52 protein-coding genes (1 of these 52 running past the window's edge) are annotated in these 57,671 nt (G+C 61.7%); 14 read left to right on the forward strand and 38 right to left on the reverse strand.

Going from position 1 to position 57,671, the window contains the following annotated elements; translation table 11 throughout:
- Positions 1-313, forward strand: a 313-nt coding sequence (locus tag ACB030_RS11890) for a transposase (protein ID WP_371159991.1), incomplete at its 5' end; no start/stop codon positions are given.
- Between the two features lie 123 nt (positions 314-436).
- Here the strand turns inward: ACB030_RS11890 and acnB are convergent.
- Together acnB and ACB030_RS11900 are read right to left on the reverse strand one after the other, a co-directional pair.
- Positions 437-3,034, reverse strand: a complete 2,598-nt coding sequence (acnB, locus tag ACB030_RS11895) for a bifunctional aconitate hydratase 2/2-methylisocitrate dehydratase (protein ID WP_371159993.1) — start codon at positions 3,032-3,034, stop codon at positions 437-439.
- Between the two features lie 228 nt (positions 3,035-3,262).
- Positions 3,263-5,560 (reverse strand): patatin-like phospholipase family protein, encoded by a 2,298-nt coding sequence (locus tag ACB030_RS11900; protein ID WP_371159995.1) that lies wholly within the window; start codon positions 5,558-5,560, stop codon positions 3,263-3,265.
- A 275-nt stretch (positions 5,561-5,835) separates the two neighbouring features.
- Between ACB030_RS11900 and ACB030_RS11905 the strand changes: the two genes are divergently transcribed.
- Both ACB030_RS11905 and ACB030_RS11910 read left to right on the forward strand, forming a co-directional pair.
- Complete coding sequence (locus ACB030_RS11905; RefSeq protein ID WP_371159997.1) at positions 5,836-7,746, forward strand: methyl-accepting chemotaxis protein; 1,911 nt, start codon at positions 5,836-5,838, stop codon at positions 7,744-7,746.
- Between the two features lie 143 nt (positions 7,747-7,889).
- A complete protein-coding gene (locus ACB030_RS11910; RefSeq protein WP_371159999.1) occupies positions 7,890-8,072 on the forward strand; it encodes a hypothetical protein in 183 nt (60 codons plus the stop codon).
- Between the two features lie 74 nt (positions 8,073-8,146).
- On the opposite strand, the gene lpdA is transcribed toward ACB030_RS11910, so the two are convergent.
- The 5 genes from lpdA to ampD all read right to left on the reverse strand — a co-directional run bounded on the left by lpdA (position 8,147) and on the right by ampD (position 16,138).
- Positions 8,147-9,574 (reverse strand): dihydrolipoyl dehydrogenase, encoded by a 1,428-nt coding sequence (gene lpdA / locus ACB030_RS11915; RefSeq protein WP_371160000.1) that lies wholly within the window; start codon positions 9,572-9,574, stop codon positions 8,147-8,149.
- Positions 9,575-9,727: 153 nt separating this feature from the next.
- Positions 9,728-11,617 (reverse strand): pyruvate dehydrogenase complex dihydrolipoyllysine-residue acetyltransferase, encoded by a 1,890-nt coding sequence (gene aceF, locus ACB030_RS11920; RefSeq protein ID WP_371160002.1) that lies wholly within the window; start codon positions 11,615-11,617, stop codon positions 9,728-9,730.
- Positions 11,618-11,784: 167 nt separating this feature from the next.
- Positions 11,785-14,445: a pyruvate dehydrogenase (acetyl-transferring), homodimeric type gene (aceE, locus tag ACB030_RS11925; RefSeq protein ID WP_371160004.1), complete on the reverse strand. Its 2,661-nt coding sequence runs from the start codon at positions 14,443-14,445 to the stop codon at positions 11,785-11,787.
- Positions 14,446-14,524: 79 nt separating this feature from the next.
- A complete protein-coding gene (gene pdhR / locus ACB030_RS11930) occupies positions 14,525-15,289 on the reverse strand; it encodes a pyruvate dehydrogenase complex transcriptional repressor PdhR (RefSeq protein WP_371160006.1) in 765 nt (254 codons plus the stop codon).
- Positions 15,290-15,565: 276 nt separating this feature from the next.
- Positions 15,566-16,138, reverse strand: coding sequence for a 1,6-anhydro-N-acetylmuramyl-L-alanine amidase AmpD (gene ampD, locus ACB030_RS11935; protein WP_371160008.1), 573 nt, complete (start codon positions 16,136-16,138; stop codon positions 15,566-15,568).
- A 136-nt stretch (positions 16,139-16,274) separates the two neighbouring features.
- Between ampD and ACB030_RS11940 the strand changes: the two genes are divergently transcribed.
- The 9 genes from ACB030_RS11940 to yacG all read left to right on the forward strand — a co-directional run bounded on the left by ACB030_RS11940 (position 16,275) and on the right by yacG (position 23,945).
- Complete coding sequence (locus tag ACB030_RS11940) at positions 16,275-16,745, forward strand: TIGR02281 family clan AA aspartic protease (RefSeq protein ID WP_111911112.1); 471 nt, start codon at positions 16,275-16,277, stop codon at positions 16,743-16,745.
- A gap of 3 nt (positions 16,746-16,748) precedes the next feature.
- A complete protein-coding gene (gene nadC, locus ACB030_RS11945; protein WP_371160011.1) occupies positions 16,749-17,612 on the forward strand; it encodes a carboxylating nicotinate-nucleotide diphosphorylase in 864 nt (287 codons plus the stop codon).
- 196 nt (positions 17,613-17,808) lie between these two features.
- Positions 17,809-18,312, forward strand: a complete 504-nt coding sequence (locus ACB030_RS11950) for a prepilin-type N-terminal cleavage/methylation domain-containing protein (protein WP_371160013.1) — start codon at positions 17,809-17,811, stop codon at positions 18,310-18,312.
- Positions 18,312-20,018, forward strand: a complete 1,707-nt coding sequence (gene tapB, locus ACB030_RS11955) for a PilB family type IVa pilus assembly ATPase TapB (RefSeq protein WP_371160015.1) — start codon at positions 18,312-18,314, stop codon at positions 20,016-20,018. Before ACB030_RS11950 ends, tapB begins: the two co-directional genes overlap by 1 nt.
- Before the next feature lie 135 nt (positions 20,019-20,153).
- The gene (locus ACB030_RS11960) at positions 20,154-21,395 is read left to right on the forward strand and encodes a type II secretion system F family protein (protein WP_371160017.1); all 1,242 of its coding nucleotides are present in this window, start codon (positions 20,154-20,156) and stop codon (positions 21,393-21,395) included.
- Between the two features lie 80 nt (positions 21,396-21,475).
- Positions 21,476-22,348 (forward strand): A24 family peptidase, encoded by an 873-nt coding sequence (locus ACB030_RS11965; RefSeq protein WP_371160019.1) that lies wholly within the window; start codon positions 21,476-21,478, stop codon positions 22,346-22,348.
- 18 nt (positions 22,349-22,366) lie between these two features.
- Positions 22,367-22,981 (forward strand): dephospho-CoA kinase, encoded by a 615-nt coding sequence (gene coaE, locus ACB030_RS11970; protein ID WP_371160024.1) that lies wholly within the window; start codon positions 22,367-22,369, stop codon positions 22,979-22,981.
- Positions 22,982-23,018: 37 nt separating this feature from the next.
- The gene (zapD, locus tag ACB030_RS11975) at positions 23,019-23,741 is read left to right on the forward strand and encodes a cell division protein ZapD (RefSeq protein ID WP_205642576.1); all 723 of its coding nucleotides are present in this window, start codon (positions 23,019-23,021) and stop codon (positions 23,739-23,741) included.
- Between the two features lie 9 nt (positions 23,742-23,750).
- Positions 23,751-23,945 carry a DNA gyrase inhibitor YacG gene (gene yacG / locus ACB030_RS11980; RefSeq protein WP_025328449.1) on the forward strand — a complete coding sequence of 65 codons (195 nt, stop codon included), beginning with the start codon at positions 23,751-23,753 and terminating at the stop codon, positions 23,943-23,945.
- Between the two features lie 69 nt (positions 23,946-24,014).
- Here yacG and mutT read toward each other — a convergent pair whose 3' ends face one another.
- The 19 genes from mutT to ACB030_RS12075 all read right to left on the reverse strand — a co-directional run bounded on the left by mutT (position 24,015) and on the right by ACB030_RS12075 (position 45,834).
- Positions 24,015-24,419, reverse strand: coding sequence for an 8-oxo-dGTP diphosphatase MutT (mutT, locus tag ACB030_RS11985; protein ID WP_371160026.1), 405 nt, complete (start codon positions 24,417-24,419; stop codon positions 24,015-24,017).
- Between the two features lie 155 nt (positions 24,420-24,574).
- Entirely contained in the window at positions 24,575-27,295 is a 2,721-nt protein-coding gene (gene secA / locus ACB030_RS11990; RefSeq protein ID WP_371160028.1) for a preprotein translocase subunit SecA, read from the reverse strand.
- A gap of 57 nt (positions 27,296-27,352) precedes the next feature.
- Positions 27,353-28,258 carry a peptidoglycan DD-metalloendopeptidase family protein gene (locus tag ACB030_RS11995; RefSeq protein ID WP_371160030.1) on the reverse strand — a complete coding sequence of 302 codons (906 nt, stop codon included), beginning with the start codon at positions 28,256-28,258 and terminating at the stop codon, positions 27,353-27,355.
- 140 nt (positions 28,259-28,398) lie between these two features.
- A complete protein-coding gene (gene lpxC / locus ACB030_RS12000) occupies positions 28,399-29,322 on the reverse strand; it encodes a UDP-3-O-acyl-N-acetylglucosamine deacetylase (protein ID WP_042649033.1) in 924 nt (307 codons plus the stop codon).
- A gap of 101 nt (positions 29,323-29,423) precedes the next feature.
- Complete coding sequence (gene ftsZ, locus ACB030_RS12005; protein ID WP_005305686.1) at positions 29,424-30,575, reverse strand: cell division protein FtsZ; 1,152 nt, start codon at positions 30,573-30,575, stop codon at positions 29,424-29,426.
- Between the two features lie 39 nt (positions 30,576-30,614).
- The gene (gene ftsA, locus ACB030_RS12010) at positions 30,615-31,874 is read right to left on the reverse strand and encodes a cell division protein FtsA (protein ID WP_025328454.1); all 1,260 of its coding nucleotides are present in this window, start codon (positions 31,872-31,874) and stop codon (positions 30,615-30,617) included.
- Positions 31,855-32,607 carry a cell division protein FtsQ/DivIB gene (locus ACB030_RS12015; RefSeq protein WP_025328455.1) on the reverse strand — a complete coding sequence of 251 codons (753 nt, stop codon included), beginning with the start codon at positions 32,605-32,607 and terminating at the stop codon, positions 31,855-31,857. Before ACB030_RS12015 ends, ftsA begins: the two co-directional genes overlap by 20 nt.
- Positions 32,608-32,704: 97 nt before the next feature.
- Positions 32,705-34,159, reverse strand: coding sequence for a UDP-N-acetylmuramate--L-alanine ligase (gene murC, locus ACB030_RS12020; protein WP_371160033.1), 1,455 nt, complete (start codon positions 34,157-34,159; stop codon positions 32,705-32,707).
- A 94-nt stretch (positions 34,160-34,253) separates the two neighbouring features.
- A complete protein-coding gene (gene murG, locus ACB030_RS12025) occupies positions 34,254-35,339 on the reverse strand; it encodes an undecaprenyldiphospho-muramoylpentapeptide beta-N-acetylglucosaminyltransferase (RefSeq protein WP_371160035.1) in 1,086 nt (361 codons plus the stop codon).
- A complete protein-coding gene (gene ftsW, locus ACB030_RS12030; protein WP_371160037.1) occupies positions 35,336-36,520 on the reverse strand; it encodes a cell division protein FtsW in 1,185 nt (394 codons plus the stop codon). The genes murG and ftsW overlap by 4 nt, the downstream gene beginning before the upstream one ends.
- On the reverse strand, positions 36,517-37,800 hold the full coding sequence (murD, locus tag ACB030_RS12035) for a UDP-N-acetylmuramoyl-L-alanine--D-glutamate ligase (protein WP_371160039.1): 1,284 nt from the start codon (positions 37,798-37,800) through the stop codon (positions 36,517-36,519). Before murD ends, ftsW begins: the two co-directional genes overlap by 4 nt.
- A 3-nt stretch (positions 37,801-37,803) precedes the next feature.
- Positions 37,804-38,886: a phospho-N-acetylmuramoyl-pentapeptide-transferase gene (gene mraY, locus ACB030_RS12040; protein ID WP_005332102.1), complete on the reverse strand. Its 1,083-nt coding sequence runs from the start codon at positions 38,884-38,886 to the stop codon at positions 37,804-37,806.
- Positions 38,880-40,235, reverse strand: a complete 1,356-nt coding sequence (gene murF / locus ACB030_RS12045) for a UDP-N-acetylmuramoyl-tripeptide--D-alanyl-D-alanine ligase (protein ID WP_371160042.1) — start codon at positions 40,233-40,235, stop codon at positions 38,880-38,882. Before murF ends, mraY begins: the two co-directional genes overlap by 7 nt.
- Positions 40,232-41,719, reverse strand: coding sequence for a UDP-N-acetylmuramoyl-L-alanyl-D-glutamate--2,6-diaminopimelate ligase (gene murE, locus ACB030_RS12050; RefSeq protein WP_371160044.1), 1,488 nt, complete (start codon positions 41,717-41,719; stop codon positions 40,232-40,234). The genes murF and murE overlap by 4 nt, the downstream gene beginning before the upstream one ends.
- Before the next feature lie 101 nt (positions 41,720-41,820).
- Positions 41,821-43,587: a penicillin-binding transpeptidase domain-containing protein gene (locus tag ACB030_RS12055; protein ID WP_106885645.1), complete on the reverse strand. Its 1,767-nt coding sequence runs from the start codon at positions 43,585-43,587 to the stop codon at positions 41,821-41,823.
- Positions 43,584-43,898 (reverse strand): cell division protein FtsL, encoded by a 315-nt coding sequence (gene ftsL / locus ACB030_RS12060; protein ID WP_205642586.1) that lies wholly within the window; start codon positions 43,896-43,898, stop codon positions 43,584-43,586. The genes ACB030_RS12055 and ftsL overlap by 4 nt, the downstream gene beginning before the upstream one ends.
- A 3-nt stretch (positions 43,899-43,901) precedes the next feature.
- The gene (gene rsmH / locus ACB030_RS12065; RefSeq protein ID WP_371160047.1) at positions 43,902-44,840 is read right to left on the reverse strand and encodes a 16S rRNA (cytosine(1402)-N(4))-methyltransferase RsmH; all 939 of its coding nucleotides are present in this window, start codon (positions 44,838-44,840) and stop codon (positions 43,902-43,904) included.
- Positions 44,841-45,299, reverse strand: coding sequence for a division/cell wall cluster transcriptional repressor MraZ (mraZ, locus tag ACB030_RS12070; RefSeq protein ID WP_005332092.1), 459 nt, complete (start codon positions 45,297-45,299; stop codon positions 44,841-44,843).
- Positions 45,300-45,537: 238 nt separating this feature from the next.
- The gene (locus ACB030_RS12075; RefSeq protein WP_371160050.1) at positions 45,538-45,834 is read right to left on the reverse strand and encodes a hypothetical protein; all 297 of its coding nucleotides are present in this window, start codon (positions 45,832-45,834) and stop codon (positions 45,538-45,540) included.
- 255 nt (positions 45,835-46,089) lie between these two features.
- Here ACB030_RS12075 and ACB030_RS12080 point away from each other — a divergent pair, with 255 nt between their 5' ends.
- Positions 46,090-46,944, forward strand: coding sequence for a lytic transglycosylase domain-containing protein (locus ACB030_RS12080; RefSeq protein WP_371160160.1), 855 nt, complete (start codon positions 46,090-46,092; stop codon positions 46,942-46,944).
- Here ACB030_RS12080 and ACB030_RS12085 read toward each other — a convergent pair.
- From ACB030_RS12085 to lafA, 10 genes are all read right to left on the reverse strand, one after another.
- Positions 46,880-47,338, reverse strand: coding sequence for a hypothetical protein (locus ACB030_RS12085; RefSeq protein ID WP_371160052.1), 459 nt, complete (start codon positions 47,336-47,338; stop codon positions 46,880-46,882). The genes ACB030_RS12080 and ACB030_RS12085 overlap by 65 nt on opposite strands.
- The gene (gene lafU, locus ACB030_RS12090) at positions 47,325-48,272 is read right to left on the reverse strand and encodes a lateral flagellar motor protein LafU (RefSeq protein ID WP_371160054.1); all 948 of its coding nucleotides are present in this window, start codon (positions 48,270-48,272) and stop codon (positions 47,325-47,327) included. Before lafU ends, ACB030_RS12085 begins: the two co-directional genes overlap by 14 nt.
- On the reverse strand, positions 48,272-49,129 hold the full coding sequence (gene lafT, locus ACB030_RS12095; protein ID WP_371160056.1) for a lateral flagellar motor stator protein LafT: 858 nt from the start codon (positions 49,127-49,129) through the stop codon (positions 48,272-48,274). The genes lafU and lafT overlap by 1 nt, the downstream gene beginning before the upstream one ends.
- Positions 49,130-49,175: 46 nt before the next feature.
- On the reverse strand, positions 49,176-49,889 hold the full coding sequence (lafS, locus tag ACB030_RS12100; RefSeq protein ID WP_371160058.1) for a lateral flagellar system RNA polymerase sigma factor LafS: 714 nt from the start codon (positions 49,887-49,889) through the stop codon (positions 49,176-49,178).
- A gap of 5 nt (positions 49,890-49,894) precedes the next feature.
- The gene (lafF, locus tag ACB030_RS12105) at positions 49,895-50,353 is read right to left on the reverse strand and encodes a lateral flagellar basal body-associated protein LafF (RefSeq protein ID WP_025328471.1); all 459 of its coding nucleotides are present in this window, start codon (positions 50,351-50,353) and stop codon (positions 49,895-49,897) included.
- Between the two features lie 40 nt (positions 50,354-50,393).
- Entirely contained in the window at positions 50,394-51,461 is a 1,068-nt protein-coding gene (locus tag ACB030_RS12110; RefSeq protein WP_371160060.1) for a flagellar hook-length control protein FliK, read from the reverse strand.
- A complete protein-coding gene (locus ACB030_RS12115) occupies positions 51,452-51,790 on the reverse strand; it encodes a LafX (RefSeq protein ID WP_371160062.1) in 339 nt (112 codons plus the stop codon). Before ACB030_RS12115 ends, ACB030_RS12110 begins: the two co-directional genes overlap by 10 nt.
- Before the next feature lie 120 nt (positions 51,791-51,910).
- The gene (lafC, locus tag ACB030_RS12120; protein ID WP_289980721.1) at positions 51,911-52,303 is read right to left on the reverse strand and encodes a lateral flagellar export chaperone LafC; all 393 of its coding nucleotides are present in this window, start codon (positions 52,301-52,303) and stop codon (positions 51,911-51,913) included.
- Between the two features lie 38 nt (positions 52,304-52,341).
- On the reverse strand, positions 52,342-53,625 hold the full coding sequence (gene lafB / locus ACB030_RS12125; protein ID WP_371160064.1) for a lateral flagellar capping protein LafB: 1,284 nt from the start codon (positions 53,623-53,625) through the stop codon (positions 52,342-52,344).
- A gap of 108 nt (positions 53,626-53,733) precedes the next feature.
- Positions 53,734-54,540 carry a lateral flagellin LafA gene (lafA, locus tag ACB030_RS12130; protein WP_371160066.1) on the reverse strand — a complete coding sequence of 269 codons (807 nt, stop codon included), beginning with the start codon at positions 54,538-54,540 and terminating at the stop codon, positions 53,734-53,736.
- A 209-nt stretch (positions 54,541-54,749) separates the two neighbouring features.
- On the opposite strand from lafA, the gene fliB reads away from it, so the two are divergent.
- The gene (fliB, locus tag ACB030_RS12135) at positions 54,750-55,913 is read left to right on the forward strand and encodes a flagellin lysine-N-methylase (RefSeq protein WP_371160068.1); all 1,164 of its coding nucleotides are present in this window, start codon (positions 54,750-54,752) and stop codon (positions 55,911-55,913) included.
- Between the two features lie 61 nt (positions 55,914-55,974).
- Here the strand turns inward: fliB and ACB030_RS12140 are convergent, their stop codons facing one another.
- Positions 55,975-56,976, reverse strand: coding sequence for a hypothetical protein (locus ACB030_RS12140; protein WP_371160070.1), 1,002 nt, complete (start codon positions 56,974-56,976; stop codon positions 55,975-55,977).
- Positions 56,977-56,995: 19 nt separating this feature from the next.
- Positions 56,996-57,671, reverse strand: the 3' portion of a protein-coding gene (gene lfgL, locus ACB030_RS12145) for a lateral flagellar hook-associated protein LfgL (RefSeq protein ID WP_371160072.1). It continues 224 nt past the right edge of the window; 676 of the gene's 900 nt are visible here — the last part of the coding sequence; the start codon falls outside the window, past its right edge; the stop codon is at positions 56,996-56,998.

A 57,671-nucleotide genomic window follows, 5' to 3' on the forward strand; every position in this document is an offset into this window, starting at 1 on the left:
CCGACTGACAGAGCCGGGCAAACAGACTTACAAGGGGCGGCAGGAGACGGTTGAGCGCAGTTTTGCGGATGCGAAGCAGCACCACGGTCATCGGTATGCCCGTTATCGGGGACTGGGCAAGGTGCAGATGCAGGGATTGCTGGCGGCAGCGTGTCAAAACATGAAGAAAATCGCGTTGGTGCAGAGCCGGAAGGGAAGCAAGGGCACTCACCCGCCCAATCCCCCGACAGACGGGCTTTTTGGCGCAATAAAGCGGTATCTAATGCCCTATCAGTGGCAAAGATGGCAACTATGCCGACTTTCTAGCGGATGATCAGCCCTCAGACCCAAAGCGAAAGAAGAACCCCCTTTTTTGAAAAAGAAGGGGGTTCTTCAGCAATCTGAATGCCGCGTCAGGACGCGGCATTGTTATTTCCAGTGGTCAGACCAACAAGGCTTAGACCGCCTGTTGCAAGATCACCGCATCGGCCTTCCTGGTGTAGGAGGCGATCTCGTTGAAGTTGAGGTAGCGGTAAGTGTCGGCCGCCGTGGCATCCAGGGTCTTGGCGTACTGCAGGTACTCCGCCACTGTCGGGATCTTGCCGAGGATGGCGGCAACCGCAGCCAGCTCCGCAGAGGCCAGATAGACGTTGGCACCCTTGCCCAGACGGTTCGGGAAGTTGCGGGTGGAGGTGGAAACCACGGAGGCCCCTTCCGCCACGCGCGCCTGGTTACCCATGCACAGGGAACAGCCAGGGATCTCGATGCGGGCACCGACCCGGCCGAAGATGCCGTAGTAGCCCTCTTCGGTCAGCTGATCCTTGTCCATCTTGGTGGGCGGGGCGATCCACATGCGGGTCGGCAGCTCGCCCTGGTACTTCTCGAGCAGTTTGCCGGCGGCGCGGAAGTGGCCGATGTTGGTCATGCAGGAACCGATGAAGACTTCATCGATCTGGCTGCCGGCCACGTCGCTGAGCAGGCGGGCGTCGTCCGGATCGTTCGGCGCACAGAGGATGGGCTCCTTGATGGTGGCCAGATCGATCTCGATGATTTCGGCGTACTCGGCATCCTTGTCCGCTTCCATCAGTACCGGATTGGCCAGCCACTCTTCCATCCCCCTGATGCGGCGGGTGATGGTGCGCACGTCGCCGTAGCCTTCGGAGAGCATCCATTTCAGCATGACGATGTTGGACTTCAGGTACTCGATGATGGGGGCCTGATCCAGCTTGATGGTGCAACCGGCGGCGGAGCGCTCGGCGCTGGCGTCCGCCAGCTCGAACGCTTGCTCTACCTTCAGGGTCGGCAGACCTTCGATCTCGAGGATGCGGCCGGAGAAGATGTTCTTCTTGCCCGCTTTCTCGACGGTCAGCAGCCCCTTCTGGATGGCGGCGTAGGGGATGGCATGAACCAGATCACGCAAGGTGATGCCAGGTTGCAGCTCGCCCTTGAAGCGCACCAGCACGGATTCCGGCATGTCCAGCGGCATCACGCCGGTGGCGGCGGCGAAGGCCACCAGACCGGAGCCCGCCGGGAAGGAGATACCGATGGGGAAACGGGTGTGAGAGTCACCGCCTGTACCCACGGTATCCGGCAGCAGCATGCGGTTCAGCCAGGAGTGGATGACGCCGTCACCGGGACGCAAGCTGACGCCACCGCGGTTCATGATGAAGTCCGGCAGGGTGTGGTGGGTCTGCACGTCGATGGGCTTGGGATAGGCCGCGGTGTGGCAGAAGGACTGCATGGTCAGATCCGCGGAGAAACCGAGGCAAGCCAAGTCTTTCAGCTCGTCGCGGGTCATGGGGCCGGTGGTGTCCTGGGAGCCGACCGTGGTCATGCGCGGCTCGCAGTAAGTGCCCGGGCGTATGCCCTGCACGCCGCACGCCTTGCCCACCATCTTCTGGGCCAGGGTGTAACCCTTGCCGGTGTCGGCCACAGGCTGCGGGCGACGGAACACGGTAGAGAACGGCAACCCCAGGGCCTCGCGGGCCTTGTCGGTCAGGCCGCGGCCGATGATCAGCGGAATGCGGCCACCGGCGCGCACTTCGTCGATCAGCACGTCGGTTTTCAGTTCAAAGCGGGCCAGCACCTCGTCGGTGCCGTGGCGGGTGATCTTGCCCTCATAAGGGAAGATGTCGATCACGTCGCCCATCTCCAGTTTGGAGACGTCCACTTCGATGGGCAGGGCGCCGGCATCTTCCATGGTGTTGAAGAAGATGGGGGCAATCTTGCCGCCCAGGCAAACGCCACCGGCGCGCTTGTTCGGCACGAACGGAATGTCGTCGCCCATGAACCAGAGTACTGAGTTGGTGGCGGATTTGCGGGAAGAGCCGGTACCGACCACGTCGCCGACGTAGGCCAGCGGGAAGCCGGTCTGCTTGAGCTCTTCGATGGCCTTGACCGGGCCGATGACGCCGTCCTTGTCCGGGGTGATGCCGGGGCGGGCGTTCTTCAGCATGGCCAGGGCATGGAGCGGAATGTCGGGACGGGACCAGGCATCCGGAGCCGGGGACAGGTCGTCGGTGTTGGTCTCGCCGGTCACCTTGAACACGGTGACGGTGATCTTCTCGGCCAGGGCGGGGCGGCTTAAGAACCACTCGGCATCGGCCCAGGATTGCAGCACCTGCTGGGCGTGGGCATTGCCCGCCTTCGCCTTCTCTTCCACGTCGTGGAAGGAGTCGAACATCAGCAGGGTGTGGGAGAGGCCCTTGGCGGCAAGAGGAGCCAGGGAGGCGTCGTCCAGCAGATCGATCAGCGGCTGGATGTTGTAGCCACCCTGCATGGTGCCGAGCAGCTCGACCGCTTCGGCCGCGGTCAGTATGGGTGAGTGGGCCTCGCCCTTGGCGACGGCGGTGAGGAAGCCGGCTTTGACATAGGCCGCTTCATCAACACCCGGGGGAACGCGGGAGGACAACAGTTCTTTCAGAAAATCATGTTCACCGGCGGGCGGGTTCTTGAGCAGTTCAACCAGGGCGGCGACCTGCTCTGCGTCCAGAGGTTTGGCAACTACGCCCTCGGCGGCACGTTCTGCGACGTGTTTACGGTATGTTTCAAGCACGACTAATTCCTCTTTGGTCTTTTTTTGGGGTTCGCCCAAGCTCGCGGCGATCGTCCTTGCGGGACACCCGTAGGGTGCCCCCCACTATATAAGTTTTAACGAGTAATTAAAATCCAAAGCCTGTGCAGTTATTCACCAAATCAGCATAACCATATAAACAGACTAGGTTTTTTTAAAATGACAAGAGACACAGCACAGACAAGTTAACAAAAAGTCAGCATTTCACCCTTATTGGAACGTAGTGCCCAATTGCAGATAGAACATGTCGTGTCCCCCCTCCGCCATGCCATAGCCGAGGAAGATGGGGCCGAGGAAGCTCTCCACCCCCACATAGACGGAGCCCGAGGTGTAGGAGGACTCCAGACTGATGTCGGCCCCCTTGTCCCAGACCCCGCCCTGCTCGAGGGATCCCCCGAGGAACAAGGGTGCCTTGATGGCGCCGAAGTCGTTGTCCGCCACCCGGTAGATGTAGCGCAGACCGCTGAACAGGCTGTAGCGGCCGCTCAGCTGGTAGTGCTGGAAGCCGGAGAGCCGGAACAGGCCGCCGAGGTCCTGCACGAACAGCGGCACCTCTTCCTCCGAGGAGGAGCCGCCCCCTTCCAGCATCAGGTTGAGGCTGTGCCGTCCCCATGACCAGGGCTTGATCATCGCCAGGTGGTAGTTGAGCCCCTCGGTGTTCTCCGTCGACTCGCCGGTTGGCTCTATCTGAATATGGGAGTAACCCCCCTTGATGTCCCAGTAGATCCCCGCGTAGGGGAAGTAGCGGCTGTCGAGGGTGTCGTGTTCGAAGCGAATGTAGGGTCCCCAGGCGGTGGCATCCGCGTTCGCGTCAGACAGGTTCTGGACATCGACATTGCCAATCTGGCCTTCCAGCCCCAGGGAGAGCCGGCTCCAGGGCTGGCGGTTCCAGCCGACGGCGAGATCCACGCTGGTGAAGCTGTACTCCGAGTCCAGGTAACGGACTCCGGACACCTGCACATCCTCCTCCGGGAAGAAGACCCGGCGCTGGGTCTTGTCATAGGCCAGGCTCGCCTCGCCATAGAAGGTCTGGGAGGGCTCGAGCGGCGTGTAGAAGTCGGTCTTGAGGTGCTTGGCGGTGCCGAGCGACGCCTCGGTCAGCCACTCGGCGCCCCAGTCGTTGACGTTGGTCAGGGTATAGGACATGCCGACGTTGTAGTTGGAGCTGCTCTCGAAGTCATCGGAGAAGCCGAGCTGGAAGTTGAGATAGCCAGGTCCCCAGTTCTTCTCGCTGGCATCCACCACCAGCACGTTCTCGCCGTCCCGCTCCTCCACCTCATAGGTGATGCGATCGAACGACTCCAGGGCGTAGAGGCGGCGGACCCCGGCCTCCAGGCTCTCATAGGTCTGCACCTTGTCCGGGCGTATCTTGAACATGGCCCGTACCGTCTCGTCGGAGAGGCGCGACTTGTTGAGGATCTCTACCTTGTCGATGTAGTAGGCTGGCTGCCCGCTGCGCTCGGCGCGGCGGCTCAGCTTCTTGTTGCGGTAATCCGCGTAAGCGTCGGGGGAGAGCGACAAGGCATCGAGCTGGGCAGAGGCGCGGTTGGCCACCGCCTCCCCCTGCGTGATCCCCTCGGGCATCAGGGCAAAGTCGGCGATCCCCATGTTGCCGAACTCAGGGCTGAGCAGCACATCCTTTGGCCCCAGCAGCGCCTTCTGCTTCTCGGTGCCGACCTGGGTCATGTAGGTGGTGAGCTGATCTATCATGGCCAGCCCGGATTTGAGCGACTCCCTGGTGCGCAGCTTGGCGCCTATGTCCACCGCGATCACCACGTCGGCTCCCATGGCCTTGGCCACGTCCACCGGCATGTTGTTGACGGTACCGCCGTCGGCCAGGATGTGCCCCTCCCACTCCACCGGCTTGAGGGCGCCGGGGATGGACATGGAGGCCTGCATCGCCTTGGCCAGGCTGCCACTGTCCAGCACGAAGGGAGTCACAGTCTCCATGTCGGTCGCGACCGCGCGGTAGGGAATGGGCAGATCGTCGAAGCTCTTCTGCGCCGGCAGGTTGGAGGTGGCATGGCGCAGCAGACTGGCCATGGATTGGCCCTGGAAGAAGCCGTCAGGCAACTGGGTGGCATCCCCGTTGACCCCGACGTCGGTGCGCAGCTGGTACTTCTCGCTCTGCTGCTTCTTGCGCAGGGAGAGCTCGTCACGACCGACCTTGTCCTGATAACCCTTGTTCCAGTCGATGGCGAGGGTCATCCGCTCCACCTCCTCGGCACTGAGCCCCATGGCGTACATGCCCGCCACGTAGGAGCCCATGCTGGTCCCCACCACGATGTCGACCGGGATGCGCTTCTCCTCCAGCACCTTGAGCACCCCGATATGGGCCGCCCCCTTGGCGCCGCCGCCGCTCAGCACCAGGGCTATCCTGGGTCGGTCAGCCTTGGCGCCACCGCCTCGCACCTGGGCGGCATCGCCGGCCTGCGCGGCCGCCATGAGCGGCAGGGTCGCCAGCAGAAGCATAAGCAGATGGGTCCATCCCCGATGAAAGATGCGCATATGAGTGTCCATTGATCCGTGCGAGTCGAGTGGGCAGTCCGCCGACATGAGTGCTGCCAACTATAAGTTCCAGAACTTTAACTGCAAGCGACCCTGCTGGCGAGATGTCATCACCCCCGGGGCCCCAGAGCCAGGGATGAACAGTGCCAATCCAGTCCCACCATGATGTGAGCGCAAACGTTAATCGGCAATAAACGCCACCACCGCCTCAAGAGCACGCCCGGTCAGCCGTTAATATGTACTCAACCTTAGGCCCACACTCCCGAGTCACCCTTATGTTCGCAAGCCTGACACTCAAACAGAAAATTCTGGCCACCGTCATCCTCGCCGTGGCTCTCTCCTGCCTGCTGGTGGGCTACTTCAGCCAGCGCTCGGCTCAGCAGCTGATCGAGACCCGCATGTTCGAACAGGAGCTGCCCAACCTCACCCAGCGCATCGGCAAGGAGATCGAGAAGGATCTCACCTCGGTCGCGAGTGCCGCCAGGCAGCTGGCCAATGACCGCTTCGTGCTGGACTGGGTGGCCCGCGGCATGCCCAAGGAGCAGGAGTCCATCCTCATCGACCAGCTCAAGGACATGACCAGCCAGTATGGTCTGGTCACCGCCTCCTTCGCCGATCGCCAGAGCGCCGCCTACTACAACCAGGACGGCTTCCTGCGCATCCTGAACCATGAGCAGGACAACTGGTTCTACGACTACACCAAGAGCAGGCAGGACCTGATGCTCAGCATCTTTCGCGAGAGCAATGGCGAGGTGAAGCTGTTCGTCAACTTCCAGCAGCTCGACGGGCGCGGCCTGGCCGGGCTCGCCAAGTCTCTCGACAGCATGGTCAGCATGCTCGCCAACTTCCGCATCGGCGACAGCGGCTTCGTCTTCATGACAGACGGAAGCGGCAAGGTGAAGCTGCACCCGGACGCCGCCCGCATCGACAGAGACAGCCTGAGTCAACTGGCTGGCCCGGGCGCAGGCGCGCTGATGACCAAGCAAGCGTTCGCCGCCACCCATGCCGAGATCGATGGCCAGCCCGTGGTGCTCGCCACCAGCTACATTCCCCTGCTCGACTGGTATCTGGTGGCCCAGGTACCGGAAGCCGAGATCTATGCCGAGCTGGACAAGGCGCGGCTGCACATAGTGCTGGTGAGCCTGCTCATCGCCGTCGGCATGGGGCTGCTCGGCGTGCTGCTGGCGGGCTCCGTCAGTCGCCCCCTCAACGAACTGGCTCGCCTGTTCCGGGAACTGGGCAGTGGTGACGGGGATCTGACCCAGCGCCTCAAGGTGGAAGGACGGGACGAACTGAGCCAGGTCGCCACCGGCTTCAACAACTTCGTCGCCAAGATCCATGGCTCCATCGAGCAGGTGGCGAGCAACTCCCGCCAGCTCGCCGCCACCGCCAACGAGGTGGCCGCCAAGGCCCAGCTGACCCAGCACAACTGTACCGCCCAGCGGGATCGCACCGTCCAGGTCGCCACCGCCATCCACGAGATGGGCGCCACCGTGAGCGAGATCGCCGGCAATGCGTCCCTGGCCGCCGATGTGGCCAGGCAGGCCAACGATCAGGCCGATGCGGGTGCGGTCGTGGTGGCGCAGGCCCGCCACGGCATCGTCGGTCTCTCGGGGGAGATCGAGCAGGTGGCTGGGGTCATAGAGTCACTGGCGAGCCAGACCGACTCCATCGGCAGCATACTCGACACCATCCGCAGCATCTCCGAGCAGACCAACCTGCTGGCGCTGAACGCCGCCATCGAGGCCGCCCGCGCCGGTGAACAGGGCCGCGGCTTCGCCGTGGTGGCCGACGAGGTGCGCAACCTCGCCAGCCGCTCCGCCGCCTCCACCGCCGAGATCCAGGGCATGATCAACCGCCTCCAGGAGCAGAGCGCCCGCGCCGTCAGCGCCATGGCCCAGGGCCGAAACCAGAGTCTGGAAGTGGTCACCCAGGCCGACGCCGCCAACGGGGCGCTCGGCCAGATCACCGCCCACATCACCCAGATCAGCGACATGAACATCCAGGTCGCCACCGCTACCGAGGAGCAGTCCAGCGTGGTGGGCGAGATCAATCGCAACGTGGAGGACATCAACCAGCTCACCATGGAAACAGCCGACATCGCCCACCAGTTGACCGAGTCCAGCCGCAGTCTGCAGCAGCTCTCCGGCGAGCTCGACAAGCTGGTCGGCAACTTCCGCCTGTAATCGTCCAGCGCTTCTTTCTGACCCATGAAAGGGCGCTGCGGCGCCCTTTGTCATAACCACGGCAAGCCGTGACGCACGGGCTTTGCGCCGCCTCCAACTGCCCTGCCACATGCCTCATAATCAGGAAAACGAGAGGAGGTGTTATGGGCAAGCTGGTAGTGATGATCATGCTGGGTGGGCTGCTCGCTGCCTGCAGCAGCGGGCCCGTGCGGGTGCACGGCGCCGATGTGAGCCTGGACGATACCCGGATCCGGGTCAGCGACGGGGATCGCGGGGGCTACGGCACCTTCTGTCCACCGGGACAGGCGAAGAAGGGGCGCTGCTGACCGGCCACCTGATCCTGGAAAAACAAAAAGCCGCTCCTGAGAGCGGCTTTTTCGTCTTGGCGAAGAGAAGAGACTTACTTCTTCTTCTTGGCCTTGGCGTTCGGCAGGTCGGTGATGGAGCCTTCGAACACTTCGGCTGCCAGGCCCACTGACTCGTGCAGAGTCGGGTGAGCGTGGATGGTCAGCGCCAGATCCTCGGCGTCGGCACCCATCTCGATGGCCAGACCGATCTCGCCCAGCAGCTCACCGCCGTTGGTACCAACGATGGCACCACCGATGACGCGGTTGCTGTCCTTGTCGAAGATCAGCTTGGTCATGCCGTCGGCGCAATCGGAGGCGATGGCGCGGCCGGACGCAGCCCAGGGGAAGGTGGCGACTTCGAAGTTCAGGCCCTGTTGCTTGGCTTCCTTCTCGGTCAGACCGACCCAGGCCATCTCAGGCTCTGTGTAGGCGATGGACGGGATCACTTTCGGGTCGAAGTAGTGCTTCTTGCCGGCGATGACTTCGGCCGCCACGTGGCCTTCGTGCACACCCTTGTGAGCCAGCATCGGCTGACCGACGATGTCGCCGATGGCGTGGATGTGAGCCACGTTGGTACGCAGCTGCTTGTCCACCTCGATGAAACCGCGCTCGTTGACGGCAACACCGGCTTTCTCGGCGTCCATCAGCTTGCCGTTCGGCACACGACCGACCGCGACCAGCACGTTGTCGTAGCGAACCGGCTCGGCCGGGGCGTGCTTGCCTTCGTAGGAGACGTACAGGCCGTCTTCACGGGCTTCAACTGCGGTGACCTTGGTCTCCAGCATGATGTTGAATTTCTTGGCAACGCGCTTGGTGTAGATCTTGACGATGTCTTTGTCCGCAGCCGGTACCAGCTGATCGGCAAATTCCACCACGTCGATCTCGGAACCCAGGGAGGAGTAAACGGTACCCATCTCCAGACCTATGATGCCACCGCCGATAACCAGCAGTTTGCCGGGAACGGTTTTCAGCTCCAGCGCATCGGTTGAATCCCAGACGCGGGGATCGTCGTGGGGGATGAAGGGCAGCTTCACCGGACGGGAACCGGCCGCGATGATGGCGTTGTCGAAGGTGACGGTGGTCTTGCCGTCGGCGCCTTCCACTTCGAGGGTGTTCGGGCCGGTGAACTTGCCGAAGCCGTTCACAACCTGGACTTTACGCATCTTGGCCATGCCGGCCAGACCGCCGGTCAGCTGGTTGATGACCTTCTCTTTCCACAGACGCACCTTGTCGATGTCGGTCTGCGGGGCACCGAAGACGATGCCGTGCTCGGCCAGCGCCTTGGCTTCTTCGATCACTTTGGCAACGTGCAGCAGCGCCTTGGACGGGATGCAGCCCACGTTCAGGCAGACGCCACCCAGGGTGGAGTAACGTTCGACGATAACGGTATCCAGACCCAGATCGGCGGCACGGAAAGCAGCGGAATAACCGGCAGGGCCAGCACCCAGTACTACGACCTGAGTTTTGATTTCTTTACTCATCATGACCTCTTTGTCGTTCTATATCCCCGGACAGCACAGTCTTATGCCAAAGAAGGCGGCTGCAGCCGTGAAAAAAACGGGGCAAGTTTATAATTTTGTTAATGAAATGAGAAGTGAAAAGGGCGAGCTCTGTGCTCGCCCTCTCATTTACATTTACAGAACCAGTCGACGAATGTCGGACAGCACACCACTCAGCGTGGTAATGAAGCGAGCACCGTCGGCGCCGTCGATGACGCGGTGGTCATAACTCAGGGCCAGCGGCAGCATCAGGCGCGGTTCGAACTCCTTGCCGTTCCACTTCGGTTTGAAGTCGGACTTGGAGACGCCCAGGATGGCCACTTCCGGCGCGTTGACGATCGGGGTGAAGCTGGTGCCACCGATACCGCCAAGGCTGGAGATGGTGAAGCAACCACCCTGCATGTCGGCAGCGGTCAGCTTGCCAGCACGGGCCTTCTTGGAGATCTCGGCCAGATCGCGGGACAGCTCATGGATGCCCTTCTTGTTGACGTCGCGAACGACCGGCACAACCAGGCCCCCCGGAGTGTCTACCGCCACACCGATGTGGATGTACTTCTTCATGATCAGCTTGGTGCCGTCTTCGGACAGGGCGCTGCAGAAGCGCGGGTGCGCTTCCAGGGCCTTGGCGGCCGCCTTCAGGATGAACACCAGCGGGGTGATCTTCACGTCCAGCTTCTGCTTCTCGGCCAGGATGTTCTGCTCTTTGCGGAACGCTTCCAGCTCTGTGGTATCGGCTTCGTCGAACTGGGTGACGTGGGGGATCATGGCCCAGTTGCGGTGCAGGGCAGGACCGGAGATCTTCTGGATCCGGGTCAGTTCCAGCTCTTCGACCGGACCGAACTTGCTGAAGTCTACCTTCGGCCACGGCAGCACGTTCATGCCATTACCATTACCGGTACCGGCAGCAGGAGCGGACTCGGCGCGCTTGACCGCATCCTTCACATAAGCCTGCACGTCTTCTTTGACGATGCGACCCTTGCGACCGGAAGCCTTCACCTTGGCCAGGTTGACGCCAAATTCACGGGCCAGACGACGCACGGCCGGGGAGGCGTGGACGTAGGCATCGTTGGCCACGAAGTCGGAAGAAGCGGCAGCCGGGGCAGCAGCCTGAGCAACCGGGGCGGCGGCAGGAGCGGCGGCAACGGGGGCAGCAGCTTGCGGAGCTGCGGCAGCAGCAGGGGCGGCACCCGCCACTTCGAATACCATGATCAGGGAACCGGTAGAGACCTTGTCACCGGCCTTGACCTTGATCTCTTTGACCACACCGGCGAACGGTGCAGGCACTTCCATGGAGGCCTTGTCACCTTCCACGGCGATCAGAGACTGGTCGGCTTCGACCTTGTCGCCCACGGCGACCATGATCTCGGTCACTTCGACTTCGTCACCGCCGATGTCCGGTACGTTGACCTCTTTGGCAGCAGCAACGGCAGGCGCAGCAGCCACGGGAGCGGCAGCAGGAGCCGGCGCGGCAACGGCAGCAGGCGCGGCACCAGCCACTTCGAAGACCATCACCAGGGAACCGGTGGAGACCTTGGCACCGGCGGCAACCTTGATCTCGACCACGCGGCCCGCGAACGGCGCCGGCACTTCCATGGAGGCCTTGTCACCTTCCACGGCGATGATGGACTGGTCGGCTTCAACCATGTCGCCCACGGCGACCATGATCTCGGTCACTTCGACTTCGTCGTCACCTATGTCAGGTACGTGCACGTCTTTGGCGGCTGCAGCAACAGGGGCAGCCGGTGCGGCGGCAACCGGAGCGGCAGCCTGAGCCGGAGCGGCGGCAGCAGCGCCTTCCGCTTCGAAGATCATGATCTGGGAACCGGTGGCAACCTTGTCGCCCACCTTGATCAGGATCTCTTTGACGATACCGGCGGCCGGGGCCGGGACTTCCATGGAGGCCTTGTCACCTTCCACGGCGATCAGGGACTGGTCGAGCTCGACCTTGTCACCCACGGCGACCATGATCTCGGTCACTTCAACTTCATCGGCACCGATATCCGGCACCATAATCTGTTTGGACATTGTGCTTTATCCTCTTACGCGTACGTTTATCGCGTTAACCTTGGCAAGAGCAGGTTCCGGCTCGTTGTTGCCGTCCGGACCCTGTTTATGTCCTCTTGCCCTTATGTCGCATTAACCTGGGCAAGGCCCTGTCCGGCACGCAAGTCCGGACAGGGCGCTCAATCCTCTTACGCGTACAGCGGGTTAACCTTGTCGGCATCGATGCCGTATTTGGCGATGGCGTCGGCCACAACCTGCTTGTCGATCTCGCCGCGCTTGGCCAGTTCGGTCAGGGCAGCAACGACGACATAGAACTCGTTCACTTCGAAGTGACGACGCAGGTTGGCACGGCTGTCGGAACGGCCGTAACCGTCGGTACCCAGTACACGGTAGTTCTCGGTCGGCACGAAGGCACGCACCTGCTCGGCGAAGGACTTCATGTAGTCGGTCGCGGCGATAGTGGCTTCGGAACCCAGCACCGAGGTGATGTAGGGTACGCGGGCGGCGGCGGTCGGGTGCAGCATGTTCCAGCGATCGGCGTCCTGACCGTCACGAGCCAGCTCGTTGAAGGAGGTCACGCTGAACACGTCGGAACCCACGCCGTACTCGTTTGCCAGGATCTGGGCGGCGGTGCGGACGTGGCCCAGGATGGAGCCACAACCCAGCAGCTGTACCTTGGCCTTGTTACCGGCCACGGATTCCAGCTTGTAGATACCCTTGCGGATGCCTTCCTCGGCGCCTTCCGGCATGGCCGGCATGGCATAGTTCTCGTTGAGGGTGGTGATGTAGTAGAAGACGTTCTCCGGCTTCTCACCGTACATGCGACGCAGGCCGTCCTGCACGATCACCGCCACTTCATAGGCGTAGGACGGATCGTAGGAGATGCAGTTCGGGATGGTGCCGGCCAGGATGTGGCTGTGACCATCTTCGTGCTGCAGACCTTCGCCGTTGAGGGTGGTACGACCGGAGGTCGCGCCCAGCAGGAAGCCACGGGCTTGCTGGTCACCGGCTGCCCACGCCATGTCGCCGATCCGCTGGAAGCCGAACATGGAGTAGTAGATGTAGAACGGGATCATCGGGCAGTCGTTGGTGCTGTAAGAGGTCGCAGCAGCCAGCCAGGAGGACATGGCGCCCAGCTCGTTGATACCGTCTTGCAGAACCTGACCCTGCTTGTCTTCCTTGTAGTAGGAGACGATGTCGCGGTCTTGCGGGGTGTATTGCTGACCGTGCGGGCTGTAGATCCCGATCTGGCGGAACAGACCTTCCATACCGAAGGTACGGGCTTCGTCGGCCAGGATCGGCACGATGCGCTTGCCGATGGACTTGTCTTTCAGCAGCACGTTCAGGGAACGCACGAACGCCATGGTGGTGGAGATCTCGCGCGCCTGCTCACCCAGCAGCGGGCCGAAGGCATCCAGCGCCGGGATTTCCAGCTTGGTGGTGCTCTCGCGCAGACGGGTCGGTACATAACCCTTCAGCGCGGCACGGCGGGCGTGCAGGTACTTGTGCTCTTCGGTACCCTCTTCGATCTTCAGGTACGGCAACTCTTCCAGCTGCTCGTCGGTGACCGGCAGGCTGAAACGATCGCGCAGGTGACGCACAGAGCCCAGATCCATCTTCTTGACTTGGTGAGCGATGTTCTTGCCTTCGGCCGCTTCGCCCATGCCATAACCCTTGATGGTCTTGGCCAGGATGACGGTCGGCTTGCCCTTGGTCGCTGCGGCCTTGGAGAAGGCGGCGAACAGTTTACGGGGGTCGTGACCACCGCGGTTCAGGGCGAAGATCTCCTCGTCGGTCATGTCTTTGACCAGGGCGGCGGTTTCCGGGTAACGGTTGAAGAACTGCTCACGGACGTAGGCGCCGTCGCGGGACTTCATGGTCTGATAGTCGCCATCCACGGTTTCGTTCATCAGCTGGATCAGCTTGCCTGAAGTGTCTTTCTTCAGCAGCTCATCCCACTTGCGACCCCAGATGACCTTGGTGACATCCCAGCCGGCGCCTGCGAACAGACCTTCCAGCTCGTTGATGACCTTGCCGTTGCCGACAACAGGACCGTCCAGACGCTGCAGGTTGCAGTTGACCACGAACACCAGGTTGTCGAGCTTTTCACGCACGGCAACGGTCAGGGCACCCTTGGCTTCCGGCTCGTCCATCTCGCCGTCACCCAGGAAGGCGTACACGGTCTGCTCGGAGCAATCCTTGATGCCACGGTCGGTCAGGTACTTCAGGAAGCGAGCCTGATAGATGGCGGCGATGGGGCCCAGACCCATGGAAACGGTCGGGAACTGCCAGAAGTCCGGCATCAGTTTCGGGTGCGGGTAGGAAGGAATGCCCTTGCCATCCACTTCCTGACGGAAGTTGTCCAGCTGCTCTTCAGTCAGACGCCCTTCGGCGAAGGCACGGGCGTAGATGCCCGGGGAGATGTGACCCTGGAAGTAGACCAGATCGCCACCGTCCTTCTCGCTGCGAGCGCGGAAGAAGTGGTTGTAGCAGACTTCATAGATGGTCGCGGAAGAGGCGAAGGAAGACATGTGACCGCCGAGGTCCAGGTCTTTCTTGGAAGCGCGCAGCACTATCATCATGGCATTCCAGCGGATGATGGCGCGGATGCGGCGTTCCATCTCCAGGTCGCCCGGGTAAGCCGGTTCGTCGCTGGCAGGAATGGTGTTGATGTAGTCGCGATTCGCCTTTTCAGCCACGTCAACACCGCTAACGCGTGCCTTCTCAGTAAGCTGTTCAAGGATGAACTGAGCGCGTTGCGGACCCTCTTCACGCAGCAGGGATTCCAGAGAGGCAAGCCACTCCAGCGTTTCTATCGGGTCCACATCGTTCTTCAGGATATCAGACATGGCTGGTTCCTATTTTGTTGTGATTGCACGGCATTGCACGGCGAAGGGCGCAAGCATTCGACAATAAAGCCTTGTGGGATTAGTTTTCCTGCTGACGGATCCGACGCATGGATCGCTGGATCCGGCTGTCTTCCCTCTGCATATCCAACAAGGTGTCCTCGATAAAGGCCAGGTGCTCATGACAAGCAGCCCTGGCCCGCTCCGGAGCCCCCGACAGGATAGCCTCGATCAGATGCGCACGATGGCGACGGATCTTGGCTACCACTCCCGGACGGCGATTCAAAATCTCGTTATTTCGTAAAATGTTCTGTTCGAGCATGGGGCCCATGGCCCGCAGCAGGTGCAGCAGCACCACGTTGTGGGACGCCTCCGCCACCGCCAGATAGAACTGGGTGACGGCGGTCGACTCGACCACCAGCGACCCCTGCTGACCCGCCTCTTCGATGGCGGATTGCGCCAGGCGTATCCGCTCGAAGTCGGCCTCAGTCCCCCGCAGCGCGGCATAGTAGGCGCAGATGCCTTCCAGCGCGTGACGAAACTCCAGCAGGTCATACTGGGCTTCCGGGTGGGTACTGAGCAGTTCGAACAGGGGATCGGCGATCCCCTTGCTCAAGGCATTCTGCACATAGGTGCCACCGCCCTGACGGCGATACAAGAGTCCCCTCGCTTCCAGGCGCTGGATGGCTTCACGCAGGGAAGGCCGCGACACCTGAAACTGGATGGCAAGCTCCCGCTCGGGGGGCAACTTCTGCCCCGGCTGCAGGCTGCCTTCCAGAATCATGCTTTCCAGCTCGGCGACGATGGCGTCGGCCAGCTTGGGCTGAGTTATCTTGATATAGGGCATGAGGCTACTTTGTTAAATTGGTATTACCAATTCTATGATTGGGGCGAAAATTAGCAGAGGGCTTGGAAAAAGTCCACCCAAAATATGATCTGCATCAAGAACAATGCTTGCCACTTTAGGGGTAAAAAAGCGAAATCATGATATAGCTCATAGAAAATGGTCTGACCAATATTTATGAGCTTGCTCACAGATAACATTTGGCCAACAGCATGAAAAATGGCTCACCAAAAAAGGCAAGCCATTGATTTTAAAAACACAAACTAATGTTTGGATTTTTTACTCAAAGTTGAGCATTCCGCGATAGCGCTGCCATTCGAAACTGGTACCGGGATCCGTCTTGCGGCCCGGTGCTATGTCGCAATGGCCGACGATGCGTGATGCCGTCACCTCGGGATACTGACCAGAAATGGCCCGACTGAGGCCCGCCAGCACCTCATACTGTGCATCGCTGTAGGGCTGCTCGTCGGTTCCTTCCAGCTCGATGCCGATGGAGAAGTCGTTGCACGCCTCCCGCCCCTCCCAGCTCGATACCCCCGCATGCCAGGCTCGCGCAGTGAATGGCACATACTGCACCAGTTCGCCATCGCGGCGGATCAGGCAGTGGGCAGAGACCCGCAGCTGATGAATACCGGCAAAGTAAGGGTGAGCGTCGGGATCGAGGCGACCGAGAAACAGATCGTCTATCCAGGGGCCGCCAAATTCTCCCGGCGGCAGGCTGATGCCGTGTATCACCAACAAGGAGATGTCGTCCGGACCGATCCGTTCATTGTGATGAGGCGAAGGCACCTTGCGGGCCTGTTCACACCACCCAACTGGATCGATGGAAAAAATGGTTGTGGGTTCAGTCATCGTCTACTCGACTCACAATGGGGAGAGGGACGCCATGGACTGTGCCAGCCGCCGCAATAAACTGGAAACAAGCCTCTGAATCCATGGGTAAAGCTGTGTTAGGCTGAGCCATCACCTGCAAGGCACTGGACCCCATATGCACCCGATGGCGCGCCGTCTCTGGCTACTGGCCTGGCTCTCACTGCTGGGTCTGCTCACCCTTTACTTCTACTCCAGCGCCAAACCAAGCGTGACCGCCAGCGGCGAGCTGCTGCTCAAGGCCGATGCCAGTGGCCACTATCGTCTGGAGGGTGCCATCAACGACCAGCCGGTGCAACTGCTGCTGGACACGGGGGCCACCCGGGTGACCATACCGAGTCAGGTGGCATCACGCCTCGGCCTCGTCGCCACCGGCCGCAGCCTGGTCAATACGGCGGCGGGTCAGATCCAGGTCGAGACCGGCCGGATCGAAAGCCTGGCGATGGGCCCACTGACCCTGTACGATTTGTCCGTCTTTATCAATCCGGCTGCCGACGGGGAGGAGATCCTGGTGGGCATGAATGCCCTGGGCCGGCTGGAATTACGTCAGAAAGACAGGCAGTTGCTTCTCAGACCCTTGCAGGAATAAGGCATGTTACAACAGGACATCAGCCGCGCCGTGCGCGCCGCACTACTCGAAGACTTGGGCGATGCCCTCACCGCACTGGATCAACCGGATGCCAGCGCCGATATCACAGCCCAGTTGATCCCGGCGGATCGCATCTCGACGGCGCGCGTCATCACCCGCGAGGCCGGCGTATTCTGCGGTCAGCCCTGGGTCGACGAGGTGTTTGCCCAGCTCGGCGGCGAGGTCAAGGTGGAGTGGAAGGTGCAGGATGGCGAGCGCCTCTCCCCCAATCAGGAGCTGTTCCGCCTCCATGGCCCGGCCCGGGTGCTGCTGACCGGCGAGCGCAATGCCCTGAACTTCGTGCAGACCCTCTCCGGGGTCGCCACCCTGACCGCCCGTTACGTGGCCGAGCTGGAGGGGACAGAGTGTCGCCTGCTCGATACCCGCAAGACCCTGCCCGGCCTGCGCAGCGCCCAGAAATATGCCGTCACCTGCGGCGGCGGCAAGAATCATCGCATCGGGCTCTATGACGCCTACCTCATCAAGGAGAACCACATCCTCGCCTGCGGCGGCATAAGCGAAGCCATCACAGAAGCGCGCCGCCTCAACCCGGGCAAACCGGTGGAAGTGGAGGTGGAGTCCCTGGCAGAGCTGGAGCAGGCGCTGAGCGCCCGAGCCGACATAGTGATGCTGGACAACTTCGACGTGCCCATGATGAAGGAGGCCGTTCGCCTCAATCAGGGGCGCGCCAGGCTGGAGGTCTCCGGCAACGTCACTCTGGAGACGCTGGCCGACTATGCAGCCACCGGCGTCGACTTTATCTCGGTGGGAGCCCTGACCAAGCACGTACGGGCGCTAGACCTCTCGATGCGCTTCATCGAAAGCTGAGCGAGCAGAACGAGTCCACCCAGCCCCAAAATATTACAGGGCTCGAAACTTGCAAAAGGCGCCATCGGCGCCTTTTCTATATGCAGGATCCCACGACATAAGGAGTGTGAAGATGGGCCCTCCCGCCTCATGACAAGTGCCAATAGAAGCCATTTAATCTTTGATTTTTCTACACATTTCACTAAATGACATAAAAATGGCTAACAAGGTACCCACCTCTGTTGCCAACCCGAAGCGCTCGGATAAGATACCAACGTGGATAGAATTCCACCGGTGCTTATCAGGAAACATGGACAAAAGGATATTTGACATGAAAAGACAGTCAGGGTTTACGCTAATCGAATTGATGATAGTCGTTGCGATCGTCGCCATTCTGGCCGCTATCGCCCTGCCGGCTTATCAGAACTATACCAATAAGGCTCGCTTCACACAGGCAATCTCATCAGCTGGTGGAATCAAGACTGAGGCGGAAGTTTGCTTCCAGACAACAGGGGCATTTGGCTGCCCTGCTCTGCTTGCCAGTGCTGCTGCACCAACTGGGGTTGCTCTAACAATCACTGGGGCTTCGAGCAGTGCAACAAGCCTGACGATTCAAAGTAGCATGACAAACCCATCAGGAGCATACCAACTTGTAGCAGCTACTTCTGGTGGTGCAGTTACCTGGACCGCTACCTGCAGCCCAACCACTCTTTGTAATTAATGACCTCCTCACTCAATAGCGGCCTGGCCACCAGCCTGGCCGCCTCTTCCCTCCTCAGTGAGCCGGACTCACAGCGCTATCTGAGCCAGGCCAGGGCGCAGCGCAAGCCCTTTGTCACCTTCCTGATTGAAAACGACATACTCGACAGCAAGGCGCTCGCGGATTTCTGCGAGCTGGAATATGGGGTACCTCTGCTGGATCTTGCCGCCTTCGATCTCTCCGAGATCCCGCAGAAGTACCTCAATCAGAAGCTGATTGAGAAGCACCATGTGCTGCCCATCTATACCCAGGGCCACACCCTCTATATCGCCATGTCGGACCCGACCAATGTGTCGGCCCTGGAGGATTTCGGCTTCAGCTTCGGCCTGCACACGGAAGCCTTGCTGGTTGAGGAGAGCAAGCTGACCGCCGCCCTCGGCAAGCTGATGGACACCGAGCAGGACACCCTGGGCATGGATCACATCGACGAGGCGGAGATCTCGGAGCTCGAAGTGTCCGATGAAGGTTCACGCCTCGACGAGAGCGTCAACACCGCAGACGATGACGCCCCCATCGTCAAATACATCCATAAAATCATGATGGATGCCATCAAGCGTGGCGCATCCGACCTGCATTTCGAACCCTATGAGACCAAGTACAGGATCCGCTTCCGGATCGACGGCATACTGCACGAAATCGCCACTCCGCCAGTCAATCTGGCGAACCGTTTCGCGGCCCGTCTCAAGGTGATGGCGAGGCTCGATATCGCCGAGCGACGCCTGCCCCAGGATGGACGGATCAAGCTGAAGATCTCCCGCAACAGATCCATGGACATGCGGGTCAATACCCTGCCCACCATGTGGGGAGAGAAGATCGTCATCCGCTTGCTGGACTCGTCGGCCGCCCGCCTCAACCTCGATCAGCTCGGCTTCGACGACCGCCAGAAGGTGCAATACCTGCATGCCCTCTCCAAGCCACAGGGCATGATACTGGTCACCGGGCCCACGGGGTCAGGCAAGACGGTGTCGCTCTATACCGGTCTCAACATCCTCAATACCAGCGAGGTCAACATCTCCACCGCCGAGGATCCGGTGGAGATCAACCTGCCCGGCGTCAACCAGGTGCAGATCAACCCCAAGGCGGGGCTCACCTTCGCCAGCGCCCTGCGCTCCTTCCTGCGCCAGGATCCCGACATCGTCATGGTGGGCGAGATCCGCGATCTGGAAACCGCCGAGATTGCCATCAAGGCCGCCCAGACCGGTCACCTGGTGCTGTCGACCCTGCACACCAACTCGGCGGCCGAGACCCTGACCCGGATGATGAACATGGGGGTGCCGGCCTTCAACATCGCCTCCTCGGTGACCCTGATCATGGCCCAGCGTCTCGCCCGCAAGCTGTGCGATCACTGCAAGGCCCCCGAGGTGGTGCCCGACGCCGAATTGCAGGAGCTGGGCTTTACCCAGCAGCAACTGGCTGCCGGACTGCGGCTGTTCAAGCCGGTCGGCTGCAAGGAGTGTTCGGGAGGATACAGAGGCCGGGTCGGCATCTATGAGATCATGCTGATGTCGGACAACATCGCCAAGCTGATCATGCAGGGAGCGAACTCGCTGCAAATCGCAGCCATCGCCCAGAAGGAGGGCATGCGCACGCTACGCATCTCCGGCCTGGAGAAGGCCCGCCTGGGTGTCACCAGCCTGGCCGAGATCAACAGGATCACGACCAACTGATATAGAAAGTGTTTCAGTCATCAAGCCGGGTGAAGCCCATGTAGTCAGTCACCCTGATGATGTTCTTCAAGCCAAGATGAGCCGGACAGGCAACACCCTCATCCGGCCACCGTCGCCCAATTGCAGGATGCAGTGATGGCAACATTAGCTCAAAAACGAAACGCACCAAAAAAGGTCTTCTCCTTCCGCTGGCACGGCGTCAATCGCAAGGGACAAAAGGTTTCCGGTGAGTTGCAGGCCGACAGCATCACGACAGTCAAGGTGGAGCTGCGCAAGCAGGGCGTCAATGTCACCAGGGTCAGCAAACAGGGCCAGGGGATGTTTTCCAAGGGTGGCGCCCGGATCAAGCCGATGGACATCGCCGTCATCTCCCGCCAGATCACCACCATGCTCTCCGCTGGCGTGCCGCTGGTGCAGAGCCTGCAGATCATTGCCCGCGGCCACGAGAAGGCGGCGGTGCGCGAGCTGATCGGCCAGATTGCCGCCGATGTGGAGACAGGCACCCCCCTGTCGGATGCGCTGCGCCGCCACCCCCGCCACTTCGATGCCCTCTACTGTGACCTGGTGGAGGCGGGGGAGCAGTCAGGCGCGCTGGAAACCATCTACGACCGGATTGCCATCTATCGCGAGAAGAGCGAGGCGCTCAAGTCCAAGATCAAGAAGGCCATGTTCTATCCCGCCATGGTCATCCTGGTCGCCATCATAGTGACCTCCATACTGCTGCTGTTCGTCATCCCCCAGTTCGAGGAGATCTTCAAGAGCTTCGGGGCCGAGCTGCCCGCCTTCACCCGATTCATCATTGCCATCTCCCGATTCATGCAGGATTGGTGGTACGCCATCTTTGGCGGCATAGCCCTGACAGTGTTTCTCTATGTGCGTGCCTGGCGCAGCTCCCAGAAGGTACGTGACAACACCGACAAGTTCATCCTCTCCATTCCGGTCGTTGGCAACATACTGCACAAGGCGGCCATGGCCCGTTTCGCCCGCACCCTCTCCACCACCTTCTCCGCCGGCATCCCCCTGGTAGATGCCCTGGTCTCCGCTGCCGGGGCCTCTGGCAACTACGTCTATCGCACGGCCATACTGGCCATTCGCAACGAGGTAGTAGCTGGCATGCAGATCAACGTCGCCATGCGCACCGTGGATCTCTTCCCCGACATGGTGATCCAGATGGTGATGATAGGTGAAGAGTCCGGCGCCATCGATGACATGCTCTCCAAGGTTGCCGCCATCTTCGAGCAGGAGGTGGACGATATGGTCGATGGCCTCACCAGCCTGCTCGAGCCCATCATCATGGTGGTGCTGGGGGTGCTGGTCGGCGGCATGGTCGTCGCCATGTACCTCCCCATCTTCAAGCTGGGCTCTGTGATACACTGAACCCCTTCGGCAGAGTGACCAGCGGGCATGGCTCGCTCCGGTCCTCTGCCATTCTGATCCTCAACACAAGCGGTTGATTTATGGTGCCTCTGATCGAACTGGCCCAGGGCCTGCCCTGGCTCTATCTCTCCCTGGTTTTTCTCTTCTCCCTGATGGTTGGCAGCTTTCTGAACGTGGTGATCCATCGCCTGCCCATCATGCTGGAGCGGGAATGGCACGCCGAATACAGTGACTACTTCGGCAGCGAAGTGGCAGCCTCCCCCAGCGACCCCTACAACCTGATGGTGCCACGCTCCCGCTGCCCGCACTGCGATCACCCCATAGGCGCGCTGGAGAACATCCCCCTGCTGAGCTGGCTCTGGCTAAAGGGGCGCTGCCGACAATGCAAGGCGCCCATCTCGGCTCGCTATCCTCTGGTCGAGCTGCTGACCGCCCTGTTGTCGGTCGCCGTCGCGGCGACCCTGACTCCGGGATGGGGCACCCTGGCTGCGCTCCTGCTGACCTGGGTACTGGTGGCACTCACCTTCATCGATCTGGACAAGATGCTGCTGCCGGACCAGCTCACCCTGCCGCTGCTGTGGGGCGGTCTGTTGTTCAATCTGGCAGGGGGCTTTGTGCCGCTGGCCGATGCGGTGATCGGTGCCATGGCGGGCTATCTGGTGCTCTGGAGCCTCTACTGGGCGTTCAAGCTGCTGACCGGCAAGGAGGGGATGGGTTATGGCGACTTCAAGCTGCTGGCCGCCTTGGGTGCCTGGCTGGGCTGGCAGGCGCTGCCCATAGTGCTGCTGCTCTCGTCACTGGTCGGCGCCACCATCGGCATAGGGCTCATACTGCTGCGCAACCATAACCAGGGCAAACCCATCCCCTTTGGCCCCTATCTCGCCATCGCGGGCTGGATAGCGCTGCTGTGGGGGGATAACATCACCCGCTGGTATCTGGACATCGTGCTCTAGCAAGGGGATCACAAATCTATGTATGTGGTAGCCATCACCGGCGGTATAGGCAGCGGCAAGACGACCGTCGCCAACCAGTTTGCGGCTCTGGGGATAGAGGTGGTCGATGCCGACCTGATTGCCCGCGACGTGGTAGAGCCCGGCACACCAGCACTGACCGCCATCGCCAGCCACTTCGGCCCCGAGATGCTGACCGAGCAGGGTCTGCTGGACAGACGTGCCCTACGCGAGCGGATCTTCAGCGATCCGGCGGCCAAGTCCTGGCTCAATGCCCTGCTCCATCCGATCATTCGCAGCGAGATGCTGCGCCAGTGCGCGGCAACCAGTTCCCCCTACTGCCTGCTGGTGGTGCCCCTGCTGGTGGAGAACCGGCTCACCGAGCTGGCCGATAGAGTGCTGGTCATCGACGTGGATGAAGCAACCCAGATCGAGCGGACCTGTCGCCGGGACGGGGTCAGCCGGGAGCAGGCCCAGGCCATACTGGCATCCCAGGCGAGCCGCAGAGAGCGCCTGGCGATGGCCGACGACGTACTGGACAACCAGAGTGGCACGACTGAGACCATACGGGAGCGAATTTTGGCCCTGCACGAGACATATCTGGCATTTGCCTCTCAACAAGCCCCCCAAGTGTGAGTACACTAGGCCGGTTTATGGCTGGCCAGGATTAGGCATGATTTACGATTTTCCCCTCAACGAAAAAAGCCGGACCTATCTTCGTCTGGAGTCCCTGTTTTCCCAGATCCGCGACAATCTGGAGAGTGACCAGTCCTGGGCACACATCGCCTTCTTCAAGGGGTTGTTCGATTTGCAGGAGTTGCTGGAGCGCGGGGATCTGCGCGCCGATCTGATCAAGGATCTGGAGCGTCTCGGCCAGCGCCTGAGCCACTGGGCCAGCCTGCCGGACGTTGACCTCGAGCAGATCCAGCGGATGCAGCAGGAGAGCGCCCAGCTTTCTCGCAACCTGCTCAACTCCCCTCGCCCCGGTGCTCGCCTGAAAGAGGATCGCCTGCTCGGATCCATTCGTCAGCGCTTCTCCATTCCCGGTGGCCTGTGCGCCTTCGACGTGCCGCAACTGCACCACTGGCTGGTGACGCCGGCGGTGGCTCGCCATCAACAGATGCAGCAATGGCTCAGCGACATCAACCTGCTGATGAACGCCATCTCCCTGCTGCTGCGGCTGTGGCGTGAATCTGGCCACTTCAGCGATCAGGTCGCCACCAACGGCTTCTTCCAGGATACCGCCGAGGGGGCCGAGCTGATCCGCATCCGTCTGACCGGGTCTCAGTCCTGCTACCCGACCCTGAGCGGCCACAAGAACCGCTTCGCCCTGCGCTTTCTGCCTACCGCAGAACAGCCGATCGGCGATGTACCTTTCCAGCTTGCCTGCTGCTAAGGAGCGCCCATGGTAACCAAGGTAAAATGTCCGACTTGTCAGACTGAACTGGAGTGGGGTCCCCAGAGCCCGTTTCGTCCCTTCTGCAGCAAGCGCTGCCAGCTGATCGATCTCGGCGAGTGGGCCGATGAAGAGAAGCGGATCCCGGGGGAGATCAATCCGGATCTGCTGCCGGATCCGGAAGAGGGCGACCAGTGGCTATAGGCCCTGGCGGTTTCGCCTCTGCAAAATGAAAAAGGGCCACGTGGCCCTTTTTCATTGTCAGTGACCGGCTTACGCCAACGCGCTCTGCAGCCGCGCCACTATGGGACCATTGGCATCGGGGAAGTGGTACTTGTGCAGCTCGGCCAGCGGCACCCAGCGGCACTCCTGCCCTTCCTTGCCAAAGGGTTCGCCCAGGAAGCGGGTCACCTTCCAGATATCCAGCAGCACCTGCTTGTCCGGGTAGTCGTGGTGCAGCTCCATGAAAGGGGTACAATCCTGCACCCGGATACCTATCTCCTCCCACAGCTCCCTGTCGAGCGCGGTGAGCAGGTCTTCCCCCGACTCCACCTTGCCCCCGGGAAACTCCCAGCGATCCCCCTGATGGCGATCGGAGGAGCGTTTGGCGATGAAGATATCGCCCCGTTCATTCTCGATGACGCCGACCGCCACCCAGATCCGCTTTTTCTGTTCCATCTTGTTACCTTTGTACTCTCTGCCTGATCGGGTCGCTCTATGACCCCAACACCCGGCTGGGTGAGCTGCCGATGATGCCTGACATCCAATTTCGCGTCGCCATCTGACAAAAACAAGGCGGGCACCGGGCCCGCCTTGTCATGGCATTAGGTCACTCAGGTCAACTGACCGTGACAATGCTTGTACTTCTTGCCGGATCCGCAGGGGCAGGGATCGTTGCGACCCACCTTCTGCTCGTCGCGCACGAAGGTCACCGGCGCCGCGTCGGCCTGGGTCTCCTCGTCGGCCAGCTGGTTCTCGGCGGCGGCATGGGTATAGGTACGGGGAGCCGCTTCCGCCTGCTGGCGCTGCTGCTCTTCCATCGCCTCCACGTCGCGCTCCTGGACCTGTACCCGGCTCAGGATGCTGACCACGTCGCGCTTGAGGGTTTCCAGCATCTGGGTGAACAGATCGAAGGACTCGCGCTTGTACTCCTGCTTGGGGTTCTTCTGGGCATAGCCGCGCAGATGGATGCCCTGGCGCAGGTGATCCATGGCCGCCAGATGCTCCTTCCAGAGGCCATCCAGGGTCTGCAGCATCACCGCCTTCTCGAAGTTGCGCAATACGTCCTTGCCGACCAGCTCCTCCTTGTGGGCGTAGAGCTTGGTGGCTTCTTCCAGGATGCGCTCGCGCAGCTTCTCTTCATACAGCTTGTCGTCTTCCGCCAGCCACTGCTGCAGCGGCAGGTCCAGCGCGAAATCGGACTTCAGGCGCGCTTCCAGACCCGGCACGTCCCACATCTCTTCCAGGGACTGGGGCGGAATGTACTCGTCGATCACGCTGCCATAGACGTCGTCACGGATGACGTGGATGGTGTCGGAGATGTCGTTGGTGTCCAGCAGCTCGTTGCGCTGCTCGTAGACCACCTTGCGCTGGTCGTTCGCCACGTCATCGAATTCGAGCAGGTTTTTACGGATATCGAAGTTGCGACCTTCCACCTTGCGCTGGGCGTTCTCGATGGCCTTGGTCACCCAAGGGTGCTCTATGGCCTCGCCCTCTTCCATGCCCAACTTCTTCATCATGCCGGTCACGCGATCGGAGGCGAAGATCCGCATCAGGGTATCTTCCATGGAGAGATAGAAGCGGGAGGAGCCCGGGTCACCCTGACGGCCGGAACGGCCGCGCAGCTGGTTGTCGATACGGCGGGATTCGTGGCGCTCGGTACCGATAATGTGCAGACCGCCAGAGGCCAGCACGGCGTCGTGACGCACCTGCCAGGCCGCTTTCAGCTCGGCAATCTGCTCGCTGGTCGGGTTCTCCAGCGCGGCGATCTCGGCCTGCCAGTTGCCCCCCAGCACAATGTCGGTACCACGACCGGCCATGTTGGTGGCTATGGTGACGGCGCCAGTCTGACCGGCCTGGGCGACGATTTCCGCTTCCATGGCGTGGAACTTGGCGTTCAGCACCTTGTGCGGGATGTTCTCCTTCGTCAGGATGCCGGACAGCAGCTCGGAGTTCTCGATGGAGACGGTACCGACCAGCACCGGCTGACCACGCTCGACGCAGCCACGGATGTCTTCGACGATGGCGGCGTACTTTTCTTGGGCGGTCAGGTAGACCAGATCGCCCATGTCCTTGCGCACCATCGGCTTGTTGGTCGGGATAACCACGGTATCCAGGCCATAGATCTGCTGGAATTCAAAGGCTTCGGTATCCGCAGTCCCGGTCATCCCCGCCAGCTTGTCATACAGACGGAAGTAGTTCTGGAAGGTGATGGAGGCCAGGGTCTGGTTCTCGTTCTGGATCTTGACCCCTTCCTTCGCCTCGACCGCCTGGTGCAGGCCGTCAGACCAGCGACGACCCGGCATGGTACGGCCGGTGTGCTCGTCGACGATGACGATCTCGTCCTTCTGGACTATGTAGTCGACGTTGCGTTCAAACAGGGTATGGGCACGCAGACCGGCATTGACGTGGTGCAGCAGGCTGATGTTGGTGGCGGAGAACAGCGAGTCCTCTTCCGCCAGCAGCCCCTCTTTCTTGAGCAGCTCTTCCACGAAGATCTGGCCGTTTTCGGTCAGCAGCGCCTGGCGGTTCTTCTCGTCCACAGTGTAGTGGCCGTCGCCGGTATACTCTTCCGAGTCTTCCTTGTCCTGCTTGACCAGCAGCGGGATCAGCTTGTTGATCTGGGTATACATGGCGGAGCTGTCTTCCGCCGGACCCGAGATGATGAGCGGAGTACGGGCCTCATCGATGAGCACCGAATCCACCTCATCCACCAGCGCGTAGTTGAGCGGGCGCTGCACGCGCTGCTCCGGCGAGAACGCCATGTTGTCGCGCAGGTAGTCGAAACCGAATTCGTTGTTGGTACCGTAGGTGATGTCGGCGGCGTAGGCGTCGCGCTTCTGGGACGCATCCATGCCGGGTACGTTGCAGTCGACCGTCATGCCGAGGAAGGTGAACAGCGGGCGGTTCGCCTCCGCATCACGCTTGGCCAGATAGTCGTTCACCGTCACTACGTGCACACCGCGGCCGGTCAGCGCGTTCAGATAGGCCGGCAGCGTCGCGGTGAGGGTCTTGCCTTCACCCGTCTTCATCTCGGCGATGCGGTTGGAGTTCAGCACCATGCCGCCGATCAGCTGCACGTCGAAGTGACGCATACCGAACACCCGGCGGGACGCCTCGCGCACCGTGGCGAACGCTTCCGGCAACAGCTGCTCCAGGGTCTCACCCTGCTCCAGGCGCTGACGGTACTCGGCGGTCTTCGCCTGCAGCTCGCCATCGGACAAGGCCTCAAACTGAGGCTCCATCGCATTGATCTGTTTTACAATTTTGCGCAAAGCCTTGAGCGTTCTGTCGTTCCGGCTGCCGATAATCTTGGTGAGCAGTGTGCTAATCATGTGTACCAACTGTTTTGGTTATATAAGCGTTCCGTCACTGGAACCTGAAGAAAAAACCTAACCCCGTCTGGCATTCAGAAAGCGCGCGGGGTTGACCTGACGACCATCTTTCAACACTTCGTAATGCAGATGGACCCCGGTCGCGCGACCGGTACGCCCCATCAAGGCAATCTTCTGGCCCTCATCGACCAGGGTGCCCACATCCACCAACAACTTGGAGTTGTGGGCATAACGGGTCACCAGACCATTGCCATGGTCTATCTCCACCATATTGCCAAATTGCGGGTGGCGGCCTGCCCAGCTGATGATCCCCTTGCCGGTCGCCAGGATGGGAGTGCCGGGCTTGCCACGAAAATCCACCCCCTTGTGCATCTTGGCGCGACCGTTGAACGGGTCAACCCGTCCACCGAACCCGGAGGAGATCCAGACTCGCTCCTGCTTCACCGGTGAACCCGAGATGAAACCGGCATCGGTGATATGGTGATTGATGATGAAAGATTCAAGTACCGACAGCTGTTCTTCACGGCTGCCGAGCTGCTGGCTGAGGTGTTTCATGGAGGCTTGCAGCTCGCCCAGGCTCACTTCCAGCTCTTCGTCATAGGAAGGGCCACCCATGGGGGGCAGCTCCTTGAAATTGAACTCGTCGGGATCGAGGTCTGCCTTCTCGGTCAGACGCTCGCCGAGCGCGTTGAGGCGACCGAGCTGCCCCTGCATGGTACCCACCTGGGCGGCCAGCATGGCAAGCTGTTCACGGGCTTCATCGGCCCCTTGCGTGGATTTTTGCTGTTCGGCCATGGCCAGCGCGACTTCCAGCGCCTCCATTTTCTGGTGCCAGCTCTGCCAGAGCCAACCACCACTCAGTGCCAATACAGTGAAGAGGATACCGCCGACCCAGGCCAGACGTTGTTTGGGTAAGTGCAACTTGCGGCGCTGCTTACCGTTGAGGATCAGGGTAATGCTCATAGAAATCTGTCTTCTCGGTCAGGTGAGGCCAGGAGCCTGCACGGGCAATAAAACCGGGAGATAATCGGTATTAAAGGATGGAATAAACAAATGACAGGACGTCGGTGCGGAGAGATGACCGACGTCCTGTTGCACAGCTATCAGGCCAGAACCAGACCGTTATCGTAGTAAGCGATGGGCGCTTTGTCGCCCTCCGCCTCGAAGGTCACCAGTTCCCAGGCCTCCTGCTTGGCCAGCAAGGCACGCAGCAGTTTGTTGTTCAGGGCATGGCCCGTCTTGTAGGCTCGGAATTCACCTATGATGCTGCGGTTGCACATATAGAGGTCACCGATGGCATCCAGCATCTTGTGCTTGACGAACTCGTCCTCGTAACGCAGACCATCTTCGTTCAGCACCCGATAGTCGTCCAGCACCACGGCATTTTCCAGGCTTCCGCCCAGGGCCAGGTTCTGGGAACGCAGGTACTCGATGTCGCGCATGAAGCCGAAGGTACGGGCACGGCTGATCTCTTTCACGAAAGAGGCACCGGAGAAGTCCAGCACGCAACGCTGGTTGCGGCCTTCAAATACCGGATGCTGGAAATCGATCTCGAGATCCATCTTGAAGCCGTTGCGATAGGGGTGGAATTCCGCCCACTTGTCGCCGTCTTCAACCCGCACGCTCTGCTTGATCCGCACGAACTGCTTGGGCGCATTCTGCTCACGTATACCCACTTCTTGCAGCAGGTAGATGAACGGGTGCGCGCTGCCATCCATCACCGGGATCTCGGGGGCATCAACCTCGACATAGAGGTTGTCGATCCCCATCCCGGCCAGGGCGGCAGAGAGGTGTTCGATGGTTGACACGCGGACACCGGCTTCGTTTACCAGAGCGGTACAAAGCACGGTATCACGCACCTGATCGGCGTTGGCTGGCAGCGCGACCACAGGATTCAGATCGGTACGCAAGTAAACGATCCCTGTGTTAACAGGCGCCGGACGGAACGTCATTGTGACTTTCCGGCCCGAATGCAGGCCCACACCGGTGGCCTGGACACTCGTTTTCAAGGTTCTTTGTCTAATCATGGGCGTATCCGCTTAACAGCTCAAATTCCTGACCAGATGGTCGTTGCGCGGCCATCTTAGCACAATCCTTAAGCAACAAACAAACCGAGGCCATATGAGGCTTAGTCAGCTTGCTTGCGCAGGAACGCAGGAATATCGAGATAATCCGGTTCGCGACGAGCTTGCGGCTCGGCGTTCACCACCTTGGCCGGGGCCTCTTCCATCACGCGAGACTGCAGGGCTTCGCTGATCAGGGGCTGACGGGCCGGACGCTCTTGTACCATGTTGTTCTTGACCAGCGTGATGTCGGGCTTGCGCTCGGCACCGATACCGGTGGCCACCACGGTCACACGCAGTTCGTCGTGCATTTCCGGGTCGATTACGGTACCCACCACCACGGTGGCGTTCTCGGAGGCGAAGGCCTTGACCGCATTACCCACGGTTTCGAACTCTTCGATGGTCATGTCCATGCCGGCGGTGATGTTGACCAGGATGCCACGGGCACCGGCCAGATCCACGTCTTCCAGCAGCGGGCTGGAGATGGCCTTCTCGGCCGCTTCTTCGGCACGGTCATCACCGGAGGCGGAACCGGTACCCATCATGGCGGTACCCATTTCACGCATCACGGTACGCACGTCCGCGAAGTCGACGTTGATCAAACCCGGACGGGTGATCAGCTCGGCAATGCCCTGTACCGCACCCAGCAGCACATCGTTGGCCGCCTTGAAGGCGTCCAGCAGGGAGATGCCACGACCCAGCACCTTCAGCAACTTGTCGTTGGGGATGGTGATCAGGGAGTCGACGTTCTTGGACAGCTCCTCGATGCCGTGAGCGGCGAAGCCCATCCGCTTCTTCCCTTCGAAGGAGAACGGCTTGGTCACCACGGCGACGGTCAGGATACCCATCTCGCGGGCCACTTCGGCCACGATAGGTGCGGCACCCGTACCTGTACCACCGCCCATACCGGCGGCGATGAAGACCATGTCTGAACCGGTCAGCAGCTCACGCAGCGCTTCCCTGTCTTCCATGGCGGCATCACGGCCCACTTCCGGATTGGCTCCGGCTCCCAGACCCTTGGTGATGCCACCGCCGATCTGCAGAGTCGTGTTGGCACTGGAGTTGCGCAGTGCCTGGGCGTCGGTGTTGACGGTAATGAACTCAACACCCTCGATGTTTTGACGAACCATGTGCTCGACTGCGTTTCCGCCGCCGCCACCCACACCTATCACCTTGATGACGGCTTCGTCAGTGTGGCTATCCATAAATTCAAACATGTTGTCTCTCCGCTTTATTTGCTGACTGACGCAAAATCTTTAGAACTCGCCACGCAACCAGTTGCTGACCCGTTTGACCAGCCCACCTACGCTTGCCTTGGCGGCATATTCCTTGCTACTGCCGGTGGATTGATTGGTACGGCCGTACTGCAGCAGCCCGACCGCGGTCGAGTACACAGGTGCCTGCACGTAATCGCTCAATCCCCGAATGTTCATGGGTTCGCCCACCCGGACCTGGCTCTGGAAGATCTGCTCTGCGCACTCCACAATGCCTTCGATCTGGGCCGCGCCACCGGTCAATACCACACCGGCCGCCAGCTGATGCTTGACCCCCTGTGCCTTCAATTCGCTCTGCACCCGTACCAGCTCGTCATTCACCATGGAGAGCAATTCCGTGTAACGGGGTTCAATCACTTCAGCCAGTGTCTGCCGTTGCAGGCTGCGCGCCGGACGACCGCCGACACTGGGGACTTCAATATTGTCTTCCTTGCTGACCAGGCGACCGAGGGCGCAACCGTAGCGCACCTTGATCGCTTCGGCGTCCAGCGGCGGCGTGCCGAAGGCGTAGGCGATGTCGCTGGTCACAGTGCTGCCGGCGTAGGGGATCACCTTGGTGTGGCGCAGGGCACCGCCGGTAAACAGCGACATGTCCATGGTACCGCCACCAATGTCCACCACGCAGACACCCAGCTCCTTCTCGTCTTCGGTCAGCACGGCATAGCTGGAAGCCAGCGCCGAAAAGATCAGCTGATCCACCCGTAGACCTACCTTCTCCACACATTTCTCGATGTTGCGAGCCATGTCGTTGTGGCAGGTGATCAGGTGCACCTTGGCCGCCATCCGCACACCGGAGAGACCGACCGGATTCTTGATGCCTTCCTGATAGTCGATGGCAAACTCCTGGGGCAGCACGTGCAGCACCCGCAGTTCGTCGGACAGTCGCACCGACTTGGCGGTGTGGATGACGTTGTCCACGTCCTCCTGGGTCACCTCTTCATCGGAGATGGGCACCATGCCAGTCTCGTTGCGGCAATCGATGTGCTTGCCGGACAGCCCCAGATAGACGGAACTTATCTGGCAGTCGGCCATCATCTCGGCCTCTTCCACCGCACGGCGCAGGGACTTGACCACGGAGTCGAGGTCATTGACCCCGCCCTTCTCCATCCCGCGAGAAGCGTGGCTGCCCATGCCGATGACATTGAGTTCGCCATCGGGCAATACTTCGCCAACCAGTACCGCCACCTTGGTCGTGCCGATATCCAGTCCGACAATCAAATTTCTATCTGCGGTGTTGGTCATTCACTTTCTCTTCGCTTTTCTTCCAGCCAACTGCCATCCCGGTGTCGTATCGAAGATCCACGTAAGCAACCCGCTCACGGGGTTCGATGACCGGAAAGGCATCGATAAACCGCTGCAGGCGAAGCGCGATATCCGAGCGCCCCACGAACAGCTGAATGTTGCCATCCAGGGTCAGTTCCCAGGCATGGCGAGGGGTCAGATTCACCCCCAACAACTTGTACCCCTTGGCCGCCAGCAGCGTCTCGTACTGATGGCTGGCTTCCAGCACCTTGGCGGCCTGATCATCGGGCCCAGACAACTGCATCAGGGGTTTCTTCACCCTGTCCGGTGCACTGAACACCTCACCCTTGGTGTTGACGAAGCGGTTGCCGTTCCAGCGTGCCGCCACCGCCTGTTCGGTGAGGTAGACCTTGATCTTGTTCGGCCACTTCTTGCGTACCGAGACCTGGGCCACCCAGGGCAGGGCGTTCAACCGCCCCTGCAATTCGTTCACATCCAACTCGAAGAAGTTGCGCAACTCGGCGCCATCCAGCACGGCGGCGCGCAACTCATCGGCTTTCAAATATTCGTGTTGCCCCTGCAGCAACAGCTCGCTCATGGGCAACCGACTGGCATCCGTCAGCCAGTCTTTAACATCCAGCGCAGTCTGGTAGAGCCCCCACATGACCAGGATGAAAAATGCCACCCCGGCGATGAAGCCCCCCTTGGTGCGCCCTTGTGCCCTTGCCTCCACCCGATCTATCCCCGTATAACGCGCCATGCCGGCCACTTGCAGACCGGCTCGCCATTATATAGGCGCCGGCTTGGCGGTCAAAATACTCATTGGGCCCTCAGGCACCGGATTTCATGCTATCCACGCTCAATTTCATCTCACCGAGACGGCGGGCCAGTGCCCCGACGTTACCGGCGCCCTGAGTCAGCACCAGATCCCCCTCGCCGATAAGATCCGCCAGCACGGCCGGCACATCGTCAGGGGTTGCGACAAAGATGGGTTCCAGGGTGCCGCGAGAGCGGATGGAGCGGCACAGGGCACGGCCATCGGCGCCCGGGATCGGCTCTTCACCGGCGGCATACACCTCCAGCATCACCAGCACATCCACCTTGGAGAGCACGTCGGCGAAATCTTCGTAGAGATCCCGGGTCCGACTGTAACGGTGCGGCTGGAACACCATAACCAGACGCTTCTCGGGCCAGCCGGCGCGGGCGGCATTGATGGTCACCTTGACTTCGCTCGGGTGGTGACCGTAGTCATCCACCAGCATGGCCTTGCCACGGCCGGTCTCGAACTCGCCATATTGCTGGAAGCGGCGACCCACCCCTTCAAACTTGGCGAGCGCCTGGATGATGGCCTCGTCGCCAATGCCGTCTTCGGTCGCGACCGCGATGGCGGCGGCGGCGTTGAGCGCATTGTGGATGCCCGGCAGATTCAGGGTGACGGTCAGCTCGCCGGCATCCTTGCGACGCACCCGGAAGCGGCTGCGGTTGCTGGTCTGCACGAAGTCCAGCACCTGCACGTCGGCATCTTCGGAAAGGCCGTAGGTGATGGTCGGGCGAGCGATCTCCGGCAGCATGCCACGGATCACCGGGTCGTCCACACACACCACGGCCAGACCGTAGAACGGCAGGTTGTGCAGGAAGTCGATGAAGGTAGCCTTGAGCCTGGAGAAGTCGCCGCCATAGGTGTCCATGTGATCCGCTTCGATGTTGGTCACGATGGAGACCATGGGTTGCAGATGCAGGAAGGAGGCGTCGCTCTCGTCCGCTTCGGCGATCAGGTAGCGGCTGCTGCCCAGGCGGGCATTGGTGCCGGCGCTGTTGAGCAGGCCGCCGATGACGAAGGTCGGGTCACGGTCGGCTTCGGCATAGATGCTCGCCACCAGGCTGGTAGTGGTGGTCTTGCCATGGGTACCTGCGACGGCAACCCCGTGGCGGAAGCGCATCAGCTCGGCCAGCATCTCGGCACGGCGCACCACGGGAATGCGCAGCTCGCGGGCAGCCAGCAACTCGGGGTTGTCCTGCTTGATGGCGGTGGAGACCACCACCACGCTCGCCTCGTTCACGTGCTCGGCACTGTGTCCCACGAAGATATGGGCGCCCAGGGACCCCAGCCGCTCGGTCACCGCATTGCGGGACAGATCGGAGCCGGAAATCTGGTAGCCCTCGTTGGCAAGCACCTCGGCGATCCCACCCATACCGGCACCACCTATGCCGATGAAATGGATGCGACGCACGCGGCGCATTTCGGGGATCACAGTACGCAGTTTTGCCAGTTCAACCTTGGTCATAGATCTCTCTTCAAGTCTGCCGTCAGCGATTTGCGCTCGGCGGCATCAATAAATACGGGGACAAGACTGCACGGCCTGGCCTGTGCAATCTTGCTCAACATGCTTTCTCGCTCTGCCCACTGGCGAGCCGCTTGCACTCATCGGCCACCCGCTCGGCGGCATCTATGATGGCGACGCGGCGCGCGGCCTGGGCCATGTTCAACAGGGTTTCCCTGCGCCCGGCGAGCCAGGAGAGGCGCGCGGCCAATGAGGCCGGGGTCAGCTCGGACTGGGGCAGGAACTCGGCCGCCCCGCCGTCGACCAGGGTCAGGGCGTTGCGGGTCTGGTGATCATCCACCGCATGGGGCAGCGGCACGAAGATGGCAGCCACACCGGCGGCAGCCACTTCGGAGACCGTCAGGGCCCCGGCGCGGCACACCACCAGATCGGCCCAGGCGTAGGCATCGGCCATGTCCTTGATAAACTCGCTCACCTCGGCCTCGACGCCCCGCTCGGCATAGGCCTGCGCGACAGCCTCCCGGTTGCCCTTGCCGCACTGATGGCGCACTGCGATGGGTACGCCAGCCGCCGCCACCGCTGGCGGCACCTGCTCGTTGAGCACCCGGGCACCCAGGCTGCCACCGACGATCAGCAGGCGCAGCGGCTCGGCTCCGCTGCGCAGCACTGGATCCGGCAGGGCCACCACTTCGGGGCGCACCGGATTGCCCACCACTGCGGTGCGGGCACTCGGCGCAAAGGCGCCGGGGAAGGCCATCAGCACCCGCTTGGCAAGGCGCGCCAGCAGCTTGTTGGTCATACCGGCCGCCGCGTTCTGCTCGTGCAGCAGCAAGGGAATACCGGAGAGCCAGGCCGCCACACCACCCGGGCCTGAGGCAAAGCCGCCCATGCCGAGCACCACGTCGGGCCGTATGGTCTTGAGCACGCGGCGCGCCTGCAACACGGATTTGACGATGCGATAGGGGGCGACCAGCAGCCGCTTGATGCCGTTGCCACGCACCCCCTGAATGTCGATGAAGGAGATGGGGTAACCGTGGGCGGGCACCAGCTCGGCCTCCATCCGGTCGGCGGTACCGAGCCAGTGAATGGTCCAGCCCTGGGCCTTGAGGCGATCGGCCACGGCCAGCCCGGGGAACACATGACCCCCGGTACCACCCGCCATCACCAGTAACGTCTTGCTCACGAAACCTCCCGCACACGCGCCTGGGCACTGGCCTGGCGCAACTCGAAATCGATACGAATCAACATGCTCACCGCCACCATCATGATGATGAGACTGGAACCACCGTAGCTGACCAGCGGCAGGGTCAGCCCCTTGGTCGGCATCATGCCGCTGGCGGCACCGACGTTGACGAAGGTCTGGAAACTGAACCAGATGCCGATGCCGATGGCCAGATAGCCTTCATACAGCCGCTCGGCCACCAGCGCCTGGTGCCCCAGCTTGAGCGCCTTGAACGCCAGCGCGAAGATGAGGAAGAGCGCGCCCAGCACCCCCACATAGCCCAGCTCTTCGCCGAGGATCGCAAACACGAAGTCGGTGTGGGCCTCCGGCAGGTACTCCATCTTCTGGATGGAGTTGCCTAGCCCCTCGCCAAACCAGCTGCCACGGCCGAACGCCATCAGGGACTGGGTCAGCTGATAGCCGCTGCCGAAGGGATCGGCCCAGGGATCCAGGAAGGAGGTGACCCGCCGCATCCGGTAGGGCTCTGCGATGATCAGGGTCACCACGGCGCTCACCCCCACCAGGATGAGACCGATGAACTGCACCATGCGGGCCCCCGCCAGGAACAGCATCCCGAGGGAGGTGACGAACATCACCACCACGGATCCCAGGTCGGGCTGGGCCAGCAGCAAGGTGGCCACCACGAACAGCACCGCCATGGGTTTCATGAAGCCGATGAAGCGTTCGCGCACCTCGCTCTGGCGGCGTACCAGATAGCCCGCCAGATAGACGAACAGCGCCAGCTTGCCGAATTCCGCCGGCTGCAGGTTGAAAGGGCCGAGCGGCAACCAGCGCACCGAACCGTTGACGCTGCGCCCCACCAGCAGCACCAGCACCAGCATCACTATGGCGAGCAGCAGCATGGGGCCGTTGTACTGCTGCCAGCGCGCCATGGGCACCTGCAGCACGAACCAGGAGATGCCGAGCGCCATCACCAGGAAGAGGCCATGCCGCTTCACGAACATGAAGGGGTCATCGCCGAGGGCAATCCCTTCTGGAATGGAGGCGGAGGCCACGATCACCAGGCCCACCGACATCAGCGCCAGCGCCAGCACCACCAGCTGTCTGTCGTAGAGACCGGCGGGACGCGCCGGCAACAACCAGCGCTGCAAGAAGCCTGCGACGGCGCCAAGGGCGTTCATAGCGTCATCACCAGTTCGGTAAAGCGATCGCCACGGGCCTCGAACGACTTGAATTGATCCAGGCTGGCGCAGGCCGGTGCCAGCAGCACCCAGTCACCGGGTTTAGCATCGGCCGCCGCCTTGGCGACCGCAGCGGCCAAGTCGGCCACCCGTTCGGTCTGTTCACCCAGGGCGAGCAATATGTCCGCATCCTGGCCGAAGCAATACATGTGATCGATCTGGTTGCCGAGCAGCGCCTGTACCGGACCGAAATCCTGCCCCTTGCCCTGACCACCGGCCAGCAGCAGCAGGCGCCCCTTTACCGACTCGCGCACCCCGGCCACGGCAGCCAGAGTAGCCCCCACGTTGGTGGCCTTGGAGTCGTTGATCCAGCGCACCCCGTTCACCTCCCGCACGAAGCGGGCACGGTGGGGCAGGCCTTCGAAGCGGCGCAGCACGGCGAGTTGCGGCTCGCGGGGAATGCCGACCGCGTCGCACAGGGCCATGGCCGCCAGGGCGTTGGCCTGATTGTGGGCACCGACTATCTTCATCTCGTCCACGGGGAGCAGCGGCTCCCCGTGCAGGGTCAGCCAGTGGCGACCCGCCAGCTCGCAGCGGCCGTAGCCGTTGCAATCCAGCCCGAAGCTCTGCCACACCTGACCCACGTCGGGCAGGGTCTGGGGATCGTCCCGGTTGACCAGGATGTGCTGGGAGTGCTGATGGATCTCCTGCTTGGCGGCGCGGTAATCCGCCATGCCCTCATAGCGATCCATATGATCCTCACTGAGGTTCAGCACCACGGAGGCGGCGGCACGCAGGCTGTAAGTGGTCTCGAGCTGGAAGCTGGAGAGCTCCAGCACGCAGAGATCCATCGGCTGCTTGAGCAGCTCCAGCGCCGGGGTGCCTATGTTGCCACCGACGCCCACCTTGAGGCCCGCCTCGGCAATCATCTCACCCACCAGGGTAGTGACCGTGCTCTTGCCGTTGGAGCCTGTGATGGCAATGACGGGGCTCTGGGTCTCGCGCACAAACAGCTCGATGTCGCCGACGATGCGCACCCCGAACTCGGCCGCGGCCTTCAGCTCGGGGGTCGCCAGGGCGATACCCGGGCTCGCCACTATCATGTGCGCCTGCTTGAGCAGATCGCCGTCCAGCCCGTGAATCAGCTCCACCTCGGGGGGCAGTTGCTCCTTGCCCGGGGGATTGGCGCGGGTATCCATCACCAGGGGCGTGACACCACGACCGAGGAAGTAGTCGACGCAGGAGAGTCCGGTTTTGCCGAGTCCTATGATGATGACCATGGCTTACCTCACCTTCAGGGTGGCGAGGCCGAGCAGCACCAGCATGAGGGTGATGATCCAGAAGCGCACTATGACGCGCGGCTCCGGCCAGCCCTTCTTCTCATAGTGGTGATGGATGGGCGCCATGCGGAAGATGCGCACGCCGCGCAGCTTGTAGGACCCCACCTGCAGGATCACCGAGACCGTCTCCATCACGAAGACGCCCCCCATGATCACCAGCAGGAACTCCTGGCGCACCAGCACGGCTATGGTGCCGAGCGCGCCGCCCAATGCTAACGATCCTACATCCCCCATAAAGACCTGGGCCGGATAGGTGTTGAACCAGAGGAAGCCCAGACCCGCGCCGACGATGGCGGTACAGACGATCACCAGCTCGGAGGTATAGGGCACGTAGGGAATGTGCAGGTAGTTGGCGAAGTTCACGTTGCCGGTGGCCCAGGCGACAAAGGCGAAGCCCCCCGCCACCATCACTGTCGGCATGATGGCCAGACCATCCAGACCGTCGGTCAGGTTGACCGCGTTGGAGGTACCGACGATGACGAAGTAGGTCAGCACGATGAACATCAGACCGAGCTGCGGCATCACATCCTTGAGGAAGGGCACCACCAGCTGAGTCTGGCCATCATGGGTCGCGGTAGCATAGAGGAACACCGCCACGGCCAGGGCGACCGCCGACTGCCAGAAGTACTTCCAGCGGGCGATCAGGCCATCGGTATTCTTGCGCACCACCTTGAGGTAGTCGTCGGCAAAGCCGATGGCGCCGTAGGCACCGAGCACGAACAGCACCAGCCAGACATAGGGGTTGTCGAGGCGGCTCCAGAGCAGCACGGAAATGAAAATGGCCGCAATGATCATCAGCCCCCCCATGGTCGGGGTGCCCTTCTTGCTGAGGTGAGACTCTGGGCCGTCGTTGCGGATCACCTGACCGAATTTCAGGATCTGCAGGCGACGGATGAGACGCGGCCCCATCCAGAGCGCCACCACCAGACCGGTGATAATCGACAGGATGGCGCGGAACGTCAGGTAGGAGAAGACGTTGAAGAAGGTGAAGTGCGGGGTGAGCAGTTCCGCCAGCCAGACTAGCATGTGGCTGACTCCTGACGGTCAACGACCATCTTGACGATATCTTCCATGCGGGAACCGCGGGCACCCTTGACCAGGATCGAGATTTCTTGATGTGTATTTATCATTTGCGCAAGCACTTCAAACAACGACGCCTTGTTATCGAAATGTCGACCCGCCGCGGCATCTGCGGTGTGACGACTCTGTTCCCCTACCGTCAGCACGGCGTCGAGGCCCTGCTCGCGGGCGTGGTGTCCGACCCGGGCGTGCTGGGCAGCGGACTCCTCACCCAACTCCTTCATGTCACCGAACACCAGCACCTTGTAGCCGCCCATGGCGGTCAGGGCATCGATGCCCGCCAGCACGGACTCCACGCTGGCGTTGTAGGTGTCATCCACCAGGGTGAGACCCCCCCAGCGTTGCACGCAGAAGCGGCCCTTGACCGGCGACATCTGCTCCAGCCCCGCCTTGACGGAGGCAAGCGAGGCGCCCAGCGCCAGCGTACCGGCGGCCGCGGCCAGGGCATTGGCCACGTTGTGGCGGCCCGGAATGGCCAGGGTCAGGGTCAACTCTCCTTGCGGGGTCACCATCACGAATTCGGCGCAGCCCTGCCCGTTGAGCGCTATGTCGCGGGCATGGAAGGGCTGACTCTGATCCTCGAGGGAGAAGGCGCACTGAATGCCGCGTTCGCGCCACTTCGGCCAGAACTCGTTGTCGGCATTGACGATGGCGGTGCCACCCTCGCCCAGGCCCTGGAAAATCTCGCTCTTGGCGTGGAACACCCCTTCCAGGGAGCCGAAGCCTTCCAGATGGGCGGCGGCCACGTTGTTGATGATGGCGGCATCGGGCCGGGCCAGGGAGGTGGTCCAGGCGATCTCCCCCGGGTGGTTGGCACCCAGCTCCATCACCGCAAACTGGTGCTGCGCCTCGAGGCGCAGCAGGGTGAGCGGCACCCCCACTTCATTGTTGAAGTTGCCGGCGGTGGCCAGCACCTCCCCCTCACCGCGCAGGATGGCGGTTGCCATCTCCTTCACCGTGGTCTTGCCACAGCTGCCGGTGATGGCCAGCACTTTGGGGTTGATGCGCTCGCGCACCAGCTTGCCGAGGCGACCCAGTCCCTTGAGGGTATCGGCCACCACCAGTTGCGGTATGGCCAGGGGCAGCTCGCGCTCCACCAGCAGGGCAGAGGCCCCGGCGGCCAGGGCTTGGTCGCAGAAATCGTGGGCGTCGAAACGCTCGCCACGCAGCGCGACGAACAGCGCCCCCTTGCCCAGGGTGCGGGTGTCGGTACTGACTGCCGTGATCTCGAGATCGCCGCCGATCAGACGGGCATCGAGCACCTGCGCCAGGTCGGCAAGCCTGAGGGTCATCATCTGAATGACTCCATTAATGTGTGCAAGGCGGCCGCGACGGTTTCCCGGTCGCTGTAGTGCCGCTTGTCGGTTCCAATGATCTGATAATCCTCGTGGCCCTTACCGGCCACCAGGATGATGTCCTGCTTGCTCGCCTGACTGAGGGCCAGCCGGATCGCCTTGACCCTGTCGTGTTCGATCTGCACGGCAGCAGGATCGCGAAGGCCCGCCACCATGTCCGCCATGATCTGCTCCGGCGCCTCGGTACGGGGATTGTCGTCGGTCAGGATCACGCAGTCCGCATGTTGCTCCGCCATGGCGGCCATCATGGGCCGCTTGCCACGATCCCTGTCGCCACCACAGCCCACCAGGCACCAGAGCCGGCCTTCGCAGTGCACCCGCAGGGCCTGCAATGCCTTCTCCAGCGCATCCGGGGTATGGGCATAATCGACCACCGCCAGCGGCGCCTTGCCACCACCGAAGCACTCCATGCGACCAGTCACGGGTTGCAGTTTCGGGGCACTGGCCAGCAGTGCATCGAAGTCATAACCCAGTACCAGCATGGCGCCCATGGCGGCCAGCACATTGCTGACGTTGAAGCGGCCGAGCAAGGGGGCGGATAATACACCATTCCCCCAGCTGGAGTTAATGCGCGTGTCAAATCCTTGTTGGTGGAAATGGGGATCCTGCGCCGTCAACTGTCGCCCGACATGGTTTTCAATCGGACCATGCACGCCGAAGGCCACCGCAGCGGGGTAGGCTGCCAGCCACTGGCGCCCCAGACGGTCGTCGGCATTGATGACGGCGCAGGGCTCGTCCACCAGTTTCAGCAACTCCTCCTTGGCGGCGCCATAGGCCTCCATGGTGCCGTGATAGTCGAGGTGATCCCGGCTCAGGTTGGTGAACACGGCCGCGGAAAACGGCAGGGCCGCCACCCTGTGCTGCACCAGACCATGGCTGGAGACTTCCATCGCCACCAGATCCGCCCCCTGCTGTTGCAGCGCGGCCAGATTGGCCTGCACCTGGACGGCGCTGCCTGTGGTGTTCTCCGCTTCGATCAGATTGCCAAACAGGCCGTTGCCTATGGTGCCCATCACCCCGGCCTTGCCTCCCAGCAGGGTGCGCCAGTTGGCGACCAGCAGGGCCGTGGTGCTCTTGCCGTTGGTGCCGGTGATGCCCACCAGCTGCAGCTTCTGCGCCGGATGGTCATAGAAATGGCCAGCCAGTTCGGAGAGGCGAGCGGGCAGATCCTTGAGCCCGAAACAGGGGATCGAGGTGGCGGGGGCCACGAATTCCCCATCCTCCTCAAACAGGACGGCGGTCGCTCCCTGAGCCACCGCCTGTTCGATGAAACGCCTGCCATCCATCTGGTGGCCCCGGATTGCCACGAAGAGAGAACCGGGCCCGACTCGCCGGCTGTCGAGCTGGATGTCGGTGAGCGCGAGCGCCGGGGCATGGATGCCAAAATGGCTCATGAGTTGATCAAGTGCGCGGGGCGGCAACATGGGAAGCCTCCGAATGGGCAGGAATGCAGGCGCTCAGGGAATGCGGCGCCATGGAAAACACCCCGACAGTCGCGGGGTCGACAGAGAAACGCGGATGCCTGTCAGGTACGAGGAGCGCCATGGGCGGCCTCCGTACGGGCAAGCTTCGCCGGCACCTCGGGGGGGATGGCGTCGGGACGAATGTTGAAGAGCTGCAGCACCCCCCCCATGGCCTCGGCGAATGGCGGGGTCGCCACGGCACCGCCGTAATAGGCATCGCCCTTGGGCTCGTTGATCACCACCACCATGACGAAGCGGGGGTTGCTGGCCGGGGCGAAACCGGCAAACCAGGCCATGTAATCCTTGCCGTAGCCACCGGCGACGGCGACCTTGGCGGTACCACTCTTGCCGCCGACCCGGTAACCCGGGATCTGCGCCTTGGGAATGGCATTGCTCACCACGTACTCCAGCGCCTGCAGCATGGCGGTGGCGTTGTTGTGGTCGATGACTTGCTCACCCTTGGGCGGCGTGGTCACCTTGATGATGGAAAGCGGCACCCGCTTGCCCTTGTTGGCCAGGGTCGCGTAGGCGGAAGCCAGCTGCAGCGGGGTGACCCGCAGGCCATAGCCGAACGACAGGGTCGCCCGCTCGATGTCGGACCAGCGGCGGCGCTGGGGCAACATGCCGCCGCTCTCCCCCATCAGACCACTGCCGGTATCCATGCCGAAACCGACCATGCTGAGGGTGTTGATCATCTCCTGAGCCGGCATCCGCAGCGCGATGCGCGACATGCCGATGTTGGAGGAGTAGCGCAGTATGTCGTACAGGTTGGTCGCCTTGTGAATGCTCACATCGCGGATCTGCTTGGCCCCGATGAACAGGGGACCACCGGGTATGGTGTCCTTCCAGCTGGTGACGCCCGCCTGCAGGGCACTGAGCAGGATCAGGGGCTTGACGGTCGAACCCGGCTCATAGGTGTCCGTCACCACCCGGTTGCGTACCCTGAAGCTCTGATACTGGCCACGGTTGTTCGGGTTGTAGGAGGGGGTGTTGACCATGGCGAGCACTTCGCCGGTCTTGACGTCCAGCATCACCATGGAGCCGGAGGTGGCCTTGTTCTCGTCGGTGGCGCGCTTGAGGGCACGGTAGGCCAGCGCCTGCACCCGTTGATCGATGCTCAGTTGCAGATCGTTGGCGTGCTTGCCCTCCTTGACCAGCCCGAGCCGCTCGATGACCCTGCCCTGCCTGTCCTTGCGCACCCGCATCTCGCCCGGGGTCGCGGTCAGCCATTCGTTGTAGCTGCGCTCTATCCCCTCGATGCCGCTGCCGTCGATGTTGGTCACCCCCACCAGGTGGGCGCTGATCTCGCCGGTCGGGTAGAAACGGCGCGCCTCGGGGCGCAGGTAGATACCCCCCAGCTTCAAACCCTTGATGTATTCCGCCACGGCAGGGGTGACCTGACGCTGCAGATAGACGAAGCGCTTGCTCGGGTTGGAGATGCGGTGCTTGAGGGTGTTGATGTCGAGCTTGAGCACGGCGGAGAGCGCCAGCCAGGCGCGCTCGTTGTGGATGGCGCCGGACTCGTGCACCGTCTTGGGATCGGCCCAGACCGCCTCGACCGGCACCGAGACCGCCAGCTGTTCGCCGTTGCGGTCGGTGATCATGCCGCGCACCGCCTGGGTGGAGGTGGTGCGCAGGGAGCGCATGTCCCCCTCCTGACGCAGCCTGTCCGGATCAATCACCTGGATCCAGGCCAGCCGCAGGATCAGGCCGGCAAACGCAATCCCGATGAAAAACACCAGGGTGCGAAAGCGCCACGGATAGAGTGACGGAGCTTTAGCCTTGGCTTTGTCCTTTGCCGGAGCCTTGGTGGCGGCCTTGCGTGTCATGGTTGTGTAATTACCTTCTCGGTGGTCACCAGCGGGCGAGCCATCTGCAATTTATCCATGGCCAGACTCGCGACACGGGAGTGTTCGGCCAGGGTGCCCTGCTCCAGCAGCAGGTGCCGCCACTCGATGTTGAGCCTGTCCTCTTCCGCCATCAGGTCATTCTGCTTGGCCGTCAGCCCCCGGGTCATGTTGGTCACCAGGATCACCGCAAAGGCGGTGATCAGCACGGCCAGGGTCAGCACGACCTGCAACTTGTGGCGCCAGAGATCACCGATGATCTCCCTGGACAGATGAATGCGTCCCTCGCTCATGACTCAATCCGCCAGACGCTGGGCGACTCGCAGCACCGAGCTGCGGGATCGGGTGTTTTCGGTGACTTCATGTTCGGAAGGTTTGAGCGCCTTGCCGACCGACTTCAGCTTGCGGCCGCCGGCCAGCTGCGCCTCGGTCAACGGGATGCCATGGGGCACTTCCGGCCCCTTCTCGTGCTTGCGGATGAAGTGCTTGACCAGACGGTCTTCCAGGGAGTGGAAGCTGATGACGGAGAGGCGGCCATCGGTCGCCAGCGCCTGCAGGGCACCGTTCAGCGCGGTTTCGATCTCGTCCAGCTCGCTGTTGATGTAGATGCGGATGGCCTGGAAGCTGCGGGTCGCCGCATGCTTGCCCTTCTCCTTGCTCGGGTTGACCCGGGCAATCATCTCCGCCAGCTGGCGGGTGCGCACATAGGGTTCGGTGACGCGGTCATGGACAATCGCACGGGCAATCTTCTTGGCAAAGCGCTCCTCGCCGAAGGTCTTAAGCACCCAGGCGATGTCGTCCACATCGGCCTTGGCCAGCCACTGCGCAGCGCTCTGACCCGTGGTCGGGTCCATCCGCATGTCGAGGGGGCCGTCTTTCATGAAGCTGAAGCCGCGCTCGGCGTCGTCGAGCTGGGGAGAAGAGACCCCCAGATCCAGCAGGAAGCCGTCGACTTTGCCCAGCAGGCCGCGATCGCTCAGGTAGGTGGTGATGCCGGAGAAGGGACCGTGCACTATCTCGAAGCGGGGATCCTGGATCTTGGCCGCCTCGGCAATGGCCTGGGGATCCCGGTCGATGGCGATCAGTCGCCCCTGCGGACCGAGCTGCTGGAGAATGAGACGAGAGTGACCACCCCGGCCAAAGGTACCGTCGACGTAGATACCGTCCGGCTTGATGGCCAGCCCTTCGACGGCTTCGTGCAACAGCACTGTGATGTGTTCAGCGGCTTGGGTCATTTATAAAGAAAAATCCTGTAGTCGTGGTGAGCTTGCCCAGTCGTCCTCGGGCAGGCCCAGGATGTCGTCATTGATCTGTTGTTGCCAGCGGGCTTCATCCCACAACTCAAACTTGTTGAGCTGGCCCACCAGCATGATCTTCTTGTCCAGCCCGGCGTGGCTACGCAGTGGCTGGCTCAGCAGCAGACGGCCATTGCCGTCCAGCTCGCACTCGGTTGCGTGTCCGAGCAGCATGCGCTGCAGGCGGCGTTCCGCCGGATTGGTACTGGAAAGGGTCTTGAGCTTGCGCTCTATCTCTTCCCATTCACTCAGGGGGTAAAGCAGCAGACAGGGGTGGGCTATGTCGATGGTGCAGACCAGCTGGCCGTCGCGCTCGGAGCGCAGCCAATCTCGATATTTGGTCGGAATCGCCAGTCGCCCTTTGCTGTCCAGGCTGATGGCGTGAGCGCCACGCAACAAATTGCAGTCCCCGAAGGTGAGTTATGGAGGCAAATTGCCCAATAAAACCACTTTGATCCACTTTTCTCCACCATGAAGTTTAAGGACGAGCAGGGGGCTTTTCAAGCAAGGATCTCGGGCATGGGGAACATATTGACGCAGCGCGGGGAGGCTAAAGATTAAATGAGTTGATTTTCCACAAGTTATTCATGATCGAATTAAATTTATCCAATCACTTGGGGGCCATAAATAATCGGTTTCAGGGTGAAATGATGAAACGAAACAGCACGACGGTGCACAGAATAATGCTCACCCCCACCACGGGATAGATGATGTAACCGTCTCCTGCCCGCCGGGCACGCAGCACCACCAGCTGGCAGAGCAGCAGGTTATAGAGGATCAGAAGAAAAGTCAGCAGGAGGTTGGAACCAAATGTCAGCTCATCGGCATACATGACATAGAGCCACATCAAACCAAAATTAACGAGGATCAGATAAAGCAGAAATTTCTGAATCGCCCTGCCCGCCTTTGGGGTCTTTTTTACTCGTGTTATCATGCTTATCACGTCCTGGATACCACATGAACAGTCGACAGATATTGTCAAAAACTGTTGAGATACATCGTGTTTTTATCATTTACCCGCCAGGCAATGCCCTTTTTTATCAAATTGTCACTTCGCCTTCTCACCGGTTTGTCTCTGCTGATCAGTGCCAATGGCCACGCCTACGATAAGTATCATTGGCAGGCGGGCTTTCCTACCCCCATCGGCGGCACGGGAGCCGAACTGGTCACTCAGCAGACCCGGTTTCTGCTGCAGCAACGCAGCCACCTGCAGACCAGGATCACCCAGTCACAACCCATGATCCGCTGGGTGGAACAAGAGGTCAGCGCACGCAAGCTCCCTGCCATGCTGGCCTTCCTTCCCCTGATCGAGAGCAGCTATCGGCTGGACGTGGTCTCCTCTGCCGGTGCCGCCGGCCCCTGGCAACTGATGCCCGACACGGCAGCCCGTTTCTCCGTCCCCATGACGGCCAGCTTCGATGGCCGTTATTCCCTGCCCCTGGCAACGGAGGCCGCGCTCTCCTATCTCGGATGGTTGTATCAGTTCTTCGGGCGGGACTGGCTGCTGGCCCTGGCGGCCTATAACGCGGGAGAAGGGAGGGTACTCAAGGCGGTGCTCAAGGCAGGGACGCGCAATCTGTGGGAGCTTCAATTGCCGACCGAGACGCGCCTCTATGTGGCACGTTTCATCGCCCTCTCCCAGCTGCTGGACAGGGCGGCGCACCATCAATTTCTGCTGCCATCCTGGCAGGAGGGAGAGAGCATTCGGGTGTGGCGGCAGCCGGGTGACTGCTCCTTGCTGAGTTGGGCCATGGCTCGCGGAGTGTCCATGAACGAGGCCAGCCGGTGGAATCCGGCCTGGCGATTGCCCGAGGTCCAGGGGGTGAGCGACTGCCCCATCGTCTATGGGTTGGGCAAGGCCCCCACGGACAACCGGCCGAGTGAGCGGCCACTGATGGCGCGCGCCGTGTCGCTGGAGAGCCTGCACGACCCCCTGCTGTTGCAGCCGGCAAGTGGACTGGACATGGGACGAGGGGGGATCACTCTTGAGCGGTTGCCGGATCCACTGGGATTGGAGCAGACGCGCCCTCTGCTGGCGCCATGAAGCAGTGGCGCCAGTGGCTGAGCACGGGGGCGAGATCGACGGACTCGGGATCGGCCCAGCGCGCACCGTAGAAACTGAGATACTGGCCTATCACCCTGCGGTGGGTGATCCGGCACTCCAGCACTATCTGCGGCGACAATGACAGGCTGACGGTGTCGGGCAGCACGAAGCGGGCCGGGGCCAGGAAGCCGACGCCGCCCGGCCCTATGTCCTTGATCACCGCCCGACCGATGCGCTTGTCAAACAGCAGGCCCGACACCATGAGCCGGGCCGCGATGCCGCAGCTCTGGGACTCCAGCGGCGTGGTGCCATCGTGCAGATACCAGCGGGGTACCTTGCGCCTGGGATCGTTGAACGGGGTCACTTCCGGCAGTTCGAGATCAGGGGTTCCCATGGGCAATGGCATCCTTGGCTTGCTGGGTGGCGGCTTGGGTTTGAGCACTGAACAGCTGCTCCAGGCTCTTCTCCGCCTGAGTCGTCATCACCAGCAGTTCGATGCGACGGTTCTGGCTGCCTCTGGGGTCGGCGGTGTTGTCCAGCATGGTGTCCGACATGGCGACCACCTGACCCACCCGCTCGGGGGGCATGCCGCCGGCGAGCAGGACCCGTCTCGCCATCATGGCGCGATCGGAGGAGAGCTCCCAGTTGCTGTAGTTGTCACCGGCAAAGGGTGTGCTGTCGGTGTGACCGGAGATCATGACCCGGTTCTCCACGCGCTGGAAGATAGGCGCAAGCGCCATCAGCAGATGGCGGAAGTAGGGGCTGATGCGGGCGCTGCCACGGCTGTACATCTCGCGTTCGTCATCATCGCGGATCAGGATGCGAAGTCCCTGGGGCACCAGTTGCAGCTCCAGGTTGTTCCTGGCCTGCATCTGGTCCGCCATGGATCCGATGAAACCGGCCAGCTGCTTCATCTGCATCTCTCCCTCGATCTTGCCCACCAGCAGGTTCTCGTAACCCCCCTGTGCGCCGTCGGTGAAGATGCTGCGATTGCGCTCCATGTGTCTGGGCATGCGCTGCCCCTTTTCCACAAACTGCGGACTCAACTCTTCCAGCACCGAGGGATTGCCGCCGAGATCCACCGGATAGGGGCTGTTGCGGATATCGAAGGGATTGGCCTCGCTGTCCATGATGCTGTAGTCACGCAGACGGCTGGCCACCGCCTCGCGCTCCTCCTGGCTGGAGACGGCCAGGATCCAGAGCACCATGAAGAAAGCCATCATCGCCAGGGTGAAATCGGCGAAGGCGACCTTCCATGCCCCGCCCCCCTTGGGGCCACTGCTGCGCCGCTGCTGGCGCTTGATGATGATCTGCTCGTGATTGCGCATTACATGGCCCTGTTGGTCACCCAGTCTTCCAGTTCAAGGAAGCTGGGTTTCACATCGGGCTCCAGCATCTTGCGGCCGGAGTCGACGGAGAGCAGCGGCGTCTTGCCTCGCAGTTGGGCGATCAGGATCGACTTGATGCACATCAGCATCCCGATGCGGCGCTTGACCATCTCCTCCATAGCATTGCTGATGGGCTCCAGCAGGCAGTAGCAGAGGAAGATGCCGATGAAGGTGCCCACCAGGGCAGCTGCCACGTGCACCCCGATATTGCTGAGGGGGCCGTCGAGCTGCTGCATGGTGATGATGATCCCCATCACGGCCGCGAGGATCCCGAAACCGGGGCAGGCCTCCCCCGTCTTGTGCAGGGCGTGGGACGGCTTGAGCATGTCCTCTTCGATGGCCATGATCTCCTGCTCCAGTATGGTGTCGAGCTCATGGGGGGTGATCTTGCCCATGCCGAGCAGACGCAAGTTGTCGATGATGAAGCCGAGCAGTTGCGGATCTTCCGACACCTGGGGATACATGAGGAAGACGGAGCTCTGCTGCGGGTTCTCGATGTGCTCATCCAGCGCCTTCATCCCCTTGCTGCGGGTCTCTTCCAGCAGTTGGTGCATCAGGGTCAGCAGCTCGCGGTAGATCTCTTTCTCATCCTTGTTGGACTTGAAGCACTGCTTCATCTGGCGCCACATCTCATGCATCACCTCTTTCGAGTTACCAAGAAACATGGAGCCGACCGCGGCGCCTATGATGATGATGAGCTCGGCGGGCTGCCACAGGGCGATGGGCCGCCCCCCGGCCATCATGAAGCCGCCAAGCACACAAATGAAAATGACACCAAGACCGATCTGTTTTTGCATGGATGCTCCCGCAGAATTCAACAAGACTCCCCCACAGGGAGAGGCATTAATATATGGAGTCGACCAAACGCTGCTTGAGCTGAAGGACGCACTGCTTGTGCAGCTGGCACACCCGCGATTCGGTCAGACCGAGTACCAGCGCTATCTCCTTCATGTTCAGCTCCTGCTTGTAATAGAGGGAGAGCAGCAGTTGCTCCCGCTTGTCCAGGGAGCCGAGCACCTTGCTGAGGGTCATGGCCAGGTCCACGTCGTCGGATTCCGAGGCCGGTGCCCTGCCGCCGTTCTCCAGCCACTCCTCCAGACTCTGCAAGGCTTCGGCCTGGCTGGCATAGGCCAGCTGGCGCACCTCCTCCACTGAGCAGCCCAGCGCCTGCGCCAGCTCCTGCTCGGTCGGGTTGCGACCCAGCCGGTTGAACAGCTCCCGCTGCACCTGGTTGTGCCCGTGCACCTGCTGGCGCAGCTGACGGGGACGCCAGTCGAGGCGGCGCAGCTCGTCCAGCATGGCGCCACGGACCCGCTTGAACGCATAACTCTCGAACTGGGCATCCGGCTCGCTGTCATAACGGCGCCAGGCCTCCAGCAAGCCCATCATGCCCACCTGCTCCATGTCCTCCTGATCGAAACAGGCGCTGACCTGACTGCGCAGGTGAGTGGCCGCCCGCTTCACCAGTGGCAGATAGCGGGTCAGGATCGCCTGCTCGCCGGTTCGGGGGGGCGAGGGGGTCAGTTCGCAGGGAGTGTCCCAGCCAGCGTCCATCATGTCCGCTACTGCACCAATACCTTGGTGACCAGCACTTCATCCAGATAGGGCTTGTAGCCATACCCTTGCAGTGTCGCTACCAGCTTGCCGAGCAGAGAGGTCTGCAGGGCGGAGATATTCTGCAGCTCCAGTTTCACCGCATCGTGGGAGCGATGGCTGAAATATTGCACCATGGCATTGCGGATCAGGGGGGTCAGCTCGTTGAGCGTCTCCAGCTGCTGGGGATTGTGAGTCACCAGCGCCAGCTCCAGCACCAGATAGTGGGGTTCTGTGTCTCCCTCCAGGCTGATGACGAAGCGCTCCATCGGCTTGAACAACGGCGTCTTGCTAAGCTCTGGCTTGGCCTCCGCCAGGCCCAGCCAGACGGCAACCGTGTCTCGCTTGAGATAGGCGCCATAGGCCAGCGCCGCCAGCAGGCACAGTGCCATCACCATCAACATCATCCACTTCATGACACGCCGCATAATTTGAAATCACTCTCGCTATTGCCAGATTGTAAAAATGTCACACCAGGGTATTGAGCCAATCCTGGCCAGCGCCGCCCGATGCATCCTGTTCTTCCTGCCACTGTCGCCGACCCGCCAGGATCTTCTCCTGCTGCCAGCGATCGCCCCGCTCCTGCTCTCCTCCCTGGCCGACGTTCACTTCGACGCCGCCGGCATGGTGAGGGGCCAGGCTCATCCGCAGCCGCTCCATCGACTGGATCATGGCCTCACGCACCGCAGGGTTGGTCACGTTGAGCTGCACGCTGAGCCGATCCCCCTCGACCCTGACCGTCAATTCGAGGCGCCCCAGCTCCGGGGGATCGAGGCGAATGTGCGCCTGCTTGATGCCATGATTCACCTGCAGCTCGAGCTTGTCTTTCAAGACGTCGACCAGCTGCTGCCCCCACTGGGTCTGGTTGTCGCTCAGACGCGCCGGGGCCCACTGATACTCCGCCGTCCTGGTCAGTGGCGAGGGCGCCAGAGCCGACATGCCCCTGAGATCCGAGACAAGGGACTCCCGCTCTGACGAGCCCTCCACGCCGGGCAAGCCCGCCATCGATTTGCCGTGCAGCAGCGACGACTCGACCTGGGCGGCCGGTTGCGTCAGCTGGCGGGCAAACTCCCCGGTGAGCGAGGCGCTCATCTCCCGGCGCCCCGACACCAGATCCATCGGCGGGCTGCGATCCGTTTCCAGCCGCTCGTGGCGCACCAAGGCACGCAAGGCGGGGGAGACTGCGGGGGCGTCATCCTGAACGCCTCCGGCATCCGGCGCCGGGGAGGGGGACATCTCCGGAGTCTGACGCAGTGGCGGCAGACGGCCTCCCTCGTCAGGTCGGACAAACACAGGCTGCATATGGGTAAAGGCGTGCAGTTGCTCAGTCAGATCCTGCTCGGACAAGTCCGCCTCCTCGACTTCGGATTCCGGGGCAGATGCTTCATCGAGCGGCAAGATGACAGGGGCTTCCTGCAGGAACGCCAGAGGCTGATACTGCCCCCCCTGCCCCTCGGGTTGACGAGCGAGGCGCGTGAAGCCTGTGGTATCGAGGTTGGGTGCCGGGTCTGAGCCGACGAAGGGGATCATGCCCATGCCTGCGCCTCATCATAGGCCTGCAGCCCTTCCCGTTTGAGGGAGAGGGCGTCCCACTCCTGCTTGCGCTGGGCGGTCTCCTGCTGGCAAAGCGCCAAGGCTTCCTGATGCCAGTGACGTACCTGATCCCGGGCCGGTACCAGGGATTGCCACAATGCCGGTTGCTGGCGCAGCTGGTCGACGAGCTGGGCCAGGCGATGATCCGCCAGACGCACCGCATCCCACTGCCCGGCACGGGCCTGCTGTAATATCAGACGTCCCAGCCCCAATAGCTGGCGCTGGCGAGTCTCGCGTTCCGTACTGGGCGGCACGGCCCCGGTCATGGACATGATGATGGCCCCAAAATAAGACGACCTTGCCAGTAAGCAAGGAGCAGGCCAGATATGTAGTTGTGGTATTTCAATGCGTTAGCCGCAGCCCTTGGCGGATGAGGAAGGGGTGCTTCCGCATCAGCGAGGATGGCGGGCCATGGCTTCCCAACCCTCTTTCAACTCCAGCAGGATGCGACGCACCTCGGCAAAGCCCGCGACGTCGTTGCCCACGCTGATCTCGAACAACCGCTGCCCGCAATAGTCGTACAGGCGGTGCAGGTTGGTTGCCAGCTCCCCCCCTTTGTCCATGTCGAGGGCACTGTCGAGCCCCCCCAGGATCTGCAGGCACTTGTTGATGGACTGACCCTTGCGCTCATACTGCCTGGCCAGGATGTGGCCCTCGGCCCTGGCTATCTCGTCGAGCAGGCCATCCATCAGCATCAGCACCAGCTGGTGCGGGTCGGCGCTCGCCGCCTTGGCCTGGGTGGCGGCGAACTGATAGGCGTCATAGCCTTCTTGGGGTTCAAACATGAAAGACTCACTTATTCAGGGAATACGGGATCACCGACTCACAACGCGCCCATGGTTTGCAGCATCTGGTTCATGGTGGTGAACTGATTGAGGTAGCGCTTATACGCGGAATCCATACGGCGATCCAGTGCCTCCATGCGCTCGTTGATCCGCTTCTCGTTCGCCTCCAGACCCGTCTTGCGCCCCTTGAGCGCACCGTCCCGCTTGGTGTAAGGATCGAGCGAGTCGCTCATCCGCTTGAGCAGGCCATCGTCCCCCATCAATGCCTTGCCGAGCAGCTCGGGATCCTTCTCCAGCGCCTTGTTGAAGTCGGTCTCGCTGAAGGAGAGCTTGCCCGCCTTGTCGGTCTTGATCCCGAGGCTCCCCAGGGTCAGATCGCCGGGCAACTCCCGCACGCTGCGGGCCAGCATGCTCTTGAGACTGCGCACCCCGCTGTCTGAGGAGAGGGCCCCCGGCGCCTTGGGATCGCTGGAGGTCATCTTGGCCAGCTCATCCACCAGCTCGTTGTAGCTGTCGACGAATTTCTTGAGGGAGCCGGTCACCGCCTCCTTGTCCTGATCCACCGTCACCAGCAGGGGCGCATCATCGACCTTCTGCGCCTTGGTCAGCTGGAAGGTCAGGCCGTCCACCACGTTCTCTATCTTGTTGCTGGCGGAGGTGATGGTGAGCGGGTTGTCCCCCCCCATCCGCAGCTTGGCGTCCTGCGCCTGGGTGATGTCTGTCTTGCTGGCCACGGCCGTGCCAAGCAGATTGGTCGCATCGCCGCTGTAGTCCAGGGTAATGGCGTTCTCCACCCCGCTATCCTTGCTGGTCAGCACCATGCTGACCTTGCCGTCGGTGCGCACCAGGGTCGCCTTCACGCCCGGATTGTCCTTGGCGTTGTTGATCTGGGAGACCAGATCCTTGGCGGTGGCACCTGCAGGCAGGGTCGCCAGATCGATCTCCATGGTCTTGCCCTTGACAGCCAGGGAGAAGACGCCGTCGGCGGGCAGCGGCGCCGTGTCGCTGCCAAGCTGCAGGCCGACCTGATGGGACTGGGCGAGCTGCTCCACGAAGAAGTTGTACTGGCCCGAGCTGGCCTTGCCATTGCTCGTCACCGTCATGATCCCCTCCTGGGACATGGTGGCCTTCTGCGCCTGCAAGTTGGTCGCCTTGTTCAGGTCCTTGAGCAGGGTCTGGAAGCTCGACAGCTTGGTGGTGAGGCTGCTGATGGCGCTCTGCTGTCCCTTGACGCTGTCCAGCTGCTTCTTCAGCAGCTTTTCCATGTTCTGGCGCTCTATGGTCACCAGTTGCATCGCCATGCCGGCCGGATCTATTTGCATCTTTATCCCCTTATTCAGTGGCATGCCTGTTGGAAAAAGCCGGGACGACGCTTTCCAACACACAAGCAAAAACAAAGGCCGCCCCTATGGGAGCGGCCTGATAACTCATCAACGCAGCAGGGAGGTTACCATGCCGGTCATCTGGTTGGAGTTGGACAGAACGGACATGCCAGCCTGCATCAGCATCTGGTTCTTGGTCATGTTGGTGCTCTCCTGGGCGAAGTCGGCATCCATGATGCGGCCGTTCGCCATGTCGGTGTTCTCTTTCATGTTGGAGAGGTTGTTGACGGTGTGCTCCAGACGGTTGATGTTGGCACCGAAGGCTGAACGGGTTTCCCCCAAAGCATTCAACAAGTCATTTGCCTTATCCAGGTCGGTTTCAGTCAATGCGCCGATTGCGGTCGTCACTTTGCCGAGTGGTGTAGAGACATCAACGTCGAGCTTCTCAGCTTTGCTGGCACCGATCTGGAAAGTCACTGTACCGGTAAAACCACCACCTTCCAGTAACGCCTGACCACCGAAGGTGGTGTTTGTCATAATGCTCTCCAGCTCTTCTTTGAGAGCATCACTTTCGGCCTTGATTGCGGTTTTATCAGCGGCGGTAGTAGTACCGTTAGCATGTTGAGTGGCGAGATCCTTCATGCGCTGAGCAATATTGGTCATCTCGTCCATGGCGCCTTCGGCGGTCTGCATCATGGAGACGGCGTCCTGGGCGTTACGCATGCCGACCTTCTGGCCGTTGGATTGGGCTTGCAGACGGGTAGCCATCTGCAGACCGGCGGCGTCATCGGCGGCGGAGTTGATGCGAAGGCCGGTGCCCAGACGCTGCATGGCGGTGCCCAGCATCTTGTTGGTGGAGTTCAGCTGGTTCTGGGTGGTCAGGGAGGCGAAGTTGGTATGAATGGACAAGCCCATGATGTATTCCTCGAGTTAAGCGCTGCGTTGCAGCTTGTTAGGTTGACAACAGAGATAGACGACCCCTTTCCCGCAGAAATGTAACCCTGCTTCGTCTTTTTTTCTTTATCCCTTCCCTGCGCCATGGGCACCGCTGCCATCGCATCGCACCGGCACACTCGGCATGCTTATTGCTTTTAACATGTCCTCTCTCATTACCGGATCGCGACATGGCAACCTCGCTCTACACTCCTCATTTCGTTCAACATTTCCAATGCATCGGCGATCGCTGTGAAGACAACTGCTGTCATAGCTGGACCATCACCATCGACAAGCAGACCTTTCGCAACTACGAGCGGCACCCGGATCCCGCGGTCAAGTCCCTGAGCAAGCTGCACATTCGCAAGGTGAAGCAGAGCAATAGACGTTGGGGGGAGATCAAGCTCGATGAGCAGGGCGCCTGCCCCTTCCTCGATGAGAATCGCCTGTGCCAGATCCACAGCAAGGCGGGGCCGGAGGCGCTGAGCCACACCTGCAAGACCTACCCCAGAGCCCAGAGCCGCATCGGCAACCAGCTCAAGAAGTCCCTGATGCTCTCCTGCCCCGAGGTGTGCCGGCAGTTGCTGCTGGATCCCCTGGCGATGCAGACAGAGGTAACCGAACTCGCCCAGCCCCTGCCCTTTGCCACGCCCCCCTCCACCGCCATGGCGACCCTGCACAGCCTGAGCATCCATGTGCTGGCGGCCACCGATGTCCCCGTCGAAGTACGGCTGTGGCTGATCGGCATGCTGATCCACCGGGATCCCTCTGCCCTGTCCCACGAGTCCTTCCTCGATCAGGTGGCGGCGCTGGCCGAGCGGGGGGAACTCAATACCATGTTCGAGCAGTTGCCCGCCCTGCCGCAGTTGCAGTGGTGGGGACTGAGGACCATCACCGGCCAGTTGCTGGCGTATTCACAGGGGCGACGGGGACGGCAGACCATGCAGGTCTGCCTCGACAAGATCAACGAGGTACTGGAGGGAACCTACGACGAGGACAAGCTTGCACGCCTGCAGCAAGTCTGGCACGACAGGGTCGCCCCCTTCCTGGCCGAGCGCCCCCAGATCATGGACAACTACCTGCTCTACTACGTCTATCACCACAACTTCCCGCTGCTGCAGAGCGACCGCTTCCAGGCCTATCAGCTGCTGGTGATAGATTACTTCCTGCTGCGCAACTATCTGTGCCTGCTGGCCATGGACAAGGAGCTGGAAGAGCAGGACGTGATCAACCTCTTCTACAGCTATCACACCATACGCCAGCACAACGCGAGTTTTCTCAAGACCATAGAACAAGGACTGAGTGAGTCTGGCTTTGCCTCGGATCTCAGCCTCTACGCCCTGCTGAAACCCTGAAAACAAGAAACCGCCAGGGAAGTCCCATGGCGGTTTCTTTTTCGGGCCGGGCGCGCCGGCCCTAGGTCAGCAGTGCCACCACGTTCTGGCGCGACACGTTGGCCTGGGCCAGGAGGCCTGACATGGTGCCCATGAAGCCCCCCTCCTTGAGCTGCAGGCTGAGCTTGCCTTGCAACTGCACCAGCTCCTCCTGCGGCATGCTCTGGCTGCGCGACTTCACCCGATCGAGCTGCTTGACCATCTTCTGGCGGAACTGTTTCAACTCGCGCACCGACTGCTCGATCTCGCCGAGCAGCCGCTTCAGGCGCTGCTGCTCCTGCTTGAGCTCCCCCTTGTCGAGCCCTTCGCCTAGCTGGGTCAACTGCCCGGCCCTTTGCTTGAACTGCACCGGAACCGGATTGCCTGCAGGAATGCGGATGCCCTCCCCACTCAGCAGCACGGGTTCGTCCAGCTTGCGCCTGTGCTGATCCGGCACGCTCAGCTCCAGCTTGCCCAGCTCGTTCAGGCGGGCCTGGATGTGCTCCTTGCGCAACGCCCTGTCCAGACGGGAAGCCGCCTCCGACTCGCTGGCATCGGCGGGCAGCAGCACCTCGACGGCGCTGCTGGTCTGGGGGAAGGAGAAGACCAGCCGCTCGGCGCTCGCCCTGGGGCTCAGCAGATCGAGCCGCTCGGCGCCGTAGTGCACCCGGCTATCCGTCGCCGACGCCAGCAGCCGGGGTTTGAGTTCGGAGGTCAGGGGGGCCTTCGGCTGGGTCAGCTTCTCTTCCAGCAGCTTGAGGCGGGAGACCAGATCCCCGCTCGCCGCCTTGTGCTGGCCGAGCTGTTGTTCGAGGCGCTTCAGCTCGCCCCACACCTGGCTCAGGGCCTGTTCGCCCCCCTGGGCATGGGCGATGCGCTGCTGCGCCGTGCCGATCAGGGCCCAGCGATCCAGCCGAATGACATTGGGCTGACGCTCGTTGCGGGGAGTCTGCTGGGAGCTGGCCTGGGCAGTCGAACGTCCATGCAGCCTGGGCTGGGCTGGCGTCTCGGCCACGCCGCCCGGGCGGGTTTGTTGAATCTGCATCCTGGCTCCTTAGACAGACTTAGGGCATGTAGTTGAACAGGCTCAGCCCGTTCACCTTGGCGAAGGCCTGCTGCTGCACCTGCAGCGCCATCAGCACATGGGCCTGCTGGGTCACGGCCCCTGCGTAATCGAGGGACTCTATCTGATTGCTCACTTCCTTGCTATAGGTGCTCTTCTCGGCGTGTCCTTCGTCCACCTGATCCAGCAGATTGATGCGTGCCCCTATGGTGCTGACCATCTGGCTGATGTCATCTTGCAGGGTCAGACTGCGATCCAGCATGGCTCTGGCCTGATCGGTCGCATCCACGGCACCGCTGTCGAAGGCCGCCACCATGTCGTCGAGCTGCTTGAAGAAGTCCCCGTTCTGGATGAACAACTTGTCCGCAGTGTGATTGAGCTCCACCGTGACCCCTCTGGCGATGCCGACCTCGCGCACCAGGGCATCCCCCTGATAGAGATAGTCGCCGCCCGGCCCCTTGACGATGGGGGCCTTGTCCACCTGGCTGCCGCTGAACAGGCTGGAGCCACTCTCGTTGCGAGCATTGGCCAGATCCAGCAAGCCATCCTTGATGATCGCCAGCTCGCTGGAAACGGCCCGGCGATCGTCCTCGGAGAGGGAACCGGTGGCGGCAGTCTGGGTCAGATCCCGCAGACGGCTCAGCATGTTGGTCATGGTCTCGAGCTGGATCTCCCCC

Origin of the sequence: Aeromonas sp. S16(2024) (genome assembly GCF_041403065.1) — a bacterium.
GTDB lineage: Bacteria > Pseudomonadota > Gammaproteobacteria > Enterobacterales > Aeromonadaceae > Aeromonas.

Bases quoted from the DNA above. Each gene is read 5' to 3' on its own strand.
- ACB030_RS11900 (WP_371159995.1), bottom strand. From the start codon at position 5,560: ATGCGCATCTTTCATCGGGGATGGACCCATCTGCTTATGCTTCTGCTG.
- ACB030_RS11905 (WP_371159997.1), top strand. From the start codon at position 5,836: ATGTTCGCAAGCCTGACACTCAAACAGAAAATTCTGGCCACCGTCATC.
- ACB030_RS11910 (WP_371159999.1), top strand. From the start codon at position 7,890: ATGGGCAAGCTGGTAGTGATGATCATGCTGGGTGGGCTGCTCGCTGCC.
- lpdA (WP_371160000.1), bottom strand. From the start codon at position 9,574: ATGAGTAAAGAAATCAAAACTCAGGTCGTAGTACTGGGTGCTGGCCCT.
- aceF (WP_371160002.1), bottom strand. From the start codon at position 11,617: ATGTCCAAACAGATTATGGTGCCGGATATCGGTGCCGATGAAGTTGAA.
- aceE (WP_371160004.1), bottom strand. From the start codon at position 14,445: ATGTCTGATATCCTGAAGAACGATGTGGACCCGATAGAAACGCTGGAG.
- pdhR (WP_371160006.1), bottom strand. From the start codon at position 15,289: ATGCCCTATATCAAGATAACTCAGCCCAAGCTGGCCGACGCCATCGTC.
- ampD (WP_371160008.1), bottom strand. From the start codon at position 16,138: ATGACTGAACCCACAACCATTTTTTCCATCGATCCAGTTGGGTGGTGT.
- ACB030_RS11940 (WP_111911112.1), top strand. From the start codon at position 16,275: ATGCACCCGATGGCGCGCCGTCTCTGGCTACTGGCCTGGCTCTCACTG.
- nadC (WP_371160011.1), top strand. From the start codon at position 16,749: ATGTTACAACAGGACATCAGCCGCGCCGTGCGCGCCGCACTACTCGAA.
- ACB030_RS11950 (WP_371160013.1), top strand. From the start codon at position 17,809: ATGGCTAACAAGGTACCCACCTCTGTTGCCAACCCGAAGCGCTCGGAT.
- tapB (WP_371160015.1), top strand. From the start codon at position 18,312: ATGACCTCCTCACTCAATAGCGGCCTGGCCACCAGCCTGGCCGCCTCT.
- ACB030_RS11960 (WP_371160017.1), top strand. From the start codon at position 20,154: ATGGCAACATTAGCTCAAAAACGAAACGCACCAAAAAAGGTCTTCTCC.
- ACB030_RS11965 (WP_371160019.1), top strand. From the start codon at position 21,476: ATGGTGCCTCTGATCGAACTGGCCCAGGGCCTGCCCTGGCTCTATCTC.
- coaE (WP_371160024.1), top strand. From the start codon at position 22,367: ATGTATGTGGTAGCCATCACCGGCGGTATAGGCAGCGGCAAGACGACC.
- zapD (WP_205642576.1), top strand. From the start codon at position 23,019: ATGATTTACGATTTTCCCCTCAACGAAAAAAGCCGGACCTATCTTCGT.
- yacG (WP_025328449.1), top strand. From the start codon at position 23,751: ATGGTAACCAAGGTAAAATGTCCGACTTGTCAGACTGAACTGGAGTGG.
- mutT (WP_371160026.1), bottom strand. From the start codon at position 24,419: ATGGAACAGAAAAAGCGGATCTGGGTGGCGGTCGGCGTCATCGAGAAT.
- secA (WP_371160028.1), bottom strand. From the start codon at position 27,295: ATGATTAGCACACTGCTCACCAAGATTATCGGCAGCCGGAACGACAGA.
- ACB030_RS11995 (WP_371160030.1), bottom strand. From the start codon at position 28,258: ATGAGCATTACCCTGATCCTCAACGGTAAGCAGCGCCGCAAGTTGCAC.
- lpxC (WP_042649033.1), bottom strand. From the start codon at position 29,322: ATGATTAGACAAAGAACCTTGAAAACGAGTGTCCAGGCCACCGGTGTG.
- ftsZ (WP_005305686.1), bottom strand. From the start codon at position 30,575: ATGTTTGAATTTATGGATAGCCACACTGACGAAGCCGTCATCAAGGTG.
- ftsA (WP_025328454.1), bottom strand. From the start codon at position 31,874: ATGACCAACACCGCAGATAGAAATTTGATTGTCGGACTGGATATCGGC.
- murC (WP_371160033.1), bottom strand. From the start codon at position 34,159: ATGACCAAGGTTGAACTGGCAAAACTGCGTACTGTGATCCCCGAAATG.
- ftsW (WP_371160037.1), bottom strand. From the start codon at position 36,520: ATGAACGCCCTTGGCGCCGTCGCAGGCTTCTTGCAGCGCTGGTTGTTG.
- murD (WP_371160039.1), bottom strand. From the start codon at position 37,800: ATGGTCATCATCATAGGACTCGGCAAAACCGGACTCTCCTGCGTCGAC.
- mraY (WP_005332102.1), bottom strand. From the start codon at position 38,886: ATGCTAGTCTGGCTGGCGGAACTGCTCACCCCGCACTTCACCTTCTTC.
- murF (WP_371160042.1), bottom strand. From the start codon at position 40,235: ATGATGACCCTCAGGCTTGCCGACCTGGCGCAGGTGCTCGATGCCCGT.
- murE (WP_371160044.1), bottom strand. From the start codon at position 41,719: ATGTTGCCGCCCCGCGCACTTGATCAACTCATGAGCCATTTTGGCATC.
- ACB030_RS12055 (WP_106885645.1), bottom strand. From the start codon at position 43,587: ATGACACGCAAGGCCGCCACCAAGGCTCCGGCAAAGGACAAAGCCAAG.
- ftsL (WP_205642586.1), bottom strand. From the start codon at position 43,898: ATGAGCGAGGGACGCATTCATCTGTCCAGGGAGATCATCGGTGATCTC.
- rsmH (WP_371160047.1), bottom strand. From the start codon at position 44,840: ATGACCCAAGCCGCTGAACACATCACAGTGCTGTTGCACGAAGCCGTC.
- ACB030_RS12075 (WP_371160050.1), bottom strand. From the start codon at position 45,834: ATGATAACACGAGTAAAAAAGACCCCAAAGGCGGGCAGGGCGATTCAG.
- ACB030_RS12085 (WP_371160052.1), bottom strand. From the start codon at position 47,338: ATGGGAACCCCTGATCTCGAACTGCCGGAAGTGACCCCGTTCAACGAT.
- lafU (WP_371160054.1), bottom strand. From the start codon at position 48,272: ATGCGCAATCACGAGCAGATCATCATCAAGCGCCAGCAGCGGCGCAGC.
- lafT (WP_371160056.1), bottom strand. From the start codon at position 49,129: ATGCAAAAACAGATCGGTCTTGGTGTCATTTTCATTTGTGTGCTTGGC.
- lafS (WP_371160058.1), bottom strand. From the start codon at position 49,889: ATGATGGACGCTGGCTGGGACACTCCCTGCGAACTGACCCCCTCGCCC.
- lafF (WP_025328471.1), bottom strand. From the start codon at position 50,353: ATGCGGCGTGTCATGAAGTGGATGATGTTGATGGTGATGGCACTGTGC.
- ACB030_RS12110 (WP_371160060.1), bottom strand. From the start codon at position 51,461: ATGGGCATGATCCCCTTCGTCGGCTCAGACCCGGCACCCAACCTCGAT.
- ACB030_RS12115 (WP_371160062.1), bottom strand. From the start codon at position 51,790: ATGTCCATGACCGGGGCCGTGCCGCCCAGTACGGAACGCGAGACTCGC.
- lafC (WP_289980721.1), bottom strand. From the start codon at position 52,303: ATGTTTGAACCCCAAGAAGGCTATGACGCCTATCAGTTCGCCGCCACC.
- lafB (WP_371160064.1), bottom strand. From the start codon at position 53,625: ATGCAAATAGATCCGGCCGGCATGGCGATGCAACTGGTGACCATAGAG.
- lafA (WP_371160066.1), bottom strand. From the start codon at position 54,540: ATGGGCTTGTCCATTCATACCAACTTCGCCTCCCTGACCACCCAGAAC.
- fliB (WP_371160068.1), top strand. From the start codon at position 54,750: ATGGCAACCTCGCTCTACACTCCTCATTTCGTTCAACATTTCCAATGC.
- ACB030_RS12140 (WP_371160070.1), bottom strand. From the start codon at position 56,976: ATGCAGATTCAACAAACCCGCCCGGGCGGCGTGGCCGAGACGCCAGCC.